The sequence below is a fragment of the Tunturiibacter gelidiferens genome (genome assembly GCF_051013345.1).
Lineage (GTDB): Bacteria > Acidobacteriota > Terriglobia > Terriglobales > Acidobacteriaceae > Edaphobacter > Edaphobacter gelidiferens_A.
This window is the reverse complement of the sequence record NZ_CP132939.1, coordinates 575,343-633,013: the sequence shown is the minus strand read 5'-3', so window position 1 is coordinate 633,013 and position 57,671 is coordinate 575,343. Positions and strand designations below refer to the sequence as shown.

The window sequence follows — 57,671 nt, the reverse complement described above, 5'->3', positions numbered from 1 at the left end:
GAGAATCGACGTCCGCCGCGTCTTCTCATTACCAGAAGGCCGAATGGCGCGGCAACGGCAAAAGCGATGGTGCTACCTTCGGTTGAGTGTCGGGGCGGGACGCTCTGGCTGAGGTAGTCGATCACGGCATCAGTGTCGAGGTGGACAGACACGGACTCCTGCCCTCCGCTGCTGAGAAACATCGTGTTCTGAGGTGAAAGCGACGGTGACGAAGGAAGGCAAGTTGGTAGTCGATGGGCTAAGCGTGTCGCTGAAAGCGCCGACGCTGCTCGCCGAGATAGTAAAGCTTGTATGGTGACCTGTCACGAGAGAAAAACTGGCAGGGTTGGATGTAAAGGTGAAGTCCGATTGGAGAATGGTCTCACCGACGGGGCTGGAAGTTGAGGCGATATCGTTTCCATCGCCGAATTAGACAGCAGTGAGGGCGTGCTGGCCTGGTGAGAGAAGGTCAGTCGAGAAGGAGACTTGTCCGCTAGCGAGAGGAAGGTCTGCCAGGACAGTGGCTCCATCCAGAAGTTGAACTGTGCCGGTGAGAGGAGCGGTTATGCCATTGGGTGTTCCTGGGCGAATTGTCTGAGCGGTAAGGCTGACAACCTGATGCGAACACGCAGGATTCGGGTTTGCAGTGAGGATTGTCGAGGTGGCGACGGGAGTACCGGTAATCACTTGGACAGGCTGGGCACTGCTGGTGGCAAACTAGCTATCGTAGGGGGGCGACTATTTCCTCGGCTATCTAAATGATTTCTTTATGTGCGGTCCAGGAGTAGGCTTTCCAGGGGCGAAATAAGTGACCTGTGATGTCAGCCTTACAGGTGGGACGACAAGGACCATATGCTAATAGATTCGACGAATGTTTCTTCTTCCAAGGCCAACGATGGGGGCTCTCCCCAGGAAGGGACATCTGAGATCAATCTGCGCTTTGGGGCGAGGCTTCGCGATCTGCGGGAGGAGAGAAGCCTTTCACAAGAGGAGTTGGCGGTCCGGCTGCTGGTCCCTGTGAGTCACCTGGCAGATGTCGAGGGTGGACGAAAGAGCGCATCCATTATTGACCTTGAGAGCCTCGCGCAACAGTTCAAGATATCGATCGCCGAGTTACTGCAGGGACTTTGAACCGGTCCGCAGATATCTAAAAATGTCTATCGCCTCTGATCTCCTCGAACGGGGAGCGGACCCCCTGCGCTACTGCGGCTGCACGATGACCTCAATCGGATCATCCAATATCGCGAAGCTGATCTTCTGACTCGATGTTGTGTAAGAGACGCTACGCCGGGTAACGAGATTCGTTACTTGAATGACCTTCCAGCCCTTTGGAATGGAGACGGTTGCCGAACCATTGCCAGGCCGAGGCATGGTGGCCCATCGACTGCCAGCGTTCGTATAGCTGCGCTGCCAGAGTGCCAAGATGTCCGAGTTCAACTTGTCACCGGGGCGCGAACCTACGATGTGCACGGAGTCCAGCGGAAATGTGCCGCTGTAGCTGGCAATGGAGGGAAGGGTGGAATGTGAGTAAGAGCTCACCGGAGGATTCGCGATCTTCGCCAGGTCTGACATGAAGCCCGAGATTGCCGTGTAGGCCGGCAAGGGATTGCGTGACGAGTCGAGAAAGCCGAGCTGGTCGGGGCTTGTGTCGTAGAGGCGATAGAAGCTGATCGGCGTTACGCCTGCCGCCTGGAAGCCGAGGAACTGTCGCATGATGAACCTGGCCTGATGGGAGGTGTCTCCGTAGGCGAGACCGAATCCGGTCTCAGTGATATTGCGAGAGACACCGTATGCAGGATTGCTCATTTTCAGAAAGTAGTCCTCCTGTGCGGCGAGGCTGAAGTTGCCGCCAGCGAGCCCGAACAGATTGCAGCTGAAGAAGTCGTTGTTGCCGCTAGTCGTGGCCCAGCAGGGCGCGATCCACAGCCCATCTTCGGGACTGGTGCCATAGGGATGAAAGGACTCTGAGAGGACGCTGACCGGAGGCTCTGCGAAGCGGACGCCTGAGTTGAGCTGCATCTGCGGATCGAGGACGGAGTTCGATCCGGACTTCTCGGTTCCGGCCCAGATATAACTTACTCCGGCGGGAGTAGCGCGGCCCTGCAGTGCGCCTACGAATCCCCAGTTAGGGAGATAGGCGCATCTTGGCCCAGGATTGAAGGGGCCGGGAAACACGTCGTAGGAGTTGGCGCGCTCATCCCATCGGTCGTCGGGCCAGGGAGGCTCGTTCCACAGCTCTATCTCTCCGGTGAGGCCTGCATCGGCAAGGCTCTGTGCAAGGAATTCAGCGTACTCGGCGAAGCGCATTACGGAGCTGTCACTCGGGCTTGAGGTTGCGGGAGGCGAATAGAGATATTCGTTGATGGTATAGAGAGTGGTGGTATTGGCGGGAAGGGCGGAGCTAAGAGCTGAAGCGAGAGTCAGCGTGGCGTGGGAGGTATTGCTCAGGTTGACGGCGGTGATCAGCGCTCCCGGATAGGAGTGGGCGATGCAGATCTGCGTACCGTCGGAGCGAATAAGCGTGTCGGAGAAGGGAGCAAGTGAGGACAGCGTATCGACGCCCTGGCCAGACGCGAACTGGACACTGATTGAAGTTGCTCCAGCTGGAGCACCGCCGGGCACGGTAACGCGAAGAATGGCGTGGTATGGCGCGCCGTAACCGGCAACCACAATAGGATGCAGATTGTAGTTGCGAGATGACGTGTATGCGGACTGGCAGTAAGGCTGCAGCCCATAACGATTCGAAGTGACGGTGTTCTGAGGTGGTGGCGTTTGAAGCTCGAGCGTTCCCCACCCGCACTGGAAACGAACGTGCGTAGCACCTGCGGCTGCGGCCATCTGGAACTCCCAGTCGCTTGCGGGGTCGACGTTGAAGCCGAGCCCTTTGACAACCTGCGTGGCCGTGATTACGCCGAGAGCTTCCTGTGTGGGAGGAGTAACCTTCATTGCCAGTGTTGCTGATACTCCGGAGACGGTAACTTTGACCGTAGCGGATCCAATGCTGTAACCGGAGATGGTATTTCCTAAGACCCTGACAACCGTTTGGCTCTGGTCATCTGTGTAGACAGGTGAGACACAGGAACCGCGCGTACCATCCAAGTAAAAGGTTGTACAGGAAAGCGTAGCGCTCTGCCCTCTACGTATGGGATTGGCCGATGAGGTGAGCGTTACGTAGGAGACAGTAGCTGCCCGGCATGCGGAGACCAGCAAAAGTGCAAATAGGACAAAGGAAGGATGTTTCATGATGGCACCTCTGGTTATGGGGAGGAGGATTTGGCTCCCAGAATATTGCTTGGCGGCTCATCCAGCAGTGACTCGCCGCCACACGCTGGTAAATAGTCCCACGAACTCGGCCCGGCCCATGATGAGTCCTGGCGGACGCGATTTGAGCTTGTACGGAAAGTTCAGGAGTACGAATAGCAGCCGGCAGAGAGTTGAAAGCATAAGTGCGCAACCTGCACCTTTTAGTCCGAACCTCGGAATTAGCCAGTACATGAGAGGGATCGAGGTAAGCACACCGCAGCCCTGCAGCATGCTGACGGTTCCGGGAAATCCCGCGGCCAAGAACGCCTGCGAAAGAACGGAGGTCAGGCCGCTGGCAATGGCCTCGACGACAAGGAATGGAAGGACGGCAGCTGCGCCGGTGAATCCGTGGCCATAGACGAGGCGCAGGAGAAACTCTCCGCACAAGAGAAGAGGCAACGACGCCAGAAGCATGAGACCGAGCGTTGCGCGGGCGGCGCGGCCCGTGAGTGCAACGGTGTCGCCGGTGGCCAGATTGGTGGAGCGCGGCATAGTGATGGGTGCGACTGCCGTGGGAATGAAGGCGAGCGCTCCCGCTGCACTCTGCGCGATGACGTAGAGTCCCATCAGTTCCGGGCTCAGAAGCCCAACCACGAGAACGCGGTCCACCTGAGTTGCCACGGTGCCGAGTAGATCCGCTCCCCACGCGCGCACTCCATAGCTGAGAAGAAGACGGGACGAAGCGATGATAGAGCGAAGCGTAGGGCGAAAGTATTGCCAGGCCCAGCGCGCAGTCCATATCATGGCAGGGGTACCGCCAAGCAGATAGGCGAAGGCCGCGCTGGAATATGTCAGCCGGCCCAGAGTTTTTTCGATCGCAAGAACGATCAGGACAGAAAAGGGGGATAAGAACCGGTAGACGTTGTAATTGGAAAAGGCGTCTGCCGCCTGGGTCTGGGCTATCAGCGTCACGGCGAGAAGTTCGAGGGGGTAACAAGAATCCATAACTTCGCAAGGTGGATGGCGGCGGCAGGATAGGTGTGTAACGAATAGGGAATGATGACGGCCCCAACGAGAGCAGCGAGAAGACTAAAAGCCACGCTGAGCAGGAGGCCCGCGCCCGCCAGCTCACTGGAGATATCCGGTCTGCGCTTGAGCCAATACACGGAGGCGATCGGAATGCCCATGGTCATGCCATAGGCGAGAAACTGCGGCCACATGATGATTCCGGCGAGCAATCCTCGTCCGTCAGCACCAAGGCTTCGCGCGGTAATAATGCCGCACAGAAGATTCACAACCTGGACAGCGAGATTCGCACACGCGGTCTGGATGATTGCCATGATCCCCGACTTAGCGGATAAGAATCGCCGTATACCACGCCGCATAGTTGCTCTCCAAAAGGCGAGTGGGCCTCGCTCAGGTGAATCTGCGTTTCAGGGTAAGTATGGGGGCCTCGAAGAAGTGGTAGCTCAGCACCGCCAGTACTATGGAGAAGAGAAAGCCGAAGACGACGATAAGCAGCTGGGCCAGAAGCCCCGAATGCATGAGATGTTCGATTCTTCCGGCGAGGTGACGAAGGTAGACGAAGTACAGGCCATGGAAGAGATACAGACCGTAGCTATAACGCCCGAAGAAGCGCAGCAGGGGCCTGTCAAAGAGAGCGGTCACCCAATTCGATCCTTCCTGCGCGAGAAAGATGAGGCTGGCAAAGCACATGGCGATGGCGGAGTAGCCGACCGTGGCGATCCAGGCCGATGATGCTTCGGGTCCATGAGCAACGTACAAAAGTATCGCCAGGAGAGAAACGGAGGTGATGAGAATCCTTTCGGTCGGTATACGGTCAGCTGAGGGCGCACGAGCAAGCAGCGCAACGCCGCCGCCAAAGAGTAGACTGTCTGCGCGAGTCACCAGCAGCCGCGACATCTCGAGCGCGTCCATCCCTGTGGCAATCAGAAGAGCTCGAAGGATAGGACCAGCGACAAGGACGGCGAGGATAATGCGGAGAAGTGTAGTTCTGTTCTTTACGCGCCAGACGACGAAGGGCCATAGCAGGTAGAACTGCTCTTCCACAGCAAGCGACCAGAGATGCCCAAGGTTTACCCACTGGCTTGGTGATTGGAAATGAGGCACAAGCAGATGATCAGCGTTGCTGAGATAAAAGAAGTAAAGAAGATGCTCGGACCGCCAGTGCATATGAAGTACGGGCGTGAGCAATAACAGGCCGAACAGAACTGCGTAGAAGAGAGGAAAGATTCGAAGTGCGCGGCGAGCGTAGAAGTTTCTGACCTTGTGCTCCGCGTGAGCGGTGTCGTAAAGAATTCCCGTAATCAGAAATCCTGAGAGTACGAAGAAGAGATCAACTCCCATCCAGCCGGCCCCGGCCACAAGGCTCCAGAGGCGCAGTAGAGGGTTTGCTCCTTTGTAGGTTCCAGTGAAGTGGTAAAGCATGACAGAAAGGATTGCCACTCCGCGGAGGCCATCAAGCGCTGCGTTGTGCTGTGTGGCCGGAGCAATGCCCTTGGGCTGGGCTGCCTCGCTTGCGCTGGGAGCGTCGATCCCGGAAACTGTCATGATCGGCATTTGCAGACTCTCCTGAACAATTGCGAGATCGCTGTTCGTGCTGCTGGTCCGCAGAAAGGTCGGTTGCTTCAGTCCGGCAAAGTGTTATAGCTGCGGGAGAACGTAGGTTGAATACACGTTATCCCCGTAAATTGCAGAAGGCCGTGAAATGGACGGTAATTGAGGTGAGAGTAGCATGCAGCTACGCAGCTTCGACCTTAAAAATGTCGGCCAAAAACTAAGAAAAATTCACGGAAGTGTGCTGGGGGAGCGCGCTAGCAAAGGCTCAAGGAATTGTGGCCTATAAGCCACAGGATTAGGCCAAGATCCGATGGACACGCCGTGAGCGGTATGGAAGCATGGCCGTAGTCACCCAAACATTCCATCAATGGCCTTCAATCCCGGGGATTCTTTCTTAGCGGCCGACTGTGTCGCCTGATCCAAGTGTCGTTGCTGATTGCTCATTATTCTGGTCGGGAAGCATGTCTTTCCTGGTGCGGCCATTTCTCCGCCACTGCAACTGAAAACTTCTTCCGTATCTATGTGAGGCCTATGAGAGATCAAGAGCTTCAACCTATCTCCATCATCGATAGACAGCCCCATACGATCCAGACTGTGCGCCCCGACGAAGGAGTGACTCTCGGAGATATCCTCCAGAGGCTTCTCTTCCATGGATGGTTTATTGTGGCATGTGCGGCGGCCTGCGTCGCTCTTTCGCTGCTGTATCTCAAGCTGCGGCCGCCTGTGTACGAGGCCTCCGCAGTGTTGCGCATCGATCCGGGCCGAGCCGACGCACTCGCGATATCGGACCGTCCGGCAACCATGAATACGGAGCCGGGGAGGCTCTTCAAACGGAAATCGTCCTTCTGAAAAGCGACGATGTTGCGATCAGAACGCTGAACTCTTTGTCGGATGATGACTTTGCAAAGTTCATTGGTTTGGGCAGAGGCCCGAGTCTCATCCCTCATGATGTGCAGAATCTCTCTGATCAGCAACAGGGCTGGATTGGAAAGTTGGAAAAGGCCATAACCGTAAAGCAGATCAACGGAACGCAGCTCATTAACGTAACCGTCAGGTCGTCCGATCCCAATGTCGCAGCGGCGATTGACAACGCTGTGGTTCGGGCCTACACGTTGCAGACGTTTGAGAATCGCGCCCACTCCGTCGCGGAATTGCGTACGTGGCTCTCAAGCCAGATGGATGACCTAAAGAATCATGTTGAGGTGGCCCAGGCGAAGTTGACTGACTTTGAGGAGGCTAACGAAGTCGTGGGAACACCGGGGGCGAGCAACACAATTTCGGATCGGCTCCATTTTCTGAGCGAACGGCTTTCGACGTTGCAGTCTGAACGCATCGAGAAGGAGGCTCAGATGCGTGCCGCGAGCGGGGAAGTCCAAGCGAACTAGCCACTCTGTTTCCAAATCCAAAGCTCAGCACGCTGCAGGCGGCCCAAGGAACGCTCGCTGCGCAGTATGCGCAGCTCTCGTCGAAGTTCGGTCCGAACTATCCTCTCCTTGTCGATCTTGCGAAGCAGATGCGTCACATGGATGTGGAGATCAGGCAGGAGGTCCAATCCGTCCTTGAGCGCCTGAACGCGGACTATGCAGGAGCCAAGCGGGCGCAGGATATGTTACAGGCCGAGTACGACAAGCAAGTCGCACTTGCATTCAAGCTTAATCGTCATCAGGCGGCATACTCTGTTCTGCAAGGCGATGTGGCCGCGAGCAAGGAACTCTATGACGCGCTGCGGCGCAAACTTCAACAGGCAACGGTTGATGCAGAAGTAGGTGGCTTGAATACGATGCTGGTCCAGGGCGCGCGTGTGCCCATGGAGCCTGCAGGTCCGAGGAAGATATTAATACTGCTAGGCAGCCTGATTGTGGGTCTTTTTGCGGGAGTGGTTGCAGCGCTCATATTCGATGGTGCCTCGGACCGAGTTCGCGGAGCCCAACAGATAGAGCGTGAGCTCGGCCTTCCGGTTCTCGCGCATGTTTCAAGTATCTTCAAAGACCTCGAAATCAACGAGCAACATGGGGGTCTTGCGACGAGACGTGTGCCGATGGTTCTAACCGCGCCTTATTCCAAAGCTGCGGAGGAGATCCGCGCATTGCGCAACTCTGTGGTGCTTGCGGACGAGGCAAAGACCGTGCTGGTGACGAGTGGGCACGCTGAAGAGGGCGCACTTCCCGTATCAGTCAATTTGGCAGTCCTGCTGGCTCACGGCGGCGCACGCGTTCTTCTGGTCGATACCGATCTGGATAAACCTCGCGCTCAGGATGAGTTTGGCGTCGCTAACGGACCGGGGCTGGGAGAGTACCTGGCAGGACATTCGCCAGCGCCGACACCGATACGGCCTGTAGCGAATCTTAATAACCTCTTCATGGTGACAGGTGGTCATGCGCCCTCAAATTCATTTGAGCTGCTCAGCTCATCGATGTTGCGCTCTCTTCTCATGATCTGGAAGAAGGAGTTCGATTATGTGATTTTGATTGGCACGCCGCTTCTCGTTACGAACGTTGGTGTTCTCCTGGCGAGCTGGGTCGATGCGACGGTGCTGCTGGCGCAAAACGGTCAATCGCGCGTGCGGGAGCTGAAGAAGATTCGCGACACGCTACTGCGTAATCGCGCGCCAATTCAGGGAGTGGTGCTGAGCGAGACGCCACGCCAGTCGGTAAGTAAAGGGAAAGCTCAACGTAAGGAGACCCGTTATGTCTATCAGGAACTGGCCAAACAGGCTCAGGGTGAGGACTAACTTGCGGACGTTCGCAGCAATCATCCTTGCCGGCGGGGCGATACTCGTCTCGCCCGGCCAGAGGGCTGTCACCGCGGTTGCGCAGATGGCAAATACCGGTTCGGATGCCAGGCCCGTGCTTCATTCCCGTCCGGATACGGTGCTTCGCATTGAGTCGGTGACATGGTGCAGGTTACTGTGTTCGACACTCCCGAACTCTCCGCGAAGCTGCGCGTGAATGCAGATCGCACCGTGGAACTTCCAGTTGCCGGCAGCACCGTAGTGTCGGGAATGACGCCGCAGGAGGCCGCGGACGCTATCGCAAAGCATCTGAAAGATGCTCAGATTATGATTGATCCCCGCGTCACGGTGACGATCGCAGACTATGCGACGCAGCAGATCAGTGTGTTGGGCGAGGTGAAGAACCCTGGCAACTATCTACTTCTCGGCCCTCACTCTCTGTATAACGCGCTTTCTGCCGCTGGTGGTACGACGGAGAAGGCAGGCAGCGATATCGTTATCGCCCATCTGGTTGACCCGCAGCAGCCTGAAACAATTCACATGGACTCCCCGAACTACTCGCAGCTCCAACGCCTCACTAATGTAACCGCAGGAGACGTTATCTATGTCTCGCGTGCCGGTTCGGTTTATGTGCTGGGCGATGTTGGACGGCCCGGAGAGTTCTCCATGGCAGCAGGCAGGCGGCTGACAGTGCTCGAGGCAATCGTGCTGGCCCAGGGAACGAACTCCGACGCTGCGCTTTCGCGAGCCGCGATCATTCGTAAGACCGACGATGGCACAAGGATCATTCCGGTTGACCTCAAGCGAATGGCGGAGAAAGCGGAGGGCGATCAGGTGCTGACCGCAGAGGACATTGTGGTGGTCCCCCGCAGCAGAGGCAGGGCGTTCATCGACGCGACTCTTCCCGCGTTGACGGCGAGTGCTGCCGGATCCGCTATTGCCGCGATGATTCTTTTGGTCAACCGATAGTGAGGATTGATCTGGTATGAGCCGTGAGCTTGTCACGTCGGATCTTCGCAGAGAGACCGAGCTGCTCTTGATGTGGCTGGGCGGTGGCCTGTTCCTGATTGTTTTATGGGGCATGCTGATTGCAGACCAGGTTAATCTTCTCTGCGCTGTCGTCATTGCGATACCGATGCTCCTGCTTGCGGTATACGACAAAGAGTCCGCAGTGCTCTGGACTCTCGTCTACCTTATTCTGCTCGGGGACATACGAAGGATCGTCGCTGAGATTGCTGCACCCTCGACGTTCGATCCTCTGCTTCTGATACCCCCGGCAGTCACTGCGGTCCTGGTGGTTCCGCTGCTGTTTGGCTTGAAGCTGAGAGAGCCGCTGTCGAAGGCAGTGCTTGGGCTGCTAGTTGTCATGGGACTCGAGGTTCTGAATCCCAAGCAGGGCGGCCTGTACATCGGTCTGTCCGGCATATTTTTCTACATGATTCCGGTGATGTGGTTTTGGATTGGCCGAAGCCTGGGATCTGTCGCGCTGGTGGAGAGAATCATCTACAGGTTGGTGCTTCCGCTGGGGATCAGCGCCGGGATCCTCGGACTGTGCCAGAACTTCATCGGATTCCTGCCTTATCAGCAGGCGTGGATCGCTGAAGTGGGCAGGGTCTATACCTCGCTGTACGTAGGCTCGTCAGTCAGAGCGTTTGGATTCTCCGTTTCAGCTGCGGAATATGCGACGCTGCTTGAGTACGCTATCGCTTTGGTCGTGGCAGCATACTTCGCATCACGTCGCCTTTGGATGGCTGCTGTGCCGATTCTCGCTACGGCTCTCCTTCTCTCAGGCGGCAGGGGGCTAACGATCAAGCTTGTGGTTGTGCTCTGTGTTCTGTGGGTTGTGCGAAAGGGAAGTAGGTTGAATCCGTCAAAGCTGATTGGTATGGCAGTGTTGGGTGGCTTGGCGCTTGTCAGTCTGTCCCTCATCGCAGGGCACTTTGCGGGACAGCGCGGTGGTTCAGCCGCTCAGGATGCACTCGCACATCAACTAGGCGGCCTGGCTCATCCCTTCGACGAGAAATTTTCAAGTGCCGGGTTGCATTCCTACATGGTCACCACGGGCTTTCTCGAAGGCCTTACAAGTCCGCTGGGACATGGACTTGGCTCAACCACCTTTGCTGCTCAGAAATTCGGCGCCGACAGCGATGAGGGCAGCTCGGAGCTGGATTTCAGCGACATGTTCATCTCGCTTGGGCTTGCGGGAGGCCTTCTTTACCTCGGTGTGGCCGTCTTCGGTATACGTGCGGCATTCAGATATGTTCGCGAAACAAGACTAAGCGTCGGTCTGCCGGTGCTTGCGATTCTGATTGCAACGCTGGGCGGCTGGCTCATAGAGGGCCAGTACTCAACCTGTTCTCTCGTCTTCTTTATTCTGGGAAGCGTCGTGCATCAAAGGCGAGCTTGCGGCGCGAGTGAGTGGAACTCAAGCATCGAGCGAAGAGTTTAGCCGAAGATAAGATCTCGAAATGCCTCGAATTTGCCCTGCTGCGCTACGTAGAAGCGGCGCCACGAAGCTCCACGAAGTCTTGGTGTGAAGCGCAGAGCCTGTACGAATCCAGGGCACACGCGGGTGCCGATAAGAATAGTCCACGTGATGAAAACGATTTTACGTACACCCTTCAAGGCGAGCCAGATCGACAGAATATCGTTGTAAGCAAATTCGCGAAACGATCTCTCATCCGTCAAAGCCTGCACATCGACATAGTGCCGCGCCTCCTCGCGCTGAGCGGCATAGTGATCAACTGCAGCGGCGGGATCATATGCTAACTTCCAGCCTGAAGCCTTTACAGCGATTGAAAATGCGGTATCTTCGCGCGGTTGAGCCCCTTGCCCTTAAGCCTTTGGTCGAAACGGAGGTTGGCGAAGGCCTCAGAACGGAAGCTCATGTTGGCTCCTTTCAGAAAGTCGACTTCGCGGATCTCTCCGAAACCCAGGTGATGATTGCCGATCATGCGACCATACCACTGGATCCGGCCGACTACCGAGGCCTGGCGGTCGTCGAATGCGTGACCATCGAAGCAGCGATCACGTCCTCCCAGCCCGCCGAGCATGGGATCTTCCTGGAAGCGGGCAAGAACTCGTTTGAGCCATTCGGGGTGCGGCTTCGTATCGTCATCGAGAATGGCGAGCACGTCAGAGGTGCAGGCGTCCAAACCCGCGTTCCTGGCGGCGACAGTTCCTGGAACATTAGCAAAGACAATCTTCAAGGGAAGTGTGGTGGTCAGGTTCGATATTGCCTGCCGAGTCTCGGAATCATCGCTTCGCAGCACAACGATCACCTCATAAAATGGATGGATCTGCTGTGTCAGAGATTCGAGGCAGGTCACGAGCGGTACCGGCCTTCTGTAAGAGGCGATCAGCACTCCGATGGATTCAGGTGTCTTCATGATGACGATTCCTTATACGGCGCGGTGAGTTGATTCAGTACCTACGCTGTAGCGTGCTCAATCAACTCGCGGTAAACCTCAGCGGTTCGAACAGCCATAAGGCGTGAGTTGAACCTGCTCTCGATATATTCGCGACAGTCCTCCCGTGCTGGAAGTTCAATGGCACCTGTAAGAGCGCCGATCAAATCTTCGGCCATATCTGTTGCCTTAGTACTTGAGAAGATCAGGTTGTGCGAGAGTCCGCCTACCACTTCCGGCAGTCCGCCCACAGGGGTAACCATGGATGGCGTTCCGGTTGCCATCGCTTCCGCTGCCACGAGGCCGAATCCTTCGAGCGCAATCGTCGGCACCACGTTGATGTCGGCCGCGTAGAAGAGGTGTGGCAGAGCTTCTTCCGCGACAAACCCCAGGAAGCGGATATTGCGCATCAGGCCAAGCATCTCAGTCTGGGCCTGAAGAGACTGTTTCAGCGGCCCCTGACCTGCGATGCAAAGAAGCACGTCGGGAACCGCAGCTACCACATACCTCATAGCATCGATCAGCGATGACAATCCCATTCGATTTACAAGCCGCCGCACAGTAACGAGGATGGGGCGGTCCGGAGGAAGGTCCAGCGCAGCCCTTGAGTCGCTTCGAGGAGTATTCAGTGCGAAGCGCCTTGTGTTGACTGAGCCGGGAACCAGTCTCACCTTGTCGGGATCAACGCCGAAGTGAGTGGTGACCAGGTCCCCAAACGCGTTTGATAGGACGATGACTCGATGGGAGCGCCTGTACACAGCTCCTTCAAGGTACGACTTCGTCGCGACCGCAGTGTTGCCGTCGCCCTCCTGCAACGATTCCTCCGACCAGGGACCGTGAAAGTGAGAGATGGTGAGCGTGTCCTTCAAGAGGTCGATCCCGGGGCCGAATACATCGCAAAGTGCGAGGCGACGATGTCCGGCTTGAACTCATTGAGAGCAGCACGAATCGAGGTGCGGGCGCTGTGGAGCCTTCGGATCAGGCCGGCCCGTTCCGGCGCGAAGGAGCGGACAGTGCTGTGATCTACCGCGTTGTTCGGCTGGTTGGCCAAAATGCCTCTGAAACCAAAACCGGCGTCCGGAAGGTGTGTCATTAGCTCCGAGATCACGCGTCCCGCGCCTCCATGGTCACACTCGATGCCGATATGCAACGACATGGGATGCTGCGTTGTTTGAGGTAACGGCGCATCTGTTGTCATTTGCATCCAAAGCCTCCGTAAGATACGGCAAAGAAGATCGATGAGTTATTGATCAAGCCATAACCCCCACCGGGGTGGAACGCTCCTGTTCCATGACGTCCTCGAAGATGCGGAGATACTGGTCAGCCATTGTTGACCACTGCATCTCGAGTGTACGACGTCGGCCAGCGGCGCCCATTGACGAACGTACGGCAGGATCGCCGGCCAGAGTTCTCATGTATGCAGCCAGAGCTTCGTCATCGTCCGGATCATCCAAAATGAATCCTCCTCCACCGATAAATTCGCTTGCACCAAAGGTTCCGGAGACGATGCTCGGCAGACCCGATGCCATTGCTTCAAGCAGCACAAGAGGGTGGGCCTCATAGCGTGAAGGGAAGACAAACATGTCGACGGAGCGCATAAGAAGGTCGATCGTCTTGACCTGACCGAGGAAGTGGACCCGCTGGTCCACACCAAGCTCGCGTGTCAACGCAGGATATGGGCTTCGCTCCACTGCTCCGGCTACAACAAGAGAAAGTTCGGGGACCTGTCGCATGGCTCGAAGCACTGTGTCCAGGTTCTTCCGCGGTGTTCTGATGTCGCCGACGAAAAGGGCCAATGTGGTTTCTGGCGAGAGTCCAAAAGACTGCCGGTGTGACTCCCCAGGATGAAACTGCCTTGTGTCCACACCATTCCATACGACATCGATGTTGTCCGCCTGGACACCAATGTCGACAAGCTCGTGAACGAGCGGTCTCGCTACGGCAATGACCCGCTTCGCACGAGTGAAGGCGTCCTTCTCCCAACGGGTATTCAGCACCGTGTAGAGCCGCTGGTAAAGAGAGTACGGCCGTAGATCCCTGAAGGGATACCAGCGGCTCCTTCCCCAGGCTGCATGAACAAAGTGTGCTGCGACCACATCACACGGCTCCCAGGTTACAAACCCGTTTGCCTTGACGATGTCGAACTCATGACGATGTGCGCGGAGCCACCTTGCGCTGGTCTGTGCATAGACCAGGTTTCGCAACAATTCGGTGGGCAATTGTTCGTTGCCGATCTTTACGAAGCGACACCTTGGATGTGAACTAAGTTCCTCCGAACAAGTCGTAGCCACAATAGTCACGTGGTAGGCGGCCTGCAGTGCGGCATTCGCAACCTCAAAGTTCACTCGACCCTGACCATCGTTGCGTTGAAAACGATGCGACAGGATGGCGAGGCGGATGGGCTGTGATCGACGGTCCATAGTTGCCTCTCTACATCTGCCGGGGTTAAGCGACTGCAGGGTGTTTAATGAGTTCTGGAATGGGTTGATTTAGCACAGCACCGTAGGCCTGCACCAGGCTCTCTCTCATGCGTTGTATGCTGTACAGCTTCTCTATCTGCGAACGTCCAAGATCGCCCGTCGCAACCGACAGGGCTGGATCCTTTAGTAGCTTAAGGATCAGTTCTGCAGCCAGGTCCGAGCGGTCAAGCGGATAGAGCCACTCGCCAAACCTGCGCCGCATAATGTCGCGCGTCCCGGTCACATCCGAGGCGACGACGGGCCGCTCCATCGCAAGAGCCTCAGCCGCCACATAGCCAAAGCTCTCGAACCTGGAGGTGCTTAGAAGCACATCGGCGGCAGCAATGTAGAGGCGTACGTCATGCTGCCACGGAACGACGCGGACCACATCCTGCATCTGCGCAGCAGCAATCTTGCTGAGAAATTCAGTCTCGCCTTCCCCGGATCCCACCCATATTGCCCGAACATCAGGTTGCCGTGCATGCAGGTGTTCCATCACGCGAAGGAAGGCGACAGGATCTTTCTGCGCCGTGAGACGGCCGATTGCGAGGATGAGTGGGCTCGAGCCGATACCGAGCGTCTGCCGGGCATTCTGTCGCGACGAGGGTTGAAAGTGTCCGACGTCAACAGAAGGATAGACGACGCTGACGGAGTCCTCTGCCGCGAGTGAATAATCGAGGATCTCCTTGCGTTCGGTGTCTGACACAGCAACAAATCTCTCGGTGGACCTTGAGAGCAATTTCTCAATCTTTAGGTAAATGCTCCCGAGCGGTGCTGCGAGGGCGTGTGGGCTGTACACGCGCGCCGGGTGCTCCCTTCGCAGGAATACAGACGCACGGCCAAGGGCACCTGCCTTCGAACTGTGGCAGTGGATGATATCCGGAGCGAAGTGATCTACTGCGCACCGGAGCTGAAACCATGCCTTGAGATCAGTCCACGGTTTTACTTCACGTCTCATATCCACGGGATAACAGGTCCATCCATGGTTTGAAATCCGTTTCAGAAAGGGCCCCAGGCGCGAGTCGGCTCGTGCTGTGCCGTAAGCGAACGCTGACACGATGTCGAGTCCGTCAGTCGCGTCGGCGATGTTTTCCATGTAGCGCAAAGTGCCACCAAGAGTTGCTTCGAGCACATGAAGTACTCTGGGTGGTCTTAGGGCAGATACAGTCATATGATTATCCGACACGCTGGACCTCCACAGGTAGAGCAGGGAATTTGTCTGCGATCATCTGGGCCCTGACAATCTTCTGGTAGATGACTCCGAGTGAAGAGACATGGGTGTCGAGAGAGCAGTAGTCGCTCGACCAGAAACGCTTGTAAGCTTCGCGGCCCAGACTGCGAACAAGGTCTGCATCCTGCAACTGCTTCATCTTGGTGCGCAGATCGAGTTCATCTCCTGACTTGAAGTGCAGGCCTGTAACGCCGTCCAGGACAATCTCTCGCGCAGAACTCGTATCAGGAACCAGTGATGGAATACCGTGAGCTGCGGCTTCGAGTACGACAAGACCGAGCGTCTCGTACCACAGTGAAGGAAAGACCAGCGCGCGGGCCTGTCGAAGATACTGCACGCTCGTTGCATGATCCACCCATCCCGTGACGATCGCCTCTGGACATGCAGCTTGAATCTGCTCGGCGAGAGGGCCCGACCCAACGAACGTCAGCGGAACACCTTCGGCCGCTGCAGCATTGGCTGCAAGAAGCACGCCCTTCTCTCTAACCAGCCGACCGAGACATACGAGATTGTGGTTGGTCTCCGGCTGGGCTGGGGGAGACTGGTTGCTTTCGATATAGATCGGAAGACTATGGAGCGTGCAATCCTGGGGAAGATAAGGCTTCATGACTTCGCCCGCCAGCCTCGAATGAACGATAAAGTGGTTTATCCCCGCAGGAGCCTTGCCCATCTGCTTCTGGATGACCTGCTTGCCAACACGCCAAAGCTTCTGCGCGTAACTGCGAGTGTCGCAGTTCGTGAGAACGCACGCCGCGCTCAACGGACGTAAGTGGCATACCTGCTGCTGCGTATGGTTGAAAAACGTCCCGTTTGGACACGCGAGCATGAAGTCGTGCAACGTACAGACGACCGGTATGCCTGAGTCAATCGCAGCTCTGATCGTGCTGGCCGACAGGGCGCGCGACCAGACATGCAGGTGAACGATCGTCTCTGAGCCCTTCAAGCGGCTGACGATTCGGCCGGTTAGCTGTGCGGCCCTCGTGTTCCACCAACCCTGGACAAACGCTGCCGCAGGGTTGGGATTGGCGAGAAGATCATCCTGCTGTGAGGAGCAGATGCTGATATTAGGATGAATCAGTTCCCGTGCGATCGGCTCCACCGCGCAGACAAAGTAGATCTTATGTCCACGATCTGCTAAACCCACTGCCTCCTGGATCGCAACCTTGGCTGCTCCTCCGTTCACATGGGCGTTGTCATTGATGATGACGACATTCACAGAGGCAAGCTCCTTATCGTGGGCCCATCCAGCGGAGCTGGACAGCTTCGGTTACTAAGCCGTTGCTGTCGGCTGGTCGCATTGCTTCGGCGGTGGTAGAGATGGCGGTGCTGAGAGCCCGGGGTTAGGGTGTAGCTTTTGTGTGTGGTCCATAGATATCTTGGGAACCGGCCGACGGCAAGTATAAAGAGTAGGTCTGTGTGCTATAGCCGACAGGATGAGTTGTAAGAATGCACAGGCACTATTCGCGGGATATTGCAGCGGCAACTTAGAAACTTGAAGGCAATTGTCAGAACTCGTGATTGTGGGCGTTAGCCGATTCCCTGACGTGTGCAAGGTGGTACTTGTAGGTCACATCACCGTCCTTAGTGACAAATGGTTGTACTCACGGTTGAGCAGAGTTACTGCTGTTCAGCACTCGAGCACAACCCTGCTCATGGCGCTGGGTAGATAGATACGCAAGGAGGCAAGCGTGGACCTGCAAGTGAGGATGGAGAGTGCTAATGTGTCGCCTGCAACGGTCTCGTCGGAGCAAACGCGGTCCCTCGGAGACGCGGAGAGTCCGGCGCTATCGCTGGCATTGCCCATAACGGTTGCGATGGACTTGCTGGCAATCGCCGTGGGCGGAGCAGGCGTCTTGTCGATATGGCGAGCCTTTGGGAGGTTCACAGACCGTACTTGCACATCGCAGTTGATCTCTTTTTGCGTTTTGTATGCGATCGGATTTGTTCTGCTCGGGATGGGTGAAAATCTCTACAGAAACAAGCACAGCCTGTTGCGCGTGCTCGAGAGCTCTGCCGTCCTGCGCGTATCGATGTTCTCTTTCGTGCTCGCTCTTGCGGGAATTTATGTAACGACGCACGCGCTGGCAGGCCTGCTGCTTCTTGGCGCCTGGTTGTTGGCAACCCCGGTCGTCCTGTTGCTGAGGCAGGTCATGCAACCATTGATCTCTCGCAACAGCGCGCTTGATCTACGAAAGCGAAGAGCGCTGATCGTAGGTTCAGGATCGGATGCTCGAAGAATATTCTCGTATCTCATCCATTCCCCCGATCAGGATCTTCGACCAGTTGGCTTTCTCGACGAGCAAGGCCCGGAGCGTGATCGTGTCATCTACAGTCACGGTTATCACTTCAAAGAGCATGCGCCGGTGCATTGCGGTCTCCTGGACGAAGCGCTTCTGGCGCGTCTCGAGATCTCGGATCTCTTTCTGGCTGACCCACACATGAGTCCCGCGCGGCGTGCGGAGATCGCAGAGTTCGCGTCGACTGTGGGCATCCAGATCTCGGACGTGGGGCCCATGCATCCTAACGGGCAGCGCGGGCCGTCATTTGTTCAGTACATGGACGGCGTCGTCGTGCGTTCCTTCTTCCGAGGAAAAGCGGCCGGCCTTTCAGCATACGAAGTCCTGAAGCGCGTAATCGACTTCGTGCTTGCCTTATGTATCGTCGTGATGACGCTGCCTCTCTGGGTTGCAATCGCCATCTGTATCAAATCGACCTCAAGCGGGCCAGCGTTCTTCAGGCAGGAGCGGATCGGGCGATACGGCAAGGCGTTCGCAATGTATAAGTTTCGCAGCATGTATACGACTGCCCCCAAGTATGGGCGCTCGCCTGAAGACAGCCGCGACCCGCGCATCACGCCTGCAGGTCGGTTTCTGCGCAAGACGAGCCTCGACGAGCTACCCCAGCTGCTCAATGTGCTGAAGGGAGAGATGGCGCTCGTGGGACCTCGTCCCGAAATGCCATACGTCGTAAAAGAGTACACGCCTTATGAGGCTCAGCGCTTGAGCGTGTTGCCTGGCATCACCGGCTTCTGGCAACTGAGCGCTGATCGCAAGTTCGTCATTCACGAGAGCCTCGAGTACGATCTCTACTACATCGAGCACCGTGGGTTCTTCCTGGACATTGCCGTCATGCTTCACACGCTCATCTTCGCCATGAAGGGGATCTGAGGGCACGCCTGCTTACGAAGGATCAACGCTGGAGCTTCGCTGCGTACAGGCCGGCGAGCAGCCCACGAGTTATGGCGTGATGATGAGCAGGAGTTCACCCCGCGATCGCTGCTCGTCCGGGATCGCAGCTTCTATCCTGATGAAGCAGGCTAGATGTCTGCCAAGAGATCGGACATGGTCAAGCCGAAGCCGATCGCGATGACCTCCAGCAATGGCAAGGAGATCGCTTTCTTACCGCGCTCGACATCGCTGATGAAGCTGCGGTCGATTCCGAACTCGATGGACATTTCAAGCTGCGTCATGCCGCTAGCCTTGCGAAGTGTCCTTAGTCGTATGCCGAAGCGGTCTGCGATATAAGTGGAAGACGCCCGCTCTGCTGAAAGCCAGGAGACGGAAGACTGCTTAGGTGGAGGGACCGGCGGGGCGCTCGATCGATTGTCCAAAGAGGAAGCAACAAAGCTGGTTGGATGCATGTCGGACCTCGTGTAATTTGCGCAGGTAGTTGGAGTGAATCCACGGGATTCCATGTTTCGTCTGGCTGGGGCGTGGCAGATCCCTCGTCGAGACTGCAATGCATCTGAAGATCGGACCAAAGACAGATCAGTTCATCAAAAGCGAAACAAATATTCGCATCGTATCGACGTTTGACGTTTTCCACTCAAATTCGCGATGCCGTACAGTTGACGGCGGTAAATCTTGAAACACTTTGACTTACAAATCGCCTGAAACTTGACGGCAAAACAGGGGGCCGAAAATCCAGCATTTGGCATGTACCGGGGGAGTAGAGCTTTTATAGCACATAATTGTCTGGAGCAAATAAATTTCTTAGCCCGGCAAGGTTATCTTCACGGAGTTAGTGCCGTGGTAAATGCGTAAAGCTCCCCGTTGGGGTCATCTCCGACACGAACGAAGTGATGAAATACCGACAAGGGAAAGCACGCTACTTATCGTTGGGACACAGGAATTTGAAGGTAAGCGCAGCAGCCGCTCCGCCTAGGAAGTTAGCGACGAGGAATACCCAGAGCTGTGACCAGGCGACCATTCCCATGACGGAGACGCCCACGGCCACGGCAGGGTTGAAGGCGCCGACAGTCACGCTGCCCATGGCAAAGGCGCCGGCAAGAACGGTGAAACCAATGGCAAGACCATAGAAGGAGTTTCCCGAAGTGCCTTTGGCGGTGGCGGTGTTGATGACAACGAAGACCAGGGCGAAGGTGAAGAGGAATTCGGCGAGCAGTGCAGGAAAAACAGCTAGAACGTGCGGATGGACCACAGCAGCAGGATCCAGGTATTTGACCACGTTGGCTGCGATTAGCGCTCCGACGGTCTGAAAGATCATGTAGGGGACGACATCTTTAGTTTCGGTGCGGCCGCGCATCCAGACTCCCAGGGTGACGGCGGGGTTGTAATGGCCGCCGGAGATATGACCTCCGGCAAAGATCATCACCATCAGGACCGAGCCGATCGCGAGCGGAGGGATGACGCCGCTGCCGCCAGCGACGACCGACATACCGATGGTGAGGACCAGGAAGAACGTTCCGATAAATTCCATCACATACTTGTTCATAGCCAGATTTATTAACTCCTGCAAAGTCGATGGCAAGCTAAGGACCATTCCTGAGTGGACAAGAGTTGTTGAGGATACGGGTGCAACACACTCTCATATACCGTTGCGTAGTTCAAGGATTTGTACGATTCGTTTGATTTTTGAAATCAAACTGCCAATGAATGCGGTAGCGTGGGGTTTATATTGCCGCAGAAGGTTGGGCCTCGAAGTGCTGTACGATTCAGGTGTTGCTATAGAGAGAACAGATTGAATGCCCCACCGCTTTTCATTTGCCAGCACCTTTGTTAACCGCTCAATCATTGGCTCGGTTTACCTCGCCGTCCTCCTGATCTTCTTCGCAGCGCAGATGCTTTTTACAACGTTCCTGACCCTGCCGCCTCTTTCCGTCTTCCTTCTGGTTGCGTTCGCAAGTAGTCTTCGCCTGATTGAGATCTTTTACGCAGAGCAGATCGTGACAAAGGACGAGTCGAGGAGTCAGCGGTTTGCCGTCTCGTCAATTGCCTGGACCCTGGTACTCGCGCTCCTACTCGCCGTGCTGACGCGCCAGCCGGATACGCACTACTTCGGGATGCTGATTCTGCCTGTTCTGGAAGCGGCAATCTACTTCTCGTTTGCGATAACGTTACTCATTTCTGCAGCAGCATCTGCCGTCTCCCTTTTCTGGGTTGCGTATGCAGCTAACTTTAGCCCTCCATTTCAAAGCGGCGAAATACTCGAGGCGAGCACTTTAGTGCTCGTGTACTTCATCGTCGGATGCCTGGTATGGCTGCTGGTACACATGCTGCGTGATCGCGAAGAGCAGCTTCGTCAGCAGCTCTATGATCTGGAAGCGACGCGCAGCAAGCTCATTGAGGAAGAGAAACTAGCAGCGATAGGACGGCTGGCCAGCGCGGTCGCTCATGAAATTAGAAATCCTGTCGCCATCATCTCCAGCGCACTTGAGACCGCTGCTTCAGCATCCTTTGCCTCCAGGGAGCGGGAAGAGATGTCGCGGATCGCAGGAATGGAAGCGAAGCGACTGGAAAAACTAACTACCGATTTTCTCTCGTACGCCGGGCCAGGAAACGCCTCCTTTCAACAGCTCGATGCAACAGCGCTGGTTGGCTACATCGTTTCCATTGTTCAGCCGCAGGCCCTCCAGAAGGATCTACAAATTGAAGTCAAGATGTGCGATACCTGTTGCGTCTATGGCAATGAAGGCCAGTTGCAGCAGGTACTTCTGAACCTTATGCGCAACGCCATTGAAGCTTCGCCGCAAAGCGGGAGCATTCTGATTGCCGTCGTAAACCAGTCCAGAAAGGCTCTTCAGATCAGGATTGAAAATGCCGGTCCTGCGATCCCACGCCGCGTCGCAGATCATATATTTGAGCCATTCTTTACTGCGAAAGAAGGTGGTACCGGTCTTGGCCTTGCGATCGCCAGAAGCATTGTAGACAGGCACCATGGTGAACTGCATCTGGAGCGGAACGACACAGACCACATCGTCTTCACGATCAGGGTTCCTTCCATAGATGGAGAAGATACGGTGCAAACGCACATAGTGAGGGAGCTTTAGCATGGCCCGAGTTCTCATCGTTGAAGATGAATCCAATATGCGGAAGGTGCTTTCCGCAAACCTTCGGCAGGACAGGCACGTCCTGGTGGAAGCAGCAACAGTCAAAGAAGGGTTGCAGGCGGTCCATGGCAATGACTTTGAGGTCGTCCTGCTTGACCAGAAGCTGCCTGATGGCGAAGGTTCCGAGGTTCTCAAGGCAATCCAGCAGTTGGAACCTTCTACCGCGGTAGTTTTGTTAACTGCCTATGGCACCGTTGAACTCGCAGTCGAGGCAATGCGTAGCGGCGCGTTCGACTTCCTGACCAAGCCATTTTCTTCAGACAACCTGCGGGCGGTTGTTGATCGCGCGGCAGAATGGTCTTTGTTGCAGCGTGAGAACCATTTGCTTCGTAGTACTGTCGACCGGCTTGAAGGGCAATCGGAGATCCGGGGCAAAAGTGCGTCTGTCGCGAAATTACGCGAACTCATCTCTCGGGTTGGACCGACAGACGCAACGGTACTCATAACCGGAGAAACAGGAACAGGGAAAGAACTGGTAGCACGAGCAATCCACCGAAACAGCACGCGAGCAAACAAGCCGCTTATCAGCGTCAACTGCGCAGCATTTTCCGAGACTCTGCTGGAGAGCGAGCTCTTTGGGCATGAACGAGGCGCATTTACCGGAGCGGACAAGATACGTCATGGGCTCTTTGAAGCGGCACACCAGGGAACGCTTTTTCTGGATGAAGCGGGAGAGATGTCCGCTGGGGCGCAGGCCAAGCTCTTGCGCGTTCTGGCGGAAGGAAAGATCACCCGCGTTGGCTCTACGGTTGCGCGGGATGTCGATGTCCGCGTGCTGGTGGCAACGCACCGGGATCTGAGGAAGGAGGTGCAAGAAGGAAACTTCCGGCAAGACCTTTACTACCGGCTCGCCATTGTGCCTGTGGCGGTTCCACCTTTGCGCGAGAGGATCACAGATATTCCTGAGATCGCGGAATACCTGCTGCATCAGATCGCAAGCGACCTAAAAACGACAAAGCGTGCGCTTCATCCCGATGCTCTGCAGCAACTCATGTCCTACAGCTTTCCTGGCAATGTGCGAGAACTCCGCAACCTACTGGAGCGGGCCTGCATTTTGACGAGCGGCTCGGAGATACTCTGGTTTGATTTACCGGAGGTTCAGGATGAGGCAGACGCAGAATCCGGTCTTCCCGTGTTTAATGGAGCGTCGCTGCCGGAAGAATTTCATTTGCGCAGCACGCTCGCATCCTGGGAGCGAAGGATCATTGAGCAGACGCTGACGAAGACCAATGGATCGAAGACGGAAGCGGCAAGAAGGCTTGGTCTTTCCAAGAGCGATCTCAGCTATAAACTCTCGAAATATGGCTTGTAGCAAGACTTCACGTTGTTCAAAACTTTGAACGCGGGTTTGAATTTTTGTCCACATTGGAAACAGCGGGGTCGTAATCACCGGTTATTTCAATAGCCTGGTACACGAATTGTTTGGCCTTTCAGTTGCCTTATCCACGTCAGGCATATGAGGCAAACAATATCAAGATCGCTGGTTTCTCTGACTGTAGTGATTGCCGTTTTGGTTCTCTTCTCGCCCTGCGGCTTCGCGGAGGATCCATCACCGCAGGCCCTCTCTCTTAGCGACGCGATTAGGTCGGCCATGAGCAAGCGGGCAGAGCTGCAGGCGGCGGCGCAGGTTGAGGCATCAAGTGCCCAGCTGCGCCGTCAGGCGGGATCTATTCCCAACCCCAGGCTGTTTTATCAGTCGGAAAATCTGCGGCCTGGCATGGACTTCACCCAGAACGTCGATACGTACGCCTACGCGACCGAAGCGCTTGAGGTGTCTGGAAGACGGGCAGCGCGCATTGCCACGGCCACCAGCGCCGTTCACCGGTCGCAACTCACACTCGAGCAACAGAAGAGGTTAATCGAACTCCGCGTAGCTCAAACGTACTGGGATGCCCTGCGCCTTCAGTATCTGCAACTTCTGACGGAGCAGAGTGTCGGGTACTATCGCGAGATTCTCGACTACAACGAGAAGCGCTTCAACGAGGGAAAGATTGCCGCAGCCGATCTTCTGCGCGTGCGGCTGGAAGAGGCTCGCGCCGAAGCGAATACTGAATCCGGAAGATTGGCAGAAGCCGGGGCCAAGCAGAGGCTTGCCCGTGAGATGGGATTGGCTGCAGCGGAAAACTGGCGCCTGAGCGAATCCTTTGAGTCACTCAACGCGCCAAAGAATCCGGAATCCGCGGGCAGTCCAGAGAACGAGCGTATCGAGGTCAAGCTGGCTCAGCAGGCAATCGATACCGCCCGAGCGAATCTTATGACGCAGAAGGCTCAAGGGCGGCCCGATATCGATGCACTCTTCGGATACAAGCGCACGGTTGGCTTGAACACGATGATTGCCGGCTTTCAAATGAACCTGCCCGTCTTCGACCGCAACCAGGGAGCGGTAGCCGCGGCTCGATTCGATGTCGAAGCCAACAGGTCCACACTCACTGCTGTCCAACAGCAGAGTGCGAGCGATCTGGCACTGGCCCGCATGTCCTATGAGACGTGGGAGCGCCAGGTTACGGATCGTTATCGGCCTCTTCTCGACCAGGCAGTCGATATTGCAAATATCTCGCGCGCCGCATATCGCGAAGGCGGCACCGATCTGCTCCGGCTGCTGGATGCGGAGAAGTTGCGTGTGGACACACAGACCGCATGGGTGGAGGCGCTGGGCAATTACCACCAGAGCGTTGTGTCACTGGAATACGCAGAAGGGCTGGAGCCATGAATATGGAAACTGATTTGCGAGAATCTGTGAGATTGCGAGCGGGACAACAGAAATGGAGATGGTATGTCATAGCGATGCTGACGCTTTCGGTCCTTGCAGCGATCGCAGGCTTCGCGAGCGGTCGCCACAGTGCGGCAGCAAGTGAGTCCAATGCTCACGCCAATGGCTCGAGCCAGATTGCTGGGTCGAAGAACGCAAGCGACGGAGCGGCGATAGTGCTTCCCGTCGCCGAACAACGGGGAGCTATCGCCACCACTACGCTCGTTGTCCAGCAAGAATCGGATCTGCTTCAGTTCCCAGGGAAAATTGTGTTGCCCGACAATGAGAGTTGGCATGTTGGCGTGCTGACAACAGGCCGCATTGAGCGCATCTATGCCAATTTGGGAGACTACGTGCATAAGGGCGAGGTGCTGGCGCGCATGCACAGTCACGACGTACACGAAGCTCAGGCCGCATACGCGATGGCGGTTGCCGAGAAAAGCCGTCTGCAGTCCGCTGAGTCTCTGGCGCAAGTAAACTTCGATCGCATGCAGCGTCTTTATGCTCTCCGCGCCGCTTCGGTCGAGCAGACAGAGCAGGCGCGGCAGGAACTGGTCAATGCGAAAACAGCCCTTGAGAATGGCCAGATCGATGTCGTCCGCAGCAAAACACATCTGGAGGAAAACCTAGGTATTTCCGCCGACCTGCCGGCAAACGCAAAGAACGAAACTGCGGAATTGATCCCGATTGTCGCACCGGCGAGCGGATACGTTCTGCAGAAGAATGCGACTCCCGGCACGACCGTGGCGCCAGCCACCGACATCTTCGTTCTCGGAGACCCGAGGCACTTGTGGATGCTCGCCTCCGTAGGTCAGGAGCAACTCAGTCAATTGAAGGTTGGCCAGAGCGCATGGGTGACGCTTCCAGGGGACACGGGGCAACGATTCGCTGGACGGATTAGCAATCTCGGTCAGGAGTTCGACCCAACAACGCGCCGTCTTCAGGTTCGTATCGACATAGAACACAGCGGAGGAATTCTACGCCCCGAGATGCTGGCAACAGCAGAGATCGCTGTCGGTGAAACGCGTCCGCTTATCCTGATTGCGCCAGAGGCCGTGCAGCAGGTGAACGGCCAAGATGTTGTCTTTGTTCGCCAGGCAGCCGAGCGCTTCACACCGCGCCCGGTGCGGGTTGGCAGTTCCGTGAATGGCAAAGTCGCTCTCGCTGAGGGCGTGCGCCCAGGTGAAGAGGTGGTGACCCAGGGCAGCTTTCTACTGAAATCTCAACTCCTTAAAGCTTCCATGCAGGGGGACTGATCCGACATGTTCGCAAGAATTCTTACTTTCTCGCTTGCACATCGCTGGACCGTACTGCTTGGCGTTCTTGTGCTGATTGCGGCCGGCTGCTGGGTCGTTTACACCATTCCTGTTGATGCCTTTCCTGACCTGACCAACAATCAGGTCGTCATCGTGACCGAAGCGCCGTCGATGCCTCCCACGGAAGTCGAGCAGCTTGTCACCTATCCTGTTGAGCGCACGTTGATGGGAATGCCGAAGCAACAGGAGGTGCGCTCCTCTCCAAGCTGGGGCTATCGATGGTGACCGTGGTCTTCGACGACACTGTCCCTACCTATTTCGCGCGCCAGCTGGTCAACGAGCGTCTGCAACAGGTGGCAACTTCGCTTCCCGCGGGGATACAGCCGGTCCTCAGTCCGCCATCGACGGCCTTTGGGGAACTCTATCAATACACGCTTACAGGAAGCGGACTCTCCCCCATGGAACTGAAGGACGTGCAGGAGTGGGAGATCAAGCCGCAGCTGCGAACGATCCCCGGTGTCAGTGATGTCAATACCTGGGGCGGCGAGACAAAGCAATATCAGATCAAGGTAGATCCGGCACTTCTCCAACAGTATGGACTCACGCTCAAGGACGTGGCCACGCGAGTAGGCGAGAACAACACCAACTTCGGTGGCGGATACATCGAGCACGCGTATGAACAGTACACCTTGCGCGGCCTTGGCAGGACCACCAGCGTCGGCGATATTGGCAACATTGTTCTGCTTGCCAACCAGGGCACGCCGGTCATGCTGCATGATGTCGCGCAAGTGACGATTGGACCAGCGCCCCGCCAGGGCGCTGTCCTACGGAATGGCGAGGCCATCTCGGGCATGGTCATCATGTTGAAAGGCGAGAACGGCAAACATGTCATCGAACTGGTGAAGCAGAAGATCGCCAGTCTCCATTTGCCAGCAGGTGTCACGCTCAAGCCCTTCTACGATCAATCGACTGTCATTGATGGAACCATTCACACGGTTGAGCATAATCTTTTTGAAGGCTTCATCCTGGTCACCGTGGTGTTGCTGCTCTTTCTCGGCAGCTTCCGTGCCGCACTGGTGACGGCATCGATCATTCCACTCTCTCTGCTCTTCAGCTTCCTGGGGATGAAATTCTTCGGCATCAGCGCTAACCTGATGAGCCTGGGCGCTATCGACTTCGGCATGATCGTCGATGGCGCTGTCGTGATGATCGAAAACTCAGTGCATCGAATGCAGGAACATGGGGAAGAGGAAGCTCCGATGACTTCGATTGCCACTGCGGGCCTTGAGGTCGCTCGGCCAATGGCATTTGGCGTCGGCATTATCATTGCTGTCTATCTTCCTATCCTCTTTCTGGAAGGGCTGGAGGGACGGATGTTCCGCCCCATGGCCATCACGGTCTGCACGGCGCTGCTCGGCTCCTTGCTGCTAGCCCTCACCGTCATTCCCGTGCTCAGCTCCTTCGTATTTCGCAAGGGACTTCGCCGGAAGAAAAAGGAGACGAACCAGCACTGGATGGAGCGGTTGAGCCACCGTTACATCGCGGGCCTGTCCTGGGTGATTCGCCACCGCATCGTCATCATCGCCGCAATGGCCGTCGTCATGATCGCCTCGCTGGCTTCACTGGCATTTATCGGCACCGAGTTCATGCCGCGTCTCGACGAAGGCTCCATCCTGGTTGAGACACGCAAGCTCCCGGGTGTCTCGCTCACTGATTCCATAGAGATCTCGAAGCGGGTCGAGAAGACACTCCGCGCCTTTCCGGAGATTGAGGATGTTACGACCAAGATCGGCCGCCCTGACTTTGCCACCGAGGCCATGGGCATTAACGAAGGCGATGTCTATGTTGCCGTCGCCCCAACTCACGAGTGGAAAAGGTTCCACTCCAAAGAAGAACTCATCGATGCCATGGACAAAGCGCTCGCACAGATTCCCGGCATTAGCTATGACTTTACCCAGCCAATGGCCATGCGGCTCGACGAGACCGTGTCCGGTGTGAAAGCCGATCTGGCCGTCAAGGTATTCGGAGACGACTTCCAACAGCTCGACTCGCTCGCGCAACAGGTGCTCCACCAGGTAAATGCCGTACGCGGCGCGGCCGACGCGCAGATGGAAATCAACTCCGGCGTTGCGGAGCTGACTGTGAAGATTCGCAGGGACGCGCTGGCGCGCTATGGGTTGAATGTTCTCGATGTGCAACAGGCAGTGGAGGCGGGCGCTTCGGGAGCGGTGGTCTCGCAGATGATCGACGGCCAACGCCGTTACACCATCGCGCTGCGCCTGCCCGATCGGTATCGCTCCGACTTCGCATCCATGCGGGAGATCCCATTGCATGCTCCAGGCGGGGCGATGGTGACGCTGGGTCAGGTTGCGGACGTCGATGTGACACGCGGAGCTGAGAAGATCAATCGCGAACAGGGACAGCGGCGCATTGTCGTCATGTCGAATGTGAGAGGCCGCGACCTTGGCAGTTTTGTTGCGGAAGTCCAGCAGAAGGTGAATAACAATGTGAAGCTGCCTGCCGGTTACACCATCACTTATGGCGGTCAATTTGAGAACCAGCAGCGCGCAATGCGGCGACTCTTGTTGGTGGTCCCACTGGCGCTCGCAATCGTATGCGGCCTGCTTTATATGACATTCCATTCCATCAAGCAGGCCATGCTGATTCTGGTCAATGTGCCATTCGCGCTGGTGGGCGGCATTGCCGCTCTATGGATTTTCCACCTCAATCTGAATCTCTCCGCTTCGGTAGGCTTCATCGCCCTGCTGGGGTCGCAGTACTTAATGGCGTAGTGCTCGTCAGCTCCATCAACCAATTGAGAGACGAGGGCGCATCGCTACGCCATGCAGTCCTGCAAGGAGCAGGCCGCCGTTTGAGACCGGTATTGATGACAGCCCTTGTCGCCAGTCTCGGATTCGTTCCCATGGCTATTTCCAATTCAACTGGAGCCGAGGTTCAGCGGCCCTTGGCGACAGTCGTGATTGGCGGACTTATCAGTTCAACGTTACTGACTTTATTTTTGCTGCCCACATTCTACGATTGGTTCGATAGGTCCCCTAAATCTCAAGACGCGGCACACAATAGGGATCTGACAGCTGTCTGATCCGAAGCTCAAAAAGTTCACTGCGTGAGTCCTTGAACCTCACATCAAAGGTCACGCTTGAACAAGTTTGACAGCCTCGGCTTCCATTTTGCGTTGATCCTGCCACAGACAGCATCTTCCATGACTCCCAGTCAAACCGAAACATTTGATGAAGAACGCTGGAACCTTCAAGGGTAATCGGAACGCTTGGCAACTCAGGCGCGGTATTTTCCCTCCAATCCATCTCAAACACCAGTCTAAGCGCCGTCCTCGACCTTCCAAAGTCGAGGCGCATTGGTTACGCGCGTCTCAAGAGCAGCGCCAGGCTCAGGAGATTGACTGCTTTTACGAAGTGGTTGCGAACCGTAGCGGAATCGATCGCAAAGCCGGATGCAAAGAAACTCGCACGAGCCGCGTCAATGGTGCGCTCTCGCAGCTATTTGGAAAATGCAATATCAACTATAGCCCAGCCCATCTACCTCCACGCCTGCTGAGGCGATACGCTCAAAGTTGTTTCTGGGAGTAACTCGCACACAGCAGACGCAAAAAGGCAAAGAACGCTGCTCGCATAACGAGTTCGCTCTCTATGGCAATTGTTCCGGGGACTTCCGCTACGGCCTGAAGTGAGGGAGCGGCCTTACAACCAAGTACGAAAAAGAGGAGAATCATGAAGAAACTGACAACAGCGTTCGGCGCTCCAGTTGATGACAACCAGAATATAAAGACCGCTGGCAAACGCGGACCGGCCTTACTCGAGAACGTATGGCTTATAGAGAAGATGGCACACTTTGACCGCGAGGTGATTCCAGAGCGGCGTATGCATGCCAAGGGCGCAGGCGCTTTCGGAAGCTTCACCGTAACGCACGATATCACCAAGTACACCAAGGCGAGGATCTTCTCCGAGATCGGCAAGGTGACTCCGATGTTTGCTCGCTTCTCGACCGTTGCCGGTGAGCGTGGTGCAGCCGACGCTGAGCGCGACATCCGCGGCTTCGCGCTGAAGTTCTATGCCGAGGAAGGTAACTGGGACCTCGTTGGAAACAACACACCCGTCTTCTTCATTCGTGATCCACTCAAGTTCCCCGATCTAAACCATGCCATCAAGCGCGATCCGCGAACTGGCATGCGCAGCGCAGATAGCAACTGGGACTTCTGGACGAACCTTCCCGAGGCTCTGCACCAGGTCACCGTTGTCATGAGCGACCGTGGAATCCCACGCTCGTTCCGCCATATGCACGGCTTTGGCAGCCACACGTACAGCTTCATCAATTCGGAGAACAAGCGTTTCTGGGTGAAGTTCACCTTCAAGACCCAGCAGGGCATCCAGAACCTCACGGATCAGGAAGCGGAAGCCCTTGTGGGTAAGGATCGTGAGACACACCAGCGCGACCTGTACGAGGCCATCGAGAGGGGCGACTTCCCCGCTGGAAGCTGTATGTGCAAATTATGAACGAGGAGGATGCGAACACCTACCACATCCACCCGTTCGATCTCACGAAGGTGTGGCCTCACGCGGACTACCCTCTGATCGAAGTCGGCGTCCTGGAGCTGAACAGGAATCCCGAGAACTTCTTCGCGGATGTCGAGCAGGCTGCCTTTGCTCCGACGAACATCGTCCCGGGAATCGGCTTCTCGCCGGATCGGATGCTTCAAGGACGCCTATTCTCGTACGGCGACACGCAGCGCTACCGCCTCGGCGTCAATCACTTTCAGATTCCGGTAAACGCGCCGAAGTGCCCCTTCCACTCTTACCATCGTGACGGTGCGATGCGTGTCGACGGAAACTATGGCGGCACGACCAGCTACGAGCCGAACCGTCATGGCGAGTGGCAAGAGCAGCCCGATTACTCGGAGCCGCCGTTGGCAATCAACGGAGATGCTCAGAAGTTTGATTTCCGCGAAGACGATCACGACTACTACTCGCAGCCGGGCAACCTCTTCCGTATGTTCAGTCCCGGGGAAAAGCAGCGTCTGTTTGAGAACACTGCTCGAGCTCTCGGTCCGGCCTCCAAGGAAGTCCGGGATCGCCACGTTGCGAACTGCACCAAGGCGGACCCGAATTACGGCGAAGGCGTTGCAACGGCTCTTGAAGCCTTCCTCGCGAGCACAAGTAACCCGACGTCAACCTCCATAGCCCTGTAGGCTGCACCACCTGGCTCCGTAACAAGTAAATCTGTTGCGGAGCCGCTTTTTTATTGCCTTCCCTGAGGGGAGAGGAGAGGACAGTTGTCGAGTAATGATTTTGGATCCGATCCACGAGGCAGGGAATCGATAGCTCGGCCGGAACTGTAAGCCTCCTCTCAAGAGTTCCGTAGCTTTCCAATCGCTACTACGCCAGTTCCAAACACGGCTATCATAGAGAAGGCCATGGAACTTCAACAGCTTAGGTACTTTTGCTCGGTCGTTCGATATGGCAGCTTCACAAAGGCTGCAGAGCAGGAAGGGATAGCTCAGCCGACGCTCTCTCTGCAGATTCGCAGACTAGAAAAATCAGTTGGATCGACCCTCTTTGTGCGGCTCGCCAGGTCAGTACGCTTGACGCACGCCGGTGAGATCTTCTACTCCCACGCAAAGGAAATACTGAGCCGATCCAAGCTCGCAGAGTCGCAAGTCCGGCAGCTGGAGGATGGCATCCGTGGACCGCTTCGCATCGGCGTGATCCCGACGGTCCTTCCATACCTACTCGCACCATGTCTTCCCGAATTCTCGACCCTGTTTCCAGAGGTCGACATTATTCTGACGGAAGACATCACAACGAACCTCGTCGATAAGCTTCGTGCCGGCGATCTCGACGTCATCATCGTGAGCCTGCCTCTACGTCAACCTGATCTTGTCTGCAGCGAATTATTACGTGAGCCCCTTGTTCTTGTGGCTCCAAAAGAACACATACTTTGTCAGGCGCAACCCGCCAAACTGGATCTTTCCGGTGAGCGGCTTCTCCTTTTGAAGGAAGGTCATTGCTTTAGGGACGACATGCTTATTGCCTGCAGGCGAGGCAGCGCGGAGATGGCACCCGTCTTCGAGTCCGATCACTTTGGATCAATCTTTCCTCTAGTAGCCTCGGGAGCCGGAATAACGATCGCACCACGAATGGCGGCGATCCAGGCTGATGGCTGTGCTGTTATGCCCCTGCCTAAGGAGCAGTCGAGGCGCATTGGTTACGCGCGTCTCAAGAGCAGCGCCAAGTTCAAGACATTGACTGCTTTTACGAAGTGGTTGCGAACCGTAGCGGAATCGGTCGCAAAGCCGGATGCGTAGAAGCTCCCACTAGCCGTGTCAATGGTGCGCTTTCACAGCTACTCGGAAAATGCAATATCAACCATAGCCCAGCCGATCTACCTCCACGCTTGCTGAAGCGGTACGCTCAAGTTGCTTCGGTGAGTAACGGCGCGACTGCCGACGCTTTTGCCCAATAGCTGGACGATCCGGAGATACTCGGGATTTTGAAACAGGCCCCAAAGGTCGATTGAAGATGTGAACGCAGTAAACGGTATACACCGATTGGTGGTGAAGGGAGTTGAGATGAAGAAGGAAATCGAAGCTAGCCCAAAAGAAGCGGTCCTGTTGCTCGCGCACGGAACTCCGGACGTGCTCGGAGAGATGGAAGAGTACGTCAAGCTTGTAACCGGTGGACGCGGTGTTCCGCCTCAGGTTGTGCATGAGCTTCAGGAGCGATACGCGGCAATCGGCCTCCGTGACACAACCTCAATTGCAGGTCCGCACCTGACTCGCTGGACCATGCGGCAAGCAGACCGTTTGCGTGGGCGCCTAGACTACCCTGTGTATGTCGGCATGCGTAATTGGAAGCCGTTCATCCGCGACGTCGTCGATGACATGACGTTGGCTGGTATCGAAAGGATACGGGCAATTTGCCTGGCGCCTCAGAACTCACGGACCAGCGTTGGTCTGTTCAAACGGGCAGTCGAGAATGCGGTTGCTGGATCGTTCTCCGTCGACTTCGTCGCAGGTTGGGCGGACCATCCCATGCTCATCAAAGCCTTCGCGCAGAGGATGCAGGGAGCGTTGAATGCCGCCCGATCGAAACGTCACGACCGTGTTGCCGTTTTGTTCACGGCGCACTCAGTTCCGACACGTACTATCGAACCTTCCGAGGCCCCGGTTGAATACCACGGGATGATTTTGGCGCACGGTCCCGACAGCTATGCGGATGACTGCAAAGAAACAGCACGGTTGGTCGCTGAGGAGTTGAAGGATATCCTGAGCCCCGATGACTGGTACTTCGCGTTCCAGAGTCAAGGCATGAGCGGTGGGCCGTGGATCGGTCCAACCGTCGAGGACACCTTGTCGCAGCTGAAGGCGGATGGTTACGAAACGGTTGTAATCCAGCCCGTTGGCTTTCTCTGTGATCACGTTGAAGTCCGCTACGACATCGACATCGCGTTCCAGGAGACAGCAAAGAATCTGGGACTGAAGTTGATTCGCGCTGGGAGCCTCAACGACTCCAGTCTTCTCATCGACGCGCTAGAGGACCTTGCGCTGTACGGCAAGGACTATCCCGCCTCTAGTTCATCATCTTCGGTAGATGCATTCCTCTACCGGAATGCTGGCAGTCCCAATTTGAATAAGCTCACTGCTTGACACTCGCGCAGCGGCCGAGATCTGAGAGACGAGTCTCGGCCGCACTTGAAGCATTTTCCACGTCGCGGTTACCGGCAGCTGATCTCAGGCTAGATACGTAATCATCTCATCCGTCAGAGGCTGCCGAACAGTTGGGTCGCCGTCTTGCTCTCGAACTCCTTCCGGCTCCGAAACGACCTCAACGCGAACGATGAGTGGAGCGTTTACGTCTGCGACGGTTCCCAGGATCGCCCAACGGCGACCGCGTCGTCGGCAGTACATAACAAAAGGGACCTGACAGCCACCTCCCAGCAGACTCAAGGTGGAAGCGGGTTGGTGCGTGATTCGTGATGGAAAGCGCTTCGATGGTGTACACATGGCTAGCAGACCGAGAGAATCCTAAACCTGCCAATATTCGTCGGAAATGGATGATGTCCCACTATGAGATTCTTTGTGGCCCTGAGACGTATCCGCGGGCATGGCGGAAGCGTATCCGATTGATACGAAGGACGTTAGAGCAGCTCCGATTTAGGATCGTTTGGGATCATTTGTGATGGTTTCCTCCCCAGCTTGTTCCCCTATTGTTCCCGAGGATCAAATCACTCTCTGGTGCCCCTGTCTTTCATCAACCGTTTCATTAGCCGTATATATGATCCGTTATTTGTCCTGCGACCTGAGCAATATGTTGAGCCCGCGCCAGAAGTGCAAGCGCTCGCGAACCTGATATTTTCACAGACAACACTCGCTTCGAGTAATGCGATTTTTGCTCTTCGATGCCGCATCCGCCTCTGGTCGGGTGCTCGATGCCCGGGATGAATCACGGGCATCGGACATTCTTGGTGTTATGTGGTTGCAAACGAAACGACTGCGATCTGCGGAGCCTTCCTGCCATCCTTTGTTGACCGGAATCTTGACGTCCACGCGGCGGTGTAGACCGCAATTTCCTGCTCGACAACCATAGCCCTAACGGATCGAATGATGGCTTCCCTATCACAGGCACTTTCCTCAAAATTGGAGCTTAAGCGCTAGCTGGACCGATCGGGGGACCCCAATTTGATACAGAGGGTTGAAACCTGCATGATTGCCCCCGGCTAGCCGGTGTGCATTCGAGAAGGGTGATCTCTCGCTCTTCATCGCGCTCGAGGGGAAACACGTGTTGACGTTTTAGCTCCTGCAGTCGCTTAGAGCTGAACCTAGTTCTGTATATCTGAGGAAGCTGCTTGTGCATGGTGCCCGATCCGCCGTCCTCCGCGTCAAGCGAGAACGATCGCCGCTCGGTCCTTGGCTCAACGCTCTTGAGCGCCGGTCCCCGGTCAAGGTAGTGATCACAGCCGCAGCTAACAAGCTTGCCCGTAAAACGCGAATGTCGTTCCACCAGGGTTGGGATGTGACTGTTCCTGGTGCCGCCGAACAGATCGCCCTCCCAATGACGGGGAATGGCGCGGTCTTCAATTTCTGCAGGTCTTTCCCGAATGGAGATGGCATCGACGATCTGACCTCGGGACTGTCCACCAGCCCGAGAGTGCCGTGAGCGGCGGATACACCGCTTGGACCGCAGGTGCTGAATCAGCTCTTTTTTCAACACTCGTCGTGCTTGGATGAATAAGCTGCGGTAAATGGTTTCGTGGGACAAGCGCATGCTCTCGTTCCTGGGATACCGTATCTTCAACCATCCCGAAAAACTGGACGATCTTTTGAGTTGAGTCACTCGGCTTCCTTTAAGACAACAAATGGAACGTTGCGAACCCTACGCAGGTGGCGGCGCGATGTTCCTGAAGAGAGCGTGACGCTTGTCTGAGAGTTTTCTGATGGATGGTAACCGTTCGTAAATGAGCAATTTGAAGGAAAGCGGAATCAGGGTGGAAGAGCGCAGGGCAGATTTTAAGGTGGGGGAATGGATTGTTCAGGTAGAGCTCAACTCGTTGACAAGGGATGAAGTAGTTCGCCACATCGAGCCCAACGTCATGAAAGTGCTGCTTACCCTCTCCGCTCAACATGGCAAGGTTGTGTCCAAAGACGAGCTATTATCTAATGTTTGGCCCGACACCTTTGCCGGTGACGACGTCCTGACTCGATGCATCTCCATTCTTCGGCGAATCACCGAAGACGATGCCCATACTCCTCATTTCATTCAAACGATCCCGAAAGTCGGCTACAGGCTGCTAGCTCCCGTCTCCGAGCTGGCCGTGGAAGTTCAAGATGACGTATCCACAGTCCAAGGCTCCCCTACCCCGACTTACCGAACCTGCACCGGTTCATTCCTCCCAAGCTTCCAGTCAGCAGGGCCGCAGGGTTATTTGGTGGACCGCGGCGGCCGGGCTGATTTTAGTCTCTCTTTTTGCAATGTGTCCTACCAAAAGAGCAAAACAAAACTGACCGAAGCTTCTGCCTCCTTTCGGACGATCCAATTCACCTCTTACGCTGGGGAGCAGATCCAACCAGCGTTCTCGCCGGACGGGAGGCAAATTGCGTTCGTTTGGATCGCCGAGGACGCCGCGTCTCGACGGATTTATGTCAAGACCACCGTTGCGGGCGGACGCCCAAAGCAGCTCACCTTTGGGGACGCGAACGATATTACTCCGCGATCGTCGTACGACGATCAGTCCATTTACTTCCGCTCCAACCGAGGCGACCGGTGGCAGCTTTGGCGTGTTTCGGCAGCAGGCGGGGATCCGCAACCTGTGACCACAGGAGACGGAATCATCCCGCAGGAGTCGCCTGATGGCAAATGGCTTTATTACACCCGCGGCAATGAGAACGGAATCTGGCGGGTGCCACCGTCGGGTGGTGCAGAGACCCAAATTCTGGCGCAGCCATCGGCAGATTATTGGGGATACTGGCAGGTTACTTCCAGGGGAATCTTCTATCTGGACCGCAGCGCCTCATCCGCCGCGATCCGCATCTTCAATCCCTATACAAAGGTCACATCCTTGTACACATTGCTGAAGGAAGTGCCCCCCGTTTATTCTGGTCTCGCCGTTGCACGAGGAGGAAAGGTCGTCCTACTAACGATCAGCACGATGCCGGAAGACACATCACCCTTATCCAGGCTTTAGGTCAATGATTGTTTTTGGTTCCTTTATGGTGTCCCCCGCCAAGGATAGTTCGAAAATCGTCCAGTAGGGCCGACCATTATTCTTTTGTTCGCGCGAGCACGCGCTCCAGGCCGCGAACCAGTCTCTCATTATCTGCTTCAGAACGAACTGCAATTCGCAGGTGCCCACCTGGGAGTCCGTTGAAATTTATGCAGGAGCGAAGCACGATCTGATGCTCGACTATCATCTTCTCCCAAATGAGATGGATGTCTACCTCTGCGGCAAACCGCAGCAGTAAGAAATTCGTACTCGAGGGATAGGTGAAGATCTTCAAACGAGCGAGTTGATGCTCCAGCCAGGTTCGTCGTAAACGATTCTCCCGGCGCGTGACCTCTGCATAGGAGTTATCCCGCAGAGCGGCACAAACTGCATCTGAGGCCAATGTTGTGATTGGCCATGGCGCAATCCTACGATTCAGATCCTCTATCGAAGATGCATTACTGACTGCGTAGGCGACACGTAATCCTGGGATTGCAAAAAATTTTGTAACCGAACGGAACACAATTAAGTTTTCTTGTTCAGCGGCAGCTTGTGTCAGGGACTGTGCTGGGACGTAATCTATGAAGGCCTCGTCGAGCAGTACTTTGATTTCGTGCTCTGCGGCCATCTCTATCAGGTGTTGCATACTCTCCGCTGCGCAAAGCACTCCGGAAGGGTTCTGGGGATTGGCAATCAAAAGTGCGTCACAGCCGTCGTCCAGAAGAGTCCGCACCAGGATGCCCGGCTCGTACGGAAAGCTCTTTTCTGTTGAGAGATTGTACGGAATCACTGTGACGCCTGCGTTCGCGAGCGTTCGCGAATACTCGCTGAACGAGGGCACAGGGAGGAGACAACGTGTAATCCTGAACGAACGCAGAGCGGCTTCGAGCAGAGGTACAAAACCATTTGCTACGGCGATGTTTTTTGGCAAGATATTTGAAGCTTGCGCGAGTACTTTCTTGAGTTGGGTAAGTTCAAGATCTGGATATGCTGCCAGAGTGGCGGGGTCTGCGAGTGCTCGATGCAGCGCCGCGAGTGCAGAGGCGGGAGGGCCCGCCGGATTGATGTTGGCACTGAAATCAACTAACTGCTCGGTTGGGACGCCATACCGTGCAGCGATCTGACGAAGTTGCCCACCGTGCGCTGGCAAGAAAACCTGCGGAGGGTGATTCATCTTCGTCCTCGGTGCAGCAACAGTGCGGCAACGGCTCCAACGGCAGAGACGACTGCGACTATTCTGATTCCCTGTCTTGCTTTGAGTGCAGTGGGCGGCGGAAAGCGCGCGCCGATGAGAGGCGCAGGCACTGGCTCGCCAGCATAGTAATTTTCCCCTCCCAGTCGAACCTGCAGCGCGCCGGCCATGGCACTCTCTGGCTGTCCCGCATTTGGACTTTTGTGTTTCATGCCGTCGCGACGCCACGTCTCGAGTGCCGACGCAGGACTTGCGTCTACTACGACGGTAGCGGCAACGATACCTAAGGCTGTCAATCGGGAGGGCAGAAAATTGGCGACATCATCGAGCCGCGCTGCAATTTTTCCAAAGTAAAAATACCTATCGTCTGCATGGCCGATCATCGAATCGAGGGTATTAACTGCCTTGTAGGCCATAGCGAGCGGAATCCCTCCGATAGCCATGTAAAAGAGTGGTGCGACGATGCCATCCGAACTACTTTCCGCGACGGTCTCGATCACCGCACGGCTGATGTCGTGCTTGTCGAGCGACTGCGTATCGCGGCCGACGATCCGTGCCAGTCTCTGCCGCGCCCGAGCGTTGTCGCCTTCCTCCAGGGCGGTGACAACTGCAGAAGCCTCATCGTGCAGACTGCGCGATGCGAGGCATGTCCACGCAAGCAACGTCTCTGCAGCGAATCCCAATCGTCGACCTCGTTTGTTCGCGCAGGCGATCATCTTCGCTGTACCTAAATACACCGAGACGACCACGCTGAAGGTCAGCACTCCGCCAGTCACAAAGTCGGCTGCGGGGGTCTGCCTAGTCCTCCGCAGAATTCGCTCTCCCTCCTCGATTCCTCTGCCAATCAGCCGAACGGGATGAGGGAACCATTCAGGATCGCCAGCTATCCAGTCGAATATATAAGCTGCCGCGAGAACTCCTCGACTGCTCATCGTTCAACGCCTGCCCTTCGAAGTTGCGGGGAGCGGTATTCCGGAAGATGTAGCTTATAAGGCAGCCCCACCCAATCGAAGACTGCTTTCATATCAAGTGCACTCTCTACCTCACGTGCGAGGCGATTCAGCGAGTCTTCGCGAAGTTGCTTCCATGGATTTGTTATTACCGGAGAAGAGAGCTTGTGAAACACGCGCGCGGCATCAAGAAACTGATGGCGAAAGTTATCTTCGTCGAAGATTCCGTGGAGGTAGGTGCCGAAGACGCGTGTGTCAGCACTAACGCAGCCGTCTCTACTTATGTCGGATGGGTCGTCCTTAGAGAAGAGAGTCGAAAAGTGCGTAGCCCCCTTCTCATAGTCTGTATGTCCGATATGAATCTCATACCCTGCGACTCCGCAGTCCATAAAATGTTGTCCGAACAGAACAGCGGCCGCCAGCTGTCCCTTTGCGTTTCGGGTCACCTTCTCCGTTTGCATAAGAGTGTGAATCGGCAGTAAACCAAGACCCGCAACCGATCCTTCGCGTTCCATTCCAGAGGGGTCATTGATCGTTTTGCCGAGCATCTGCATGCCACCGCAGATACCTGCAATAAGACCTGTCTGCGCGTACCGTTTTATGGCTATGTCCAAACCGGATCTTTTCATCCACAGTAGGTCGTCAACGGTCTGCTTACTACCGGGCAGAATGACCACGTCAGCCCATGTGAGTGCCTCTGCAGTGCGGCAAAACAGAAAAGATACAGATGGCTCCGCACGCAATGAATCGAAGTCCGTGAAGTTCGAAAAAGAGGGCAGCGCAATCACAGCGACCCGCAAAGCACGGTCGGTCGAGCTATCTGACGTCTGCGCTGGTGTCCACTGAGTTTGCATTATAGCAGGCAAGCCCAGGCTGTCTTCTTCTTCGAGCATTAGCGAAGGCAAGTAAGGAACGACTCCCACGCACGGCTTCTGCACTCGCTCTTCGATCATTCGTACCCCGGGCTCTAGAAGCTTTGCATCACCGCGAAATTTATTGATCGCGAATCCGCGAATGCGTTGGCGCTCGTCAGGCTCCAATAGTTCAAGCGTTCCAAGCAACGACGCGAAGACCCCGCCGCGATCTATGTCCCCGACAAGCAGGCAGCGTGCTTCGGCCATCTCTGCCATTCGCATGTTTGCAATATCATGTTGCTTCAGATTGATCTCTGCAGGCGATCCAGCGCCCTCCAGAATAATCACCTCATATTGGGAGGCTAGAGAGTCATAGCTCTCGCGGACCACTGGCAGCAACTCTTCTATGCGTCGTCGATGATAATTCGCTGCAGTGACACGTCCCCAGATCTTTCCACACACAACGACCTGAGAAGAATGATCGCCAGACGGCTTGATCAAAATAGGATTCATGTGAACCGAGGCCGCGACTCCAGCGGCCTCGGCCTGCAATGCCTGCGCTCTCCCAATCTCGAGACCTTCAATAGTTGCCGCAGAGTTCAACGACATGTTCTGAGATTTGAATGGTGCGACACGATAGCCGTGCCGCGCAAAGATGCGACACAGGGCGGCCGTCAGCAATGACTTACCGACATGTGAGCCTGTGCCCAGAACCATAATGGCTCGCGCCTTCATGACGCGGTTCGTCTTTCATCCCAATTGCTATCGTATTGGTCCAGCGAGAGCACGTTCTTCAGTGGTGTCCTCTTTTCCCATCCCGCGCGCTCCAAATCCGGCGACGTCGAAAACGCATCCACGTATCCCAGGCACAGATAGGCAACCGGAGTTATATGAGGGGGAATCTTCAGAGCCTCACGCAATAAAACTGGCTCGAGAATACTCACCCAACCAACGCCAATTCCCTCGGCCCTTGCAGCGAGCCACAGATTCTGAATCGCGCAGACGGCTGAGTAGATCGCGGTCTCAGGCATCGTTCGCCTCCCTAGCTGATGCCCTTGGCTACTCTGCGAATCACACACAATGCACAGATTCTGCGGCGCTTCCAGAATTCCTTCGAGTTTCATTCCGGCGTAGCTCTGTTGCTGTTCTCCTTCGTAGCCCGCCAGCGCCTGTTCGTTTGCCTCGAGAAAAATCTGATGGACTCTCAGACGCACAGTGAGTTCGCGCACAACGATGAATCGCCAGGGTTGCATCAGGCCTACAGAAGGTGCACTGTGTGCGGCCTCCAGAAGCCGATGTAGAAGTTCATCTGGAATCAGCTCGGGCAGATAGCCGCGACGTACGTCTCTCCGTTCGCGAATAGCCCTGTAAACCGCCCTTCGCTCACTCTCATCGAAGCCTGTAGCCTTCGTCATTTCCATGCCCTTGACCACTTCGGTCCTGCGGTATCTCCGCTGCGCAACCGTGCATCCACGCCTGCCTTCACTTCAATGAGTCTGCCGAAGAGCCAGATCACATCGGACAAGCGATTGAGATAAGAGAGTATCTCAGGCTTAAACTCTACACCGCTGTTCGCAAGCCGGACCGCGTTCCGCTCCGCCCGGCGGCAAACTGTGCGTGCGACCTCGTAGGCTGCAGATTCAGTATGTGCGCCGGGTAATGACCAATCGGAGAGTATGCCTTCGGTCGCCTCGATCTGATGAACTAGATCGGTCAGCATATCAACGTCCTCGGTCAAGACAGAGGGTGGACTCTTCTTACTCTCTGGAGGAGTAGCCAGTGCGGATCCCACTCGAAACAGCGTGCGTTGAATCGTCTCGGTCCAGTCGTGGATCTCTTTGTTTGTGCAGATGCTACGGGCAAAGCCCAGAGTGGAGTTCAACTCGTCGACTGTGCCATAAGCCTCTACGCGCAAGTCAGCCTTCGAGATGCGGATCCCGCCCGCCAGTCCGGTCTCGCCTCCATCACCACGTTTTGTTGCGATGCTCATAGTCTCTTCTCCTGTCCTTCTTCGATTTCGTCAAATGGCTCTAGGGACTCTTCAACACGAACGCGAATGACCTTGCGAAGAGCCGTTCTCTCGTAGCGCATGATCATGCTGCTATCAAGAAAATCCGTGACCCGCGGAGGCCTATCGGAGAACAACTGCTCTTCATGGAAGAACCATGGGGTCGTCGCGCCCACCTCCTCGATGCTCCGTGCATAGATCACGACGGCAGGAATGCGATTTACTCCCGCCTGTAGTAGATGGTAGGCGCGATGGTAGCCATCACGCAAAAACCACCGTCCGCGGAACTCAGCCACCTCAAAGAAGGGGCTGCCGCCGTAAAGCGAAAGCGGCAACGCCCCACATCCGTTTCTCTTCGGAGTAAATCGCAGCTGCAGATCCGGATTGCTCGAGTGCAGGCGAATATCCAAGCGGTCAGTTTCGCTGTCGTTGTGAATTAGTACGTGCTCGGTATCGCGTTCGGAGCCGACTGCGAGCGAGATCAATCCGGGCCAATCACCTTGTCTTGGCGTGAACGAAACTTCTCGCGAAGGACTAAAGATCAACCTGCGTTGAAATGCAAGCAGGAGGCGCAGGTCGACCACGCCGAGCGTCCAGTCAAGGCCCTGATTATCCAGGTGCAAGTCTTCGCGTTGCGTTACCATCGCGAGCAAAGGTTGAATGTCGCGTGTCTCTTGCTCGAGCAGGGCGCTGGTAGTTGCGTGACGATCGCGTTCGGTTAATCTCGCGCCTGCTTGTCTAACTCGGGCAGCCAACTCTGTCGAATCGAAACCTGCGGCGCCGTCGCGGTAGGAATATTCGTCCAAACCCCAGGCTATCAATTCATGCACGGCAACTTTAGAAGAGGTCATGAGTTTGCTCCGATGATCGGGGTGGCCTGGAGCGATGGTGCAACAGCATGCCGAACTATGGCACAGTAAGTCTTAGTCTGCCTCCAGGCATCGGCCTGGTTGCAGTTGTTCAGCGAACACAACACAGTTCTCAGCACGCCGGCGTGAGTCACAACCGCGATGCTTTGTTCTGCTGCCTTTGTAGACAAAAACTCCACTTCATTCAACACGCGCTGTTCAAAGTGTCTGAAGGCTTCCCCATCAGGGGCGGCCAGCATCGGGTGTTGCGCTATCCATCGACGCGCAAAAACCGCATCCCGTTGCTCAATCTCTTTCCAACTAAGACCTTCCCATCGGCCGAAGCTGATCTCGCGCAGTGCTCGACGCGCATGACACTTGACTCCGAATGCCTCGGCGATTGCGTTGGCAGTCGATGAAGCGCGACGCAGATCGCTCGTGTAAACAACGTCGATGTCCTCATCGCGAAGTTTGTTGATTAACTCGGAGATCTGTTCGCGACCACGCGCATTAACCTCAGGGTCAGAGTGGCCGCAGTAGGTTCCGGCCATATCTGTCTCTGCGTGACGAACGAAGAGTATCTCGCTCATGCGATCCATACTCCACAAAAGTAAACCGCGATTTCGGTGAGTTGATTGGTTGCACCGAAGCAATCCCCAGTCACACCTTTGATCTTTCGGTAGTAGAACCAACCGCTTAATACCACTACAAGAAGAGAAACGAGAAGAGGCTCCGCGGAAGCACCCCGAAGAGCGAATACCACGACTGCGGCAGAGAAGATCGAACCGAATAACAGCGAAGGTAAAGATGTGAGTCGAGCGATGCGCGCACCTTGTCCCTCCTGTTCGCGAGCAGGAGGAAGAAAATAACTCAGCGGAAGGGAACTCCATCGGCATAGTACATGAGCCGAGATGACGTATGCCGCAAAATGCTCCATTGGCAACGAAGACAGCAGCAGATAGCGCGCCAGTAAAGACAGGACAAGTGCGGTTGCGCCGTAACTTCCAATTCTGCTGTCCCGCAGGATCGCCAAAATTCGATCTTTGGCCCATCCACCTCCGAATCCGTCGGCGGTATCTGCAAGGCCATCTTCATGCAGGAAGCCGGTAATCAGCACGAGGTAAGTCAGCACGACCAGCGCGACAAGAGGATGAGTCATGTGCGTTGTCAGCAGCTTTTGCAGTAGCACGGCCCCTGATCCGACAACCAATCCAACCAGCGGAAAGAATTTGACGGCACGCGAGAGGGAATCGGACTTGAACGCTATTGCAGGCATGGGAATTCGTGTGAGGAATTGGAAGGCGACCACGAACTCTTCGCCAAGCCTCCGAATCTGTCCCGCGACTGTCAATCCTTAGCCTCGCTCACACCGGCAGATTCGAACGTCGCCATCTGGTTGTAGAGGCACATTGCGGACTCGAGGATAGGCATGGCCAGGACTGCGCCAGTGCCTTCGCCAAGACGCATATTCAATGTAAGAATCGGCTTCAATTCCAGATAGTCGAGCAGCGCCTGGTGTCCTGGTTCTTCGGATTTATGCCCAGCAAAAAGATAGCCGCGCACCGCGGGCGCCAACGCAAACGCAATCGCCGCAGCTGCCGTCGAGATGAATCCGTCCACGACCACTGCCACTCCATGTCGTGCCACGCCGAGTATGAAGCCGGTCATAGCAGCAATCTCCAGCCCGCCAACGATGCGGAGCACATCGAGTGGATCACGCCAGGCATCGCTTCCCGATTCTCCGAAATATTTACGCGAAACCACTTCGATAATCCGGCATTTGTGCTTCAAAGCTTCGGTATCCAGGCCGGTTCCTTTTCCAGTAATAAGATCAGCCGGTCTACGGGTAAGCAGAGACGTGATGGCGCTCGCTGCCGTGGTATTTCCAATGCCCATCTCTCCGACGGCGACTAGGCTATGTCCTTTCGCCTTCGAATCGTCGGCAAGATCCAGTCCAACCTCGATAGCTTCTGTCACTTCCTCTTTGCTCATCGCGGGCTCACGCATCATGTTCCGCGTTCCCCTGCGCACTTTTCGATGCAGCAAACCGTCGATCCCATCGAAGTCGGCATCAACGCCCACATCGACTACACTCATCTCGACGCCATGAAGCTTCGCGAGCACATTGATAGCTGCACCATGAGCAAGAAAGTTGAGTACCATCTGCCGCGTCACTTCGCTTGGATACGCACTGACGCCCTCAGCAGTGACTCCATGATCGGCGGCAAAGACGTACACCGCCTTTCGCAACCGTTCCGCATAGTCTTGCTGTCGAATCGACACCATCTGTGCAGCAAAATCCTCCAGCCGACCGAGGCTGCCAAGCGGCTTCGTCAACGCATCCAAGTGCGCTCGCGCCCGTGCAAGCCATTGTTGACTTGGCGGCTCGATTGTCGACATGATCCTAGAGTTGCTCACCGCGCCACCGTCTGCAATGCGCGTGCTCGTCGAACTGCAGCGACAAAATTTATCGCGATCGTAGGATTCGCTCGCAAGTGCAGATGAACATAACTGGCGAGCACATTGCCCTGGCGGAATCCTTCAAGCTCTTCTTTCCCGGACATGGAGTATTGCACGCGATAAGTTGTCGCTGCTGCTCCCCGCGAGACAATACATGAGTAGTGAAAGCTGTGCCCGCGCACAGTTGTCCCCTTTGCGCCCAGCAGACAGTCTTCAGTGAACTCTACAGTGACGTATCCAAACTGGACGAGCTTACTGGTCATCTGCATTGAAAGTGGCAGCACGTCACCCATAGCGTAGGTCTCTCCGTTGACGGTGCTGAGGCTCTTGGACAAATAAATCAACCCACCGCACTCCGCATAGACCGGTCTTCCTGAAGCAGCAAAGACACGAAGGTCATCCAGCATCCCGTGATTGTTGCTCAACTGTTCTGCATGGAGTTCGGGATATCCTCCTCCTAAGTAGAGCCCGTCCAGTCCTGCTGGAAGACACCGGTCGTGCAGTGGACTGAACTGAACGATCTCGGCTCCCTGTTCGCGCAGAAGATCCAGATTGTCCTCGTAATAGAACGAGAAAGCATGATCCGACGGCACGCCGATTCGCACACCTTCTTCGGATTGCGAGTGCCTCACGCCGGAATCCTGATCCTCGTTCAGCGTCAAGCCACACTGCAATTCAAGCAAACGATCAAGGTCGAAGAACTTTTCCGCAAGCGCAGCCAGTGTGTCGATCGCAGCATCATCTTCAATCGCAGCCTCAGCCGCACCCTGCAAGCCAAGATGTCGCTCGGGAATTGCAATCTTCTGATCACGCGGCAGCCAACCCAGAATCTTCGTCCTGCACGAGCTCTCAATCGCAGCCCGCAGCATCTCGTAGTGTCGCTCCGTCGCAACACGATTCAGAATCACACCCGCAAGCCGCAACTCCGGATCGAACATCTCAAAGCCAAGCAGAACTGCGGCGATGCTCCTCGCTGTCTTCGCAGCGTCGACAACCAGCACCACCGGCAGCTTCAGCAGCTTGGCGATCTCCGCGGTGCTGCCCGTTTCGGTGTTCCCATTCTTTCCGTCGAACAACCCCATCATGCCTTCGGCGACCAGAACATCCGCTCCGCGCGCGACATCTCGCAGAACGCTACGATTCGCCTCTTCGCTTAGCATCCACGTATCGATATTTCGAGCCTTTCGGCCGCATATGCGCGTGTGATGTCCAGTGTCCAGAAAGTCGGGTCCACATTTAAACGGCTGCACGGCAAGGCCACGTCGTCGGAGGCCCGACATAATCGCCAGCGCGACCGTCGTCTTGCCAACTCCACTGGCAGTGCCCGACACTAACAGGCCTTTCACAGCGTCACCTCAAGGTGTCCCTTCAAGGCAAGCGGCAGTCCCGCCACCATCAGCACAACATCGTCGGCAACTCTCGCGACGCTCTGATTAATCTCGCCCAGCAGATCGCGATATCGCCGCCCCAGGGGATACGCCGGCACCACTCCGCTGCCTACCTCGTTTGAAACCAGCACGACAGAACAACTTGCCGACCGCAAAGCCTCACACAGAGCCTCAACGCGCCGATCCACAGCACGCCGGTCGTCGCCTTCAGCCTCAAGTAGATTCGCAGCAAAGATCGTCAGGCAGTCCACAACCATCACATCGCAGTTCTTTCCCTGCTGCGCAAGCACCTGAACCAGTTCCAGCGGCTCCTCCACGGTGATCCACTCTGCAGGCCGCTCTTCGCGATGACGTTCGATCTTCTGCTGCATCTCGTCGTCCGAGACCTTTGCCGTCGCCACAAAAATTACACGGCTCTCCCGCTCGGCAAGCTGTTGCGCATAACGGCTCTTGCCGCTGCGAACGCCGCCAAGAACGAGGGTCACGGAACTCTGGCGCATCTCCTGCATCGTTAGCTCCTCGCCCGGCGTCTTTCGAAGCAATCGAGCAGAGCGGGATTGAATTTAGGCAGCGCTCGGGCAGACCTATCAAAGTCAGCGAGAATGCTCTCCAGCTCTCCCAGCGAAGCTGAATTAAGCCTGGTCGGCCACCGGCAGGTCTCCTGACTTACGCTTCGTCGAGCTTTGACTCACCTTCCCAGGACGAATCCCAGTGGCTTAGTACCAATCGTCAAAACTCTCAGCGCTTACAGTTACGGGGTAGCGACGGATTCACACCGTCTTCCCAACACCAGTGTAGAAAAAGACTATCCCGGCCATTGCGCTGGGTCAAATCTTTACAACTCTGCGACCTCCGCTGGACCTTCGCTCTCCCTCGCCATCCGCCGCGCCGCTACCCGAGCATCGCGCACTAGATCGGGAACACCCACGCCATGGTACCCGTTGCCGAGCAGCGATAATCCATCGAGCGCACCCACTCGCTCGTCGAGCTTCGCCATCCGCTCCAGATGCCCCACGGCATACTGCGGAAGACTGCGAGGCCAACGTCGAACGATAGTCACCTGCGGCTCCGGCAGCGGCCCCAGAATCCTCGCCAGCTCCATCCGCGCGACCGCGGCGATCTCGTCATTGCCGCATCGCATCAACCGTTCGGCAGCCTTGCCTCCAAAGAAGCCACGCACCAGTCGCCCACCCTCCGGCACACGGTCTTCAAACTTCTGATCGACAAAGGTCGCCGCAAGCAGCAGACTGTCAAAGCCCGGCGGCACCAGAAAGCCAAACCCAGGCGGAACAGGAAATTTCGCGGCGTCAGGAAAGCCAAATGCCACCACCACTGCTGAGCTTGCGTCCATCTCCATTAACGGAGCCAACTCGGGATCCACCGGAGACAGCAGGGAACACGCAACATCAACTGGCGCAGCCATCATCACTGCGTCGAAGCGCTCTACACCTCGTGTCGTTCCTACCAGCCAGCCCTCTTCACCGTACGAGATAAACCTCACCTCCGCGGCCAGCCGAATCCAGTCTTCGGGAATCGCTGCGATCACACGATCCACCAGCGTTCCCATCCCGCTACGCAATGTTGTAAACACGGAGTCCTTCTTCGCCGCCAAACTCCTCGCCTGCGTTGCGCTGATCAAACTGCCATGCTCTCGCTCCATCGCGACAAAGGCACCCATCACCGCACGCACGCTCAACCTCGTCACATCACCGCCAAACACCCCACTCAGAAGCGGTGCTCCTAGCTTCGCCAGCACCTCATCCCCAAAGTGGCGTCGAACAAACTCCGCAACACTCTCATCGCCACCCGGAGATGACATTCGCAGCTCTTCGGCCCTTCCAAGCTCTTCGTGATAAGCCTGCTTCGCCTCCGCGCTAAATAGTTCTGAAGCATCCATCGCATCGAGATCAACCGGCACCATCATCCGCATACCATCCGGCATCGCCTGCAGCTTCTTGTCGACCAGCACATAGGTCTTGCGCGTCGCGTCATTCGACGGCATCACCTCATCGCTCAGACCAAGCTCTTCTGCCAGCTCTCGCGCCCAGGGCTTTTCCGTTACCCAGGCGTCGGGCCCGCATTCAATGACGAATCCGCCTTCATGCACCGTCTCAATGATTCCACCTAGTCGCGTCGACGCTTCGAACAATACCACCTGCAGCGATGCCCCTTTGCGAACCAGCCGCGCAAGCTCATACGCCGCTGTCAGACCGGCTACCCCACCGCCCACAATTGCAACGCGCTTCATCTTCTCTCCAGAAAAAACATTTCGCCAATAAAAAAGCGAAGGCCAGAGCCCCCGCCGCCGGCCCTCAAGACAGCCTATACCTACGCCGGAACCATTACCTCATCCACCGTAGCCTTGTACTTCCCGGAGACGACGTCCACCAGCGCCTCCACCAGCACCTTGGAGTCATTCAAACTCTCGGCCCGCCACAACTTCAGGCCCAGCTCGCTAGCCATCTGACGAAAAGCAATGTCGATGTCGTACAGAATCTCCACGTGATCACAGAGAAATCCAACCGGCTGCATCACTACACCCACATGCCCTTCTGCTTTGATCGCTTTGAGCGTGTCCTCCACCGTCGGTCCAATCCACGGACCACCGCTCATACCCTGGCTTTGAAACGCGAAGTGCCAGTCCCTCTCGTGAAAGCCAACTGCAGCCATACGCTCCGCCACCATCTGCGCGGTACGCTTGGCCTCCACCGGGTAGGGGTCTGGCGAATCCTGCTCAGGTGTACCGGGCCTCGCTCCTGCAATGGAAGCCTCGCCGGTCATGATCGTTCGGCACGGCACGCTGTGCGCCGTAAACAACACTGGCACTCGCTGTCCTGAGTCAGCGCAAGCTTCAGCCCAAACGGGCCCCAGTTTTTCGGCAAACGCCTCCGCCAGCAGTGGACTCTCCGCCCATCCAGCGACAAACTCGACCTCAATACCAGTCGCCGCAGAGAGCACAGCCTTCCGGTACAGTCCCACGCTGGTCCGCGAGTTCTGCGGAGCCAGACACACGGCTTTGATTCGTGTCACACCATCCCGCCGCATCTCCGCTACGGTGTCTGCAATATAAGGATGCCAGTTGCGCATGCCGACATATACCTTGCCCGCGCCCAGCACATGCTCCAGCATGTGTGCCTGAATCATCGTCCACTTCGTCAGGGGCGGAGGTTCCAACCCAGGCGTCTCTTGTAGTCCGATCTGCGCATATCGATGCTGCAGCTCCTTCACAACTTCTTCCGGCATTGCCCGGCCGCCGGTTACCTTACTTAGATACTCTGCCATCTCCCCCAGCATGTCCGGCGTGCCATGCGCCAGCAGCAGCACTGCGCTCTTAGCTGTCTCGGAACTCCCCGTCGTTTCGCTCACAGCGTGCTCAGCTCCTTCACCCACTCCACCACCTGAATCACATTTTCGACTCGCGTTCCAGGCACAATGCCATGGCCCAGATTGAAGATGTGTCCCGGCCGTCCAGCAGCGGCAGCCAGAATCTCGCGCACCTGCTCCTTCAGCACATCTTCATTAGCAAACAATGCAATCGGATCAAGATTGCCCTGCACCGCGCAGCCCCCGCCGACCGCTTTCCAGCCTGCATCCAGCGGCGTCCGCCAGTCCAGCCCAATCACATCCGCTCCCGTCTCACTCATCGCAGGCAGCAGGGAAGCGGTCTCCACGCCAAAGTAGATCACCGGCACTCCCAGCGCCTTGATGCGCTGCACCAGCTCCGTCGTCCATCCAAGACAGTACCGCCGATAGTCCCGAACGCTCAGTTTTCCCACCCAGCTATCGAAGACCTGGATGACATCCGCGCCTGCCTCCACCTGCTGCTGCGCATAAGCAACCAAAACAGTAACAATCTTCTCCATCAGCAGAGACCACGCGGCTCCATCGGAGTACATCATCTTCTTCGTTTCGATGTAGTTGCGGTCCCCGCCACCCTGCTTGCCGCCCTCAATCATGTATCCAGCCAGCGTCCACGGAGCCCCGCAGAATCCAATGATTCCAAGCTCATCCCCATCGGCGCGCGGAGCGGCAAAGTGCTTCGCAACCTTTTCAATCGCCTGAGCCACGTATTGCAGCTCCTCAACGCGGTCAGTCCGCAGCGCCTTTACATGCTCCAGAGAGCGCACTGGCGTATGAACAACCGGCCCTTCGCCCGCAACGAACTCGAAGTCCAGCCCCATCGGCGTAAACGGCAACAGCAGATCGGCAAAGATAATCGCAGCATCCACACCCAGCCGCTCAGCGGCCGTAATCGTCACCTCCGCCGCAATCTCCGGAGTCCGGCAGATTTCCAGTAGAGAATGGTGCTTCCGCACGGCCATATACTCTGCCATGTACCGCCCTGCCTGCCGCAAAAACCACACCGGCGTTCTGTCTACCGGCCGACGCAGGCACGCCCGCACAAAGCGGCTGCCGCCGGATCCTGCATCAGCAGACGTCACTGCCGCACCTTCCACGATCGCATCACTCAAAAGGTCCGTCCTCTATAACCTTTAAGCCTAGCACCCGCAGCTCGTCGCGCGAACTCGCGTCAGCCGTAGCTATTCATGACACCCTAAAATTTCCGTCAATTTAGCGTCGAATACCGGCCAAAAGATCCGCGCTCAGGCCTCCAGCCGGAACGTAAACTCTTCGATCACAGGGTTTGTCAACACCTCACGCGCAATCCGTTCCACCTCAGCCTGCGCAGCGCTCTGTTCCAATCCATTCTCCAAGGTCAGCAGAAAATACTTCCCCTGCCGTACATCGGCAACGCCGCGATATTCCATCCGCCGCAATGCATCTGCAACCGTCTGCCCCTGGGCATCCAGCACCGTTCGTTTCAGCGTGACATAGACATGAGCCTTCATCTTGTCTGATTATAGACAAGGTGCAGCCTTCGCCCTCAATCGAGGTCACGGCCCTCCACCAGGCAAGCACGGCCATTTGAAATACCACGCCAGCCACGCCTAAATTTCTAACGGACAAGAGAAGAGACACCAGCCTTTATGACGAACTACCTGGAACTCCCCGTAGGGGCTAACAGCCCCGAGGTCATCAACGCAGTCATCGAAATCCCCTACGAGGGTGTCAACAAGTACGAGTACGACAAAGAACTCCACGTCTTCCGTCTCGACCGCAATCTCTACTCCCCGTCCACTATCCTGGCGACTACGGCTTCATCCCCAGCACCCTCGGCGACGACGGCGACCCCCTTGACTGCCTCGTCCTCGTCGACACCCCCAGCTTCTCCGGCTGCGTCATGCAGGTTCGCCCCATCGGCGTCCTCGAGATGCTCGACCAGGGCATCGGCGACGAGAAGGTTCTCTGCGTCGGCCAGGACAATCCGCGCTACAAAGACGTCTGGAACTTCTCCGAGATCTACCCCCACATGCTCAAGGAGATCACCCACTTCTTCGCCATCTACAAGGACCTCGAAGGCAAGCGTGTCGAAGTCAAAGGCTGGCGCGACGCCTCCTTCGCCCGCAACAAGGTCCTCGAAGCCCAGCAGCGCTTCCTCGACAACAAGACCAACCCCATCCCCAAGCCAGTCCCAAAGAAATAGCCAAGCCCGACCGACGGGAGGGACCCAGGCACCGCGTCCCTCCCAAGACCGGTACACAAGTCACGAAGTGACCGCCCCGCGCGCAGCGGGTCCGGCAGGACCAGCTCTTTTCACGTACCCAAACGCCCCCGACGCACCGCCCGCGCCATCAGATAAACCATCGGCCCCGCCGCGGCCACAATCCCCGCAAACCCCAGCGCCGGCAACCCAGCCACCTGCTCCCCCGCGCCGCCCACAGCGCAAACCCGATCAGCAGCACCGGCCCAACCCCCATCCCCACCGCCCCCCAAACCCCACCCGGTACCTTGAACGGCCTCGCCAACCCCGGCTCCTTCACCCGCAACACCACCAGAGCCACAAACTCCAGTATCAGCGCCGCCCCATACAGCACCAGGTCAATCGAGATCAGCCGCTCAAACGACAACCGCAGCGCCAGCGCCCACCCCACCGAGCACACCGCAACACTCACCCACGGCACGCCCCATCGATTCTTCCGCTCCACCACCTCCGGCAGCAGGCCTTCCTCGGCCAGCGCATACGGCACCCGCGTATAGCTCATCATCAGCGCGTTGAACATCCCTCCGCCATTGATCATCCCGCCCAGCACCACGCACAGCGCCAGCCACGGCCCCACCAGCTCCCTCGCCGCATCCGTCCACGCCCCCGTAGAAAACCGTGCCGCCGGAATCCCCGCCAAACCCACCGCCGCCAGCGGCAGCACATACGTCAGCGCCACCAGCCCCGCTGCCATCAGCATTGCGCGAGGATAGTTCCTCTGCGGCTCCTCCACCTCCTGCGCCACCGTAGACGCGTTATCCCACCCCATGTAGTTCCAGAGCGTCACCGACACCGCCCCGGCCCAATCCGCCCGAGCCAAACCCGCGCCCGCCATCGGAATCCCCATCCCCGCCATCCCAAGCCCACCCCCGCCCACCAAGCCCTTCCACAACCCCACCGCCGTCAGCACCACAAACGGCGACAGCAGCACGCAAAACAGTCCCACCGACCCCTCGCCCACCGCCCGCGCGCCCCGCAGATTCCAAACCATACACACCACCACCACCGCCAGCGCCCACCCCGTCCCCCGATACCCCGACGTCCACGCCGGTTCAATCCTCCCCACGTACAGCACAAAGATCGTTGGGTAGATCGCCATATCGAACACGCTCGCCGCCAGGCTCAGCCACGCCTCCTGGAACCCCCAGAACTCCCCCATCGCCCGCCGCACCCACCGGTAGTACCCACCCTCCTCCGGTATCGCCGCCGCCAGTTCCCCCACCATCAAACTCGTCGGCAAACTCCAAACCACCGGAATCACCAGCAGCAGCAGCAGCGCCCGCCCATACCCCGCCATGCCAATCACGTCTTCCAGCCCATACGGCCCACCCGAGACCATAAAGTAAGTCGCCGCAATCAGCGGCAGCAGCCGCATCTTCCCACCGCCCCCTGCCCGGCCCACACTCCCACCCCACCTGCCTCTATCCAATCCGCCCGCCTCCCTCATAACCAACCCAGGCACAATCCCTCGCCAACGCCTTCAAACTCCTTCACGTCCGTCATCCTGAGCGCAGAGAAGGATCCCTGTATCGGTTGTTGATTGTTTTACCGTCCCATTCACTCCCGAGCCTAGCGGAATCGCAAGCCGTCGCGCACTTCGTCTTTGTCTGAGCCTTTTGGTTGTAACCCCCGAGCGGAATCTGCCGCTGCCCGTTCTTCTCGGTTGTCATTCCCCGAGGGGGATCTGCGCTTGCTCTGGTGTCTTTTTGCTTGCATTCCGCAATGACCCGCCGTTGCATGTTCTTCTTGTTGTCATCCCGAAGGGATCCTGCGGTTGCCTCTCAACCGTCTCCCAGAGCAATCCCCCCATGGCATCACAGCAGCACCTTGTCTTCCTCCCCCAGCCTCAAGCTATAATGACCACAGCCGGGCATCGCCGATAGACGATGCTCACCGCAACACAGACGGAGAGTTGGCCGAGTGGCTGAAGGCGGCGGTTTGCTAAACCGTTATAGGGCGAAAGCTCTATCGGGGGTTCGAATCCCCCATTCTCCGCCATTACTTTAGAATCAATAACTTACGACACTGGCTACAGTATTGGCTACACAATCGTAAGGTGATAATCGGTACGAGTCGCTCCTGACGGGTATTTACCTGTGAGGAGTTCCGAGATGCCGGTAGCTGCAGTCCGACTAAAAATTCGAGCGAGGCTTCCCAGCGGAAGCCGCGCCTACGTTGATCCCGTTTTTTCCCCCAATGGAAAGTTGAAGCCGCTCTACGCTGTCGTAGACGGCAAGCCTGAGCATCATCCGGAAGGCATTTACAATCTGCGGTACCTCAAAGCTGGCAAACGCGTGTGGCATGCCGTTGGCACTGACGCCCAACTTGCCCTGACCGCCAAGCTGCGAGTCGAACATAAGCTTCAGTCAGTCTCCCTGGGCCTCACCGATCCCGATCCCATCAAGACGTCGGGCAAGACCGACCTCGCCGCTGCCATTAAGGAATATCTCAGCGACACCGCCAAGGGAAAATCAAAGCGGACCCTCTACGCCTACACCCGCACCCTCAACGTCTTCGCATCGACCTGCTCCCGGCAGCACATGGAACAGATCAACCGGCGGGACGTCCTCAACTACCTCGACCATCTGAAGACCTCCGGTAATGTGCCACGCACCGTAGCAAACAACTCCAACTATCTGAAGATCTTCTTCAACCACAATAAAATCAGTTGGCCTCTCGAGAAGACCGACCGAGTAAAGTACACCGAGAAAGCCGTCACCGCCTACGAGTCTCATGAGATCAACGCCCTCTTGGCCGCAGCAGACCAGGAGGAGTCGGAGCTCCTGCAATTCTTTCTCTTCACGGGAGCCCGCGATCAGGAGGTCCAGTACGCCACATGGCGGGACTTGAACTTTACCGCGAAGACCTTCTCGGTGACTGAGAAGCTTGACCTCGCCTTCACTCCGAAAGATAAGGAGGAAGGGGAGATTCCCATTCCCGATTCGCTGGTCGATAAGCTCCGCATCCGCCGCAGCAGATATCCAGACACCCGGCTCATTTTTCCCGGCATCGGCGGGAAACCGAACGGCCACTTCCTGCGCACTTTCAAGAGTCTCGCTCTTCGTGCAGGCATGAACTGCGGACACTGCTACAACAAGGCGGGAAAATGCTGCGCAACAAAGCCGGTGTGCAAACGCTTCGAGCTCCATCGGTTCCGCAAGACGTTCGCGACAATGCACCATGAGGCCGGAATTTCAGCGCGTACTATTCAATCCTGGTTGAGACATTCTGACCTGGAGACCACTTTAAAGTACCTTGCTGCTTGCGACCATAAGAGCGTGAAGACCCGTGAGCAGGTCAACAACACCTTCGCATTCGTCAGGGGTGCCGCATGAGTTGAACCTTCCAAGGCGCCGGAGACCCATTTGCTGGTTGCAATGGAATGCTGCCACTGAGCGCAACATTATGCTGCCACTGGCGGCACGGCGACTCCGGTTGGAGCAACAGACAGTAAGGTGCGGTTTGCCCGTCATTCGCCAAGAACTCAAATGTGGAATTTCTATGAGTGCACACCTCGACGAGGTCGCGGTAGGGACGATCATTGCTGATCGCCCCCGCACAGATCCGTACGAGCGCTCATTAGCGCATACGGCTCTTATCTCGGATGATTGGCGGCAAGGGATCAAAAACTCGCTTTCCGCACACCCGCCAGCCCCGGTGACACGCGTGTCCCGCTCTGTGTCGGGCGCGTGCTGGACTGATGGATGTTCTCCTTGATCAGCGGCCTTCCCTCCTCACTCTCCGCCATCGACTACTCGATCTTGTCCGAATGATTCATCGGTACTATGCCGCTGTCCGACTCCTCGGTTACGTACATGCGGGTCGTGCGGCCTGAGCCTTCACCCGCCGTCCTGCTTGCTGGTTAGGCAGCAGGCGTCTCCGAGGTCTCCCGGTTCTCGTGCATGAAGCTTCCAGACGTGTCTGGGGTCTTCGACTACGCAGGACCGACAAGGGACTTGCGATATCGCCCCCCGCCGTTTTGCCTTCCACCAACTCAAAAGTGTCAGCATCCTGATTGCATCTTTTCGGAGCTCAATACCCAGCCCGCCTGTACCCCTGTTTACGCTTCGCCATGCGCCTCACGACACACAACGCAAAACTCGGGCCCGAGTGGTTCGCTATTCCTTTCTCGTAGGACTCTTGCATTCCCTGCTTCATGCCGGTTTATCCCGGCGCACTGAGTTGGCGATTTACCGCCAATTGACACGGGGACAGAGAGCAGTCGCAGCTCTTCGAAATTACCGAAAACCGCCGCCTTTTTCGTTCATTATTGGGTGGCTGTGCGACAGAAGCCGATCAATTCGGCGCGATGATACCCGTCACGGCGCCGGAGACTGCAGGGCTTGAAGGTTGGAATCCGCCAGGGCCTTGACCGCAGGAAGCAGCTTGTAGTTCGGGTTCAGATAGATTTCTACGAACTTATGCCCATACCCTGTGTCACTCGAGAGGGCAGCCAGGATGGGCCCGTCTGTGTTAGCCGGTTCTACGTTGCCCAGCGCCAATGTCACTGCCTGAATCACCAGGTCTGTCGTCGATGTCACGTATCTGCCCTGCGGATCCCTCACCGTCGCAGTGGGTGTCGCAACCGCCACAGTCCGCAGGCTGTCGGCCTTCAGCTGAGGCTTGACGGCATCGTACGCCGCGTTGAGATAAACGTTGCCTTGCGAATGTGCGACTACAAGCGTCTTTTTCTGCTGAGCGTAATACGTGGTCAACGCGCTCACAAACTGATCTACGGCCGGCTGGAACTCTTTATTTGAGTTTACGTTCTTCACGTTACTCGACACATCATTCATAAAAGTCGTTTTTAGATCGCTCACCAAACTACTGAGCGACGGATTCTCTGCGACTGCGAGGTCGCTGATGGCGCCACCTCCACCGTCGAGCGTGTCCCAGATGAGCTCCCACCGGTCCGTCAGCCCGGGTGACGACTGCACTCGTAGCGCGAACGCGTTGATAACGTCCTGCATTAGTCCATCGGTTGGCGTGTAGAAGAGCGTGTAACTCACGGGCTGGCTATTATATTGGGCGCCATACACAGCGCTGAGAGCATCCATACCATCCTGCGCCCCGATGGGATCGGTACTAAGCCCATTGATATAAGCGATGGCGTACCCCGGCCCTGTGCCTGGATTCTGCGCCGCAGACGAGAGCGGGGATAAAGGAAGTAAAACGGATATCGTAAGGGCGGCCAGTTTCTTCAGCATCGGGCCCTCCTCAATTTCATTTGCAGACCGTCCCGGTTGGCTGCGGATACACTGCACCGCTTGCATTGTGAGAAAAACCCGCGAAAGCCATTACCCGCGGCTGCGTGTTCAGGGTGAAGGCCTTGATCTGCTTGGTGTACTTGGTCGAGTCTGCGCCAAGCTGCGAAAAGACGCACTCCTGGCCGCGATGAAGTTCTACCGCATTCGAATTCGCCGAGGTTCTGTCCGGTGAGCTCAGTATCGCGACCTGGAGCGCCGCGGCAAACTGCGTCAGCGCCTTTGTCTGACTCGCAGTCAAACCAAAGCCCGCTATCACCTGGTCAATATCATCGCGAACCCCGTTGTTGTCCTTGTCCGGTCCTGCTGCGTCACTGGACCTGTCAAGAGTCGCAAGAACAGTTTCAACGTTCGTAGCACTGGTTCCATTCACAGAACCCACGGCGG

Annotated in this window: 49 protein-coding genes, 1 tRNA gene, 3 pseudogenes and 1 riboswitch (1 of these 54 only partly in view); of the genes and pseudogenes, 20 read left to right on the top strand and 33 right to left on the bottom strand. The window is 56.5% G+C overall.

All coding sequences use genetic code 11. The features are described from left to right. Window positions 1-408: 408 nt before the first annotated feature. On the bottom strand, window positions 409-666 hold the full coding sequence (locus RBB80_RS03075; RefSeq protein ID WP_433966859.1) for an Ig-like domain repeat protein: 258 nt from the start codon (window positions 664-666) through the stop codon (window positions 409-411). 165 nt (window positions 667-831) lie between these two features. Here RBB80_RS03075 and RBB80_RS03070 point away from each other — a divergent pair, with 165 nt between their 5' ends. After that, complete coding sequence (locus tag RBB80_RS03070) at window positions 832-1,110, top strand: helix-turn-helix domain-containing protein (RefSeq protein WP_433966858.1); 279 nt, start codon at window positions 832-834, stop codon at window positions 1,108-1,110. A gap of 69 nt (window positions 1,111-1,179) precedes the next feature. Here the strand turns inward: RBB80_RS03070 and RBB80_RS03065 are convergent, their stop codons facing one another. The 4 genes from RBB80_RS03065 to RBB80_RS03050 form a co-directional block, all read right to left on the bottom strand. Then, window positions 1,180-3,222 (bottom strand): hypothetical protein, encoded by a 2,043-nt coding sequence (locus tag RBB80_RS03065; RefSeq protein WP_433966857.1) that lies wholly within the window; start codon window positions 3,220-3,222, stop codon window positions 1,180-1,182. A gap of 57 nt (window positions 3,223-3,279) precedes the next feature. Next, window positions 3,280-4,227 (bottom strand): lipopolysaccharide biosynthesis protein, encoded by a 948-nt coding sequence (locus RBB80_RS03060; protein ID WP_433966856.1) that lies wholly within the window; start codon window positions 4,225-4,227, stop codon window positions 3,280-3,282. Next, complete coding sequence (locus RBB80_RS03055) at window positions 4,191-4,562, bottom strand: hypothetical protein (RefSeq protein ID WP_433966855.1); 372 nt, start codon at window positions 4,560-4,562, stop codon at window positions 4,191-4,193. Before RBB80_RS03055 ends, RBB80_RS03060 begins: the two co-directional genes overlap by 37 nt. Before the next feature lie 76 nt (window positions 4,563-4,638). Beyond that, entirely contained in the window at window positions 4,639-5,802 is a 1,164-nt protein-coding gene (locus RBB80_RS03050; RefSeq protein ID WP_433966854.1) for an acyltransferase family protein, read from the bottom strand. Window positions 5,803-6,333: 531 nt separating this feature from the next. On the opposite strand from RBB80_RS03050, the gene RBB80_RS03045 reads away from it, so the two are divergent. The 5 genes from RBB80_RS03045 (at window position 6,334) to RBB80_RS03025 (ending at window position 10,982) form a co-directional block, all read left to right on the top strand. Then, window positions 6,334-6,651 carry a Wzz/FepE/Etk N-terminal domain-containing protein gene (locus RBB80_RS03045; RefSeq protein WP_433966853.1) on the top strand — a complete coding sequence of 106 codons (318 nt, stop codon included), beginning with the start codon at window positions 6,334-6,336 and terminating at the stop codon, window positions 6,649-6,651. A gap of 143 nt (window positions 6,652-6,794) precedes the next feature. Then, window positions 6,795-7,187: a hypothetical protein gene (locus tag RBB80_RS03040; RefSeq protein WP_433966852.1), complete on the top strand. Its 393-nt coding sequence runs from the start codon at window positions 6,795-6,797 to the stop codon at window positions 7,185-7,187. Between the two features lie 137 nt (window positions 7,188-7,324). Further along, the gene (locus RBB80_RS03035; RefSeq protein ID WP_433966851.1) at window positions 7,325-8,533 is read left to right on the top strand and encodes a GNVR domain-containing protein; all 1,209 of its coding nucleotides are present in this window, start codon (window positions 7,325-7,327) and stop codon (window positions 8,531-8,533) included. A 162-nt stretch (window positions 8,534-8,695) separates the two neighbouring features. Next, on the top strand, window positions 8,696-9,502 hold the full coding sequence (locus RBB80_RS03030) for an SLBB domain-containing protein (RefSeq protein WP_433966850.1): 807 nt from the start codon (window positions 8,696-8,698) through the stop codon (window positions 9,500-9,502). Window positions 9,503-9,518: 16 nt separating this feature from the next. Continuing rightward, entirely contained in the window at window positions 9,519-10,982 is a 1,464-nt protein-coding gene (locus RBB80_RS03025; RefSeq protein ID WP_433966849.1) for a hypothetical protein, read from the top strand. On the opposite strand, the gene RBB80_RS03020 is transcribed toward RBB80_RS03025, so the two are convergent. The 7 genes from RBB80_RS03020 to RBB80_RS02990 form a co-directional block, all read right to left on the bottom strand. Beyond that, window positions 10,979-11,221, bottom strand: coding sequence for a hypothetical protein (locus RBB80_RS03020; RefSeq protein ID WP_433966848.1), 243 nt, complete (start codon window positions 11,219-11,221; stop codon window positions 10,979-10,981). The genes RBB80_RS03025 and RBB80_RS03020 overlap by 4 nt on opposite strands. Window positions 11,222-11,319: 98 nt before the next feature. Continuing rightward, window positions 11,320-11,922 (bottom strand): glycosyltransferase family 2 protein, encoded by a 603-nt coding sequence (locus RBB80_RS03015; protein WP_433966847.1) that lies wholly within the window; start codon window positions 11,920-11,922, stop codon window positions 11,320-11,322. Window positions 11,923-11,963: 41 nt separating this feature from the next. After that, a complete protein-coding gene (locus RBB80_RS03010; RefSeq protein WP_433966846.1) occupies window positions 11,964-12,809 on the bottom strand; it encodes a glycosyltransferase family 4 protein in 846 nt (281 codons plus the stop codon). Beyond that, on the bottom strand, window positions 12,806-13,144 hold the full coding sequence (locus tag RBB80_RS03005; RefSeq protein WP_433966845.1) for a hypothetical protein: 339 nt from the start codon (window positions 13,142-13,144) through the stop codon (window positions 12,806-12,808). Before RBB80_RS03005 ends, RBB80_RS03010 begins: the two co-directional genes overlap by 4 nt. 46 nt (window positions 13,145-13,190) lie before the next feature. Beyond that, window positions 13,191-14,360 (bottom strand): glycosyltransferase family 4 protein, encoded by a 1,170-nt coding sequence (locus RBB80_RS03000; protein WP_433966844.1) that lies wholly within the window; start codon window positions 14,358-14,360, stop codon window positions 13,191-13,193. Between the two features lie 25 nt (window positions 14,361-14,385). Further along, window positions 14,386-15,570 (bottom strand): glycosyltransferase, encoded by a 1,185-nt coding sequence (locus tag RBB80_RS02995; protein WP_433969456.1) that lies wholly within the window; start codon window positions 15,568-15,570, stop codon window positions 14,386-14,388. 4 nt (window positions 15,571-15,574) lie between these two features. After that, window positions 15,575-16,846 (bottom strand): glycosyltransferase family 4 protein, encoded by a 1,272-nt coding sequence (locus RBB80_RS02990; RefSeq protein ID WP_433966843.1) that lies wholly within the window; start codon window positions 16,844-16,846, stop codon window positions 15,575-15,577. Window positions 16,847-17,318: 472 nt separating this feature from the next. Here RBB80_RS02990 and RBB80_RS02985 point away from each other — a divergent pair, with 472 nt between their 5' ends. Next, window positions 17,319-18,797: an exopolysaccharide biosynthesis polyprenyl glycosylphosphotransferase gene (locus tag RBB80_RS02985; protein ID WP_433966842.1), complete on the top strand. Its 1,479-nt coding sequence runs from the start codon at window positions 17,319-17,321 to the stop codon at window positions 18,795-18,797. Between the two features lie 149 nt (window positions 18,798-18,946). On the opposite strand, the gene RBB80_RS02980 is transcribed toward RBB80_RS02985, so the two are convergent. Further along, window positions 18,947-19,270 carry a helix-turn-helix domain-containing protein gene (locus tag RBB80_RS02980; protein WP_433966841.1) on the bottom strand — a complete coding sequence of 108 codons (324 nt, stop codon included), beginning with the start codon at window positions 19,268-19,270 and terminating at the stop codon, window positions 18,947-18,949. Window positions 19,271-19,737: 467 nt separating this feature from the next. Continuing rightward, complete coding sequence (locus RBB80_RS02975) at window positions 19,738-20,364, bottom strand: MIP/aquaporin family protein (RefSeq protein ID WP_433969454.1); 627 nt, start codon at window positions 20,362-20,364, stop codon at window positions 19,738-19,740. Between the two features lie 250 nt (window positions 20,365-20,614). Here RBB80_RS02975 and RBB80_RS02970 point away from each other — a divergent pair, with 250 nt between their 5' ends. From RBB80_RS02970 to hemH (RBB80_RS02930), 9 genes and pseudogenes are all read left to right on the top strand, one after another. After that, complete coding sequence (locus RBB80_RS02970) at window positions 20,615-21,919, top strand: two-component system sensor histidine kinase NtrB (RefSeq protein ID WP_433966840.1); 1,305 nt, start codon at window positions 20,615-20,617, stop codon at window positions 21,917-21,919. A 1-nt stretch (window position 21,920) separates the two neighbouring features. After that, on the top strand, window positions 21,921-23,291 hold the full coding sequence (locus tag RBB80_RS02965) for a sigma-54-dependent transcriptional regulator (protein WP_433966839.1): 1,371 nt from the start codon (window positions 21,921-21,923) through the stop codon (window positions 23,289-23,291). 144 nt (window positions 23,292-23,435) lie between these two features. Then, complete coding sequence (locus tag RBB80_RS02960) at window positions 23,436-24,689, top strand: TolC family protein (protein WP_433966838.1); 1,254 nt, start codon at window positions 23,436-23,438, stop codon at window positions 24,687-24,689. A gap of 74 nt (window positions 24,690-24,763) precedes the next feature. Beyond that, the gene (locus RBB80_RS02955) at window positions 24,764-25,984 is read left to right on the top strand and encodes an efflux RND transporter periplasmic adaptor subunit (protein ID WP_433966837.1); all 1,221 of its coding nucleotides are present in this window, start codon (window positions 24,764-24,766) and stop codon (window positions 25,982-25,984) included. A 6-nt stretch (window positions 25,985-25,990) separates the two neighbouring features. After that, window positions 25,991-29,087, top strand: a pseudogene (locus RBB80_RS02950) (efflux RND transporter permease subunit). Between the two features lie 646 nt (window positions 29,088-29,733). Next, window positions 29,734-30,827, top strand: a pseudogene (locus tag RBB80_RS02945) (catalase); the annotation flags it as partial. Window positions 30,828-30,833: 6 nt separating this feature from the next. Then, entirely contained in the window at window positions 30,834-31,208 is a 375-nt protein-coding gene (locus RBB80_RS02940; protein ID WP_433969452.1) for a catalase-related domain-containing protein, read from the top strand. A 225-nt stretch (window positions 31,209-31,433) separates the two neighbouring features. Continuing rightward, window positions 31,434-32,324, top strand: a complete 891-nt coding sequence (locus RBB80_RS02935) for a LysR family transcriptional regulator (protein ID WP_433966836.1) — start codon at window positions 31,434-31,436, stop codon at window positions 32,322-32,324. 264 nt (window positions 32,325-32,588) lie between these two features. After that, window positions 32,589-33,665, top strand: coding sequence for a ferrochelatase (gene hemH / locus RBB80_RS02930; RefSeq protein WP_433966835.1), 1,077 nt, complete (start codon window positions 32,589-32,591; stop codon window positions 33,663-33,665). 1,333 nt (window positions 33,666-34,998) lie between these two features. Here the strand turns inward: hemH (RBB80_RS02930) and RBB80_RS02925 are convergent. Then, window positions 34,999-35,322: pseudogene (locus RBB80_RS02925) on the bottom strand (transposase); the annotation flags it as partial. A gap of 208 nt (window positions 35,323-35,530) precedes the next feature. Here RBB80_RS02925 and RBB80_RS02920 point away from each other — a divergent pair. Beyond that, window positions 35,531-36,700, top strand: coding sequence for a winged helix-turn-helix domain-containing protein (locus RBB80_RS02920; RefSeq protein ID WP_433966834.1), 1,170 nt, complete (start codon window positions 35,531-35,533; stop codon window positions 36,698-36,700). Between the two features lie 76 nt (window positions 36,701-36,776). Here the strand turns inward: RBB80_RS02920 and RBB80_RS02915 are convergent, their stop codons facing one another. The 15 genes from RBB80_RS02915 to purS form a co-directional block, all read right to left on the bottom strand. Further along, a complete protein-coding gene (locus RBB80_RS02915) occupies window positions 36,777-37,892 on the bottom strand; it encodes an aminotransferase class I/II-fold pyridoxal phosphate-dependent enzyme (protein WP_433966833.1) in 1,116 nt (371 codons plus the stop codon). Then, the gene (cbiB, locus tag RBB80_RS02910) at window positions 37,889-38,842 is read right to left on the bottom strand and encodes an adenosylcobinamide-phosphate synthase CbiB (RefSeq protein WP_433966832.1); all 954 of its coding nucleotides are present in this window, start codon (window positions 38,840-38,842) and stop codon (window positions 37,889-37,891) included. Before cbiB ends, RBB80_RS02915 begins: the two co-directional genes overlap by 4 nt. Continuing rightward, on the bottom strand, window positions 38,839-40,449 hold the full coding sequence (locus tag RBB80_RS02905) for a cobyric acid synthase (RefSeq protein ID WP_433966831.1): 1,611 nt from the start codon (window positions 40,447-40,449) through the stop codon (window positions 38,839-38,841). Before RBB80_RS02905 ends, cbiB begins: the two co-directional genes overlap by 4 nt. Then, window positions 40,446-41,129, bottom strand: a complete 684-nt coding sequence (gene bluB, locus RBB80_RS02900) for a 5,6-dimethylbenzimidazole synthase (protein WP_433966830.1) — start codon at window positions 41,127-41,129, stop codon at window positions 40,446-40,448. The genes RBB80_RS02905 and bluB overlap by 4 nt, the downstream gene beginning before the upstream one ends. Continuing rightward, window positions 41,126-41,704 carry a cob(I)yrinic acid a,c-diamide adenosyltransferase gene (locus tag RBB80_RS02895; RefSeq protein WP_433966829.1) on the bottom strand — a complete coding sequence of 193 codons (579 nt, stop codon included), beginning with the start codon at window positions 41,702-41,704 and terminating at the stop codon, window positions 41,126-41,128. The genes bluB and RBB80_RS02895 overlap by 4 nt, the downstream gene beginning before the upstream one ends. Then, window positions 41,701-42,573: a hypothetical protein gene (locus tag RBB80_RS02890; protein ID WP_433966828.1), complete on the bottom strand. Its 873-nt coding sequence runs from the start codon at window positions 42,571-42,573 to the stop codon at window positions 41,701-41,703. The genes RBB80_RS02895 and RBB80_RS02890 overlap by 4 nt, the downstream gene beginning before the upstream one ends. Continuing rightward, window positions 42,570-43,160 carry a histidine phosphatase family protein gene (locus RBB80_RS02885; RefSeq protein ID WP_433966827.1) on the bottom strand — a complete coding sequence of 197 codons (591 nt, stop codon included), beginning with the start codon at window positions 43,158-43,160 and terminating at the stop codon, window positions 42,570-42,572. Before RBB80_RS02885 ends, RBB80_RS02890 begins: the two co-directional genes overlap by 4 nt. Further along, on the bottom strand, window positions 43,157-43,921 hold the full coding sequence (cobS, locus tag RBB80_RS02880; RefSeq protein ID WP_433966826.1) for an adenosylcobinamide-GDP ribazoletransferase: 765 nt from the start codon (window positions 43,919-43,921) through the stop codon (window positions 43,157-43,159). The genes RBB80_RS02885 and cobS overlap by 4 nt, the downstream gene beginning before the upstream one ends. Next, window positions 43,918-44,970 (bottom strand): nicotinate-nucleotide--dimethylbenzimidazole phosphoribosyltransferase, encoded by a 1,053-nt coding sequence (gene cobT / locus RBB80_RS02875; RefSeq protein ID WP_433966825.1) that lies wholly within the window; start codon window positions 44,968-44,970, stop codon window positions 43,918-43,920. The genes cobS and cobT overlap by 4 nt, the downstream gene beginning before the upstream one ends. A 14-nt stretch (window positions 44,971-44,984) precedes the next feature. Next, the gene (locus RBB80_RS02870; RefSeq protein ID WP_433966824.1) at window positions 44,985-46,376 is read right to left on the bottom strand and encodes a cobyrinate a,c-diamide synthase; all 1,392 of its coding nucleotides are present in this window, start codon (window positions 46,374-46,376) and stop codon (window positions 44,985-44,987) included. Beyond that, window positions 46,373-46,927, bottom strand: coding sequence for a bifunctional adenosylcobinamide kinase/adenosylcobinamide-phosphate guanylyltransferase (gene cobU / locus RBB80_RS02865; RefSeq protein ID WP_433966823.1), 555 nt, complete (start codon window positions 46,925-46,927; stop codon window positions 46,373-46,375). Before cobU ends, RBB80_RS02870 begins: the two co-directional genes overlap by 4 nt. Before the next feature lie 125 nt (window positions 46,928-47,052). Next, a riboswitch (cobalamin riboswitch) is annotated at window positions 47,053-47,227 on the bottom strand. A 26-nt stretch (window positions 47,228-47,253) separates the two neighbouring features. Continuing rightward, window positions 47,254-48,666 carry a protoporphyrinogen oxidase gene (gene hemG / locus RBB80_RS02860; protein ID WP_433966822.1) on the bottom strand — a complete coding sequence of 471 codons (1,413 nt, stop codon included), beginning with the start codon at window positions 48,664-48,666 and terminating at the stop codon, window positions 47,254-47,256. 80 nt (window positions 48,667-48,746) lie between these two features. Beyond that, entirely contained in the window at window positions 48,747-49,784 is a 1,038-nt protein-coding gene (gene hemH, locus RBB80_RS02855) for a ferrochelatase (protein ID WP_433966821.1), read from the bottom strand. Then, window positions 49,781-50,890, bottom strand: coding sequence for a uroporphyrinogen decarboxylase (gene hemE / locus RBB80_RS02850; RefSeq protein WP_433966820.1), 1,110 nt, complete (start codon window positions 50,888-50,890; stop codon window positions 49,781-49,783). The genes hemH (RBB80_RS02855) and hemE overlap by 4 nt, the downstream gene beginning before the upstream one ends. Window positions 50,891-51,022: 132 nt before the next feature. Continuing rightward, a complete protein-coding gene (gene purS / locus RBB80_RS02845; RefSeq protein WP_179581391.1) occupies window positions 51,023-51,268 on the bottom strand; it encodes a phosphoribosylformylglycinamidine synthase subunit PurS in 246 nt (81 codons plus the stop codon). A gap of 311 nt (window positions 51,269-51,579) precedes the next feature. On the opposite strand from purS, the gene RBB80_RS02840 reads away from it, so the two are divergent. Further along, window positions 51,580-51,963, top strand: a complete 384-nt coding sequence (locus RBB80_RS02840) for an inorganic diphosphatase (protein ID WP_433970067.1) — start codon at window positions 51,580-51,582, stop codon at window positions 51,961-51,963. Between the two features lie 148 nt (window positions 51,964-52,111). Here the strand turns inward: RBB80_RS02840 and RBB80_RS02835 are convergent, their stop codons facing one another. After that, a complete protein-coding gene (locus tag RBB80_RS02835) occupies window positions 52,112-53,422 on the bottom strand; it encodes an APC family permease (RefSeq protein ID WP_433966819.1) in 1,311 nt (436 codons plus the stop codon). Between the two features lie 504 nt (window positions 53,423-53,926). Here RBB80_RS02835 and RBB80_RS02830 point away from each other — a divergent pair. Both RBB80_RS02830 and RBB80_RS02825 read left to right on the top strand, forming a co-directional pair. Beyond that, a tRNA-Ser gene (locus RBB80_RS02830) sits at window positions 53,927-54,018 on the top strand. A 113-nt stretch (window positions 54,019-54,131) separates the two neighbouring features. Then, window positions 54,132-55,355, top strand: a complete 1,224-nt coding sequence (locus tag RBB80_RS02825; RefSeq protein WP_433966818.1) for a tyrosine-type recombinase/integrase — start codon at window positions 54,132-54,134, stop codon at window positions 55,353-55,355. Window positions 55,356-56,339: 984 nt separating this feature from the next. Here the strand turns inward: RBB80_RS02825 and RBB80_RS02820 are convergent. Continuing rightward, the gene (locus RBB80_RS02820; protein ID WP_433966817.1) at window positions 56,340-57,227 is read right to left on the bottom strand and encodes a hypothetical protein; all 888 of its coding nucleotides are present in this window, start codon (window positions 57,225-57,227) and stop codon (window positions 56,340-56,342) included. 16 nt (window positions 57,228-57,243) lie between these two features. Further along, window positions 57,244-57,671, bottom strand: partial view of an Ig-like domain-containing protein gene (locus RBB80_RS02815; protein WP_433966816.1) — the 3' portion only. Its footprint extends 307 nt past the window's final position; 428 of the gene's 735 nt are visible here — the last part of the coding sequence; its start codon lies beyond the right edge, outside the window; its stop codon occupies window positions 57,244-57,246.

Excerpts from the sequence above, each read along its gene's own strand:
- RBB80_RS03070 (WP_433966858.1), top strand. The coding sequence starts at position 832 with ATGCTAATAGATTCGACGAATGTTTCTTCTTCCAAGGCCAACGATGGG.
- RBB80_RS03065 (WP_433966857.1), bottom strand. The coding sequence starts at position 3,222 with ATGAAACATCCTTCCTTTGTCCTATTTGCACTTTTGCTGGTCTCCGCA.
- RBB80_RS03060 (WP_433966856.1), bottom strand. The coding sequence starts at position 4,227 with ATGGATTCTTGTTACCCCCTCGAACTTCTCGCCGTGACGCTGATAGCC.
- RBB80_RS03055 (WP_433966855.1), bottom strand. The coding sequence starts at position 4,562 with ATGGCAATCATCCAGACCGCGTGTGCGAATCTCGCTGTCCAGGTTGTG.
- RBB80_RS03050 (WP_433966854.1), bottom strand. The coding sequence starts at position 5,802 with ATGCCGATCATGACAGTTTCCGGGATCGACGCTCCCAGCGCAAGCGAG.
- RBB80_RS03045 (WP_433966853.1), top strand. The coding sequence starts at position 6,334 with ATGAGAGATCAAGAGCTTCAACCTATCTCCATCATCGATAGACAGCCC.
- RBB80_RS03035 (WP_433966851.1), top strand. The coding sequence starts at position 7,325 with ATGGATGTGGAGATCAGGCAGGAGGTCCAATCCGTCCTTGAGCGCCTG.
- RBB80_RS03030 (WP_433966850.1), top strand. The coding sequence starts at position 8,696 with ATGGTGCAGGTTACTGTGTTCGACACTCCCGAACTCTCCGCGAAGCTG.
- RBB80_RS03025 (WP_433966849.1), top strand. The coding sequence starts at position 9,519 with ATGAGCCGTGAGCTTGTCACGTCGGATCTTCGCAGAGAGACCGAGCTG.
- RBB80_RS03015 (WP_433966847.1), bottom strand. The coding sequence starts at position 11,922 with ATGAAGACACCTGAATCCATCGGAGTGCTGATCGCCTCTTACAGAAGG.
- RBB80_RS03005 (WP_433966845.1), bottom strand. The coding sequence starts at position 13,144 with ATGCAAATGACAACAGATGCGCCGTTACCTCAAACAACGCAGCATCCC.
- RBB80_RS03000 (WP_433966844.1), bottom strand. The coding sequence starts at position 14,360 with ATGGACCGTCGATCACAGCCCATCCGCCTCGCCATCCTGTCGCATCGT.
- RBB80_RS02995 (WP_433969456.1), bottom strand. The coding sequence starts at position 15,570 with ATGACTGTATCTGCCCTAAGACCACCCAGAGTACTTCATGTGCTCGAA.
- RBB80_RS02980 (WP_433966841.1), bottom strand. The coding sequence starts at position 19,270 with ATGCATCCAACCAGCTTTGTTGCTTCCTCTTTGGACAATCGATCGAGC.
- RBB80_RS02975 (WP_433969454.1), bottom strand. The coding sequence starts at position 20,364 with ATGAACAAGTATGTGATGGAATTTATCGGAACGTTCTTCCTGGTCCTC.
- RBB80_RS02970 (WP_433966840.1), top strand. The coding sequence starts at position 20,615 with ATGCCCCACCGCTTTTCATTTGCCAGCACCTTTGTTAACCGCTCAATC.
- RBB80_RS02965 (WP_433966839.1), top strand. The coding sequence starts at position 21,921 with ATGGCCCGAGTTCTCATCGTTGAAGATGAATCCAATATGCGGAAGGTG.
- RBB80_RS02960 (WP_433966838.1), top strand. The coding sequence starts at position 23,436 with ATGAGGCAAACAATATCAAGATCGCTGGTTTCTCTGACTGTAGTGATT.
- RBB80_RS02955 (WP_433966837.1), top strand. The coding sequence starts at position 24,764 with ATGCTGACGCTTTCGGTCCTTGCAGCGATCGCAGGCTTCGCGAGCGGT.
- RBB80_RS02940 (WP_433969452.1), top strand. The coding sequence starts at position 30,834 with ATGCGTGTCGACGGAAACTATGGCGGCACGACCAGCTACGAGCCGAAC.
- RBB80_RS02935 (WP_433966836.1), top strand. The coding sequence starts at position 31,434 with ATGGAACTTCAACAGCTTAGGTACTTTTGCTCGGTCGTTCGATATGGC.
- hemH (WP_433966835.1), top strand. The coding sequence starts at position 32,589 with ATGAAGAAGGAAATCGAAGCTAGCCCAAAAGAAGCGGTCCTGTTGCTC.
- RBB80_RS02915 (WP_433966833.1), bottom strand. The coding sequence starts at position 37,892 with ATGAATCACCCTCCGCAGGTTTTCTTGCCAGCGCACGGTGGGCAACTT.
- cbiB (WP_433966832.1), bottom strand. The coding sequence starts at position 38,842 with ATGAGCAGTCGAGGAGTTCTCGCGGCAGCTTATATATTCGACTGGATA.
- RBB80_RS02905 (WP_433966831.1), bottom strand. The coding sequence starts at position 40,449 with ATGAAGGCGCGAGCCATTATGGTTCTGGGCACAGGCTCACATGTCGGT.
- bluB (WP_433966830.1), bottom strand. The coding sequence starts at position 41,129 with ATGACGAAGGCTACAGGCTTCGATGAGAGTGAGCGAAGGGCGGTTTAC.
- RBB80_RS02895 (WP_433966829.1), bottom strand. The coding sequence starts at position 41,704 with ATGAGCATCGCAACAAAACGTGGTGATGGAGGCGAGACCGGACTGGCG.
- RBB80_RS02890 (WP_433966828.1), bottom strand. The coding sequence starts at position 42,573 with ATGACCTCTTCTAAAGTTGCCGTGCATGAATTGATAGCCTGGGGTTTG.
- RBB80_RS02885 (WP_433966827.1), bottom strand. The coding sequence starts at position 43,160 with ATGAGCGAGATACTCTTCGTTCGTCACGCAGAGACAGATATGGCCGGA.
- cobT (WP_433966825.1), bottom strand. The coding sequence starts at position 44,970 with ATGTCGACAATCGAGCCGCCAAGTCAACAATGGCTTGCACGGGCGCGA.
- cobU (WP_433966823.1), bottom strand. The coding sequence starts at position 46,927 with ATGCAGGAGATGCGCCAGAGTTCCGTGACCCTCGTTCTTGGCGGCGTT.
- hemG (WP_433966822.1), bottom strand. The coding sequence starts at position 48,666 with ATGAAGCGCGTTGCAATTGTGGGCGGTGGGGTAGCCGGTCTGACAGCG.
- purS (WP_179581391.1), bottom strand. The coding sequence starts at position 51,268 with ATGAAGGCTCATGTCTATGTCACGCTGAAACGAACGGTGCTGGATGCC.
- RBB80_RS02825 (WP_433966818.1), top strand. The coding sequence starts at position 54,132 with ATGCCGGTAGCTGCAGTCCGACTAAAAATTCGAGCGAGGCTTCCCAGC.
- RBB80_RS02820 (WP_433966817.1), bottom strand. The coding sequence starts at position 57,227 with ATGCTGAAGAAACTGGCCGCCCTTACGATATCCGTTTTACTTCCTTTA.